This window comes from Noviherbaspirillum malthae (assembly GCF_015352985.1).
Classification (GTDB): domain Bacteria; phylum Pseudomonadota; class Gammaproteobacteria; order Burkholderiales; family Burkholderiaceae_D; genus Noviherbaspirillum; species Noviherbaspirillum malthae.
In genome coordinates this window covers 1-57,671 of the sequence record NZ_JACYXF010000014.1, presented here as the reverse complement: position 1 = coordinate 57,671, position 57,671 = coordinate 1, and the positions used below count along the sequence as shown (strand labels likewise).

Here is a 57,671-nt window from a genome sequence, read left to right as displayed (position 1 = left end):
CGACGGCGGCGTGGGCGACGTCGATGGCGGAGGCGCCGCGATTCCCGGTGTTGACTCTCCTCTGGCGTCGTATTCGAACGCGCTGATGGAATCCGGCGTGGCACGCATCGATGGCCTGCGCGGCCTGCTGTCCCACCTGGAATGGGATGAGAGCGACCCCGACGCGATTGTGATGGAAACCGATGAAGCCGACGACATCATTCTCGGCGGTGGCGGCAGCGACATCATCGAAGGCCGTGCCGGAAACGACATCATTGACGGCAATGCCTGGCTTAACGTGCGCATCAGCGTACGCGATCCCAACGATGCGACCAAGGAAATCAAGTCTGTCGACAGCATGAAGCAGTTGCAGAACGAGATCTTCTCCGGTGCCATCAAGATCAGCCAACTTCAGATCGTACGAGAAATTCTCATCGCAACCGACGGTGCAACCCCTGCCATCGACACGGCGGTATTCTCCGACAATCTGGCAAATTACGAGGTGACCACTGCCGCCGACGGCACGATAACGGTAGCGCATATCGGGGAGGACGGGGGTGGTGATGACGGCGGGGACGGCGACGAGCCCACCGCCGGGCCTGACGGCGTTGATACCGTCCGCAATATCGAGCGTCTGAAATTTGCCGACGTCACTGTAACGATCAACGGCAGCAATGCGGTCGCCCAGGGCACGGTCCTCATCGAGGGTGGCTCCCCGATTGAAAACTCGCCCTTGCTGGCGACACCTGATCTCTTCGATCTCAATGGTATCAATGCCGACACCCTGGTCATTGAGTGGCAGACTGAATCCGCACCGGGTGTCTGGACCCGCGTCGGCGAGGGTTTCAGCTTTGTGCCGGATGATGCAGCGGTTGGCAACGCCCTGCGCGCAGTGGCATTCTTCACCGACAATGCCGGCGCACAGGAAATGATCATCTCCGAAGCCACCGACATCGTGCAGAACGTGAACGATGCGCCGACAGGAATGCTGGAAATCAGCGATTCCACGCCAACAGTAGGTCAGAAGCTCACCGTGAGCGCTGAATCCGTTGCCGACGAGGACGGCTTGCCAGCGGCAGGCCTGACATACCAGTGGCAGATCGGCACTGGAGGCCAGTTCATCGATGTGGCGGGCGCAACCGGCGACGAGTTCGAGATTACCGCAGACCACCTCAATTCGCAGGTACGCGTCATATCGCGGTACAAGGATAGTCATGGAACGGCAGAGGAAGTGGTCTCGGAGGTTACAAGCACGGTGGCGCCTGTAGCTTCGCCGGCACCAGCACCAGCACCAGCACCTGCTCCGGCTCCGGCTCCGGCTCCAGCTCCGGCCCCTGCTCCAGCCCCTGCTCCGGTACCAGCCCCTGCTCCGGCTCCGGCTCCGGATCCAACCCCGATTCAAGGCGGCGACACCGCAGATACGCTGATCGGCACGGCTGCAAGCGAGACATTCATTCCGGGGGGCGGCAATGATTTCGTTGACGGCGCCGCAGGCATCGATACGGTGTTGCTGCGTGCGGCGGGGCCGGCAGATGTAACGATGCGTGTCCAGAATGGCAACCTTGTACTGACACAAGTGAATGGCGGCACGGATGGCACCAACATCCTTGCCAATGTGGAGGTACTGAGCTTTGCAGGAAAGGTCGATACCGGAGCCGCCGCAACGCTCGGTAGACTGTATGAATCAGTCCTGGGTAGAGCCCCGGATGCTGAAGGACAAGCACACTGGCTTAACGCTCTTGAGAACGGGACGTCGCTTGCCACTGTGGCTCGTGCGATCTTGTTCTCGGAAGAATCGCAGCAGGTACGCGGCCAGTTGAACGACCAGCAGTTTGTTGAAATGCTCTATCAAGACATCCTTGGCCGGCAATCGGATGCGGCTGGTTTGTCCTGGTGGATGGCGGCGCTGCAAAAGGGTGAGTTGGACCACGCCGACTTGCTGCTCCAATTCGTTAATTCTGAGGAAAATCTTGCGGACGAACCAGCGGTACCAGTGCAACTGGAGATCAGTGAAACTACGTTCGGCGCCTTGGTGCGGCTTTATGACACGGCTTTGCTGCGCAATCCGGATGAAAGCGGCATCAACTATTGGCTTTCGCAGACGGATGCAGGCATGTCAATTAATGACGTGGCCGATCATATACTTGCCTCGGCTGAGGGGCAGGCTCTTTACGGCGGCATGAGCAATCTTCAGTTCGTCAGCTCACTGTACCAGACGGCGTTGGGCCGTACCGCAAATGCGGAAGAAGCTTCCTGGTGGGCAAATGCACTCAGTAACGGCTCAATCGATCGTGGTGACGTTCTTGCAGGCTTTGCAAATTCGCAGGAAAAGATCGAGCTGATGGGCGTGCTCAGCACATCAATCGAGACGGCGTAACGCCGGAAGAGGAAGACCTGCTGCCATTGGCTGGCTGCGGGTCTTCAACTCCACATCGATCCGGTCCGATATCTTCGTGTGCTCGACAAGGGAGGATTCATGAATCCACAAATTTGCGAGGCCATTAGGAGCAGACGCCGCATGGCCTTGGGTTACTACGGATACAAGCGTGTTGTCGAGCCATTCGCCTACGGAATGAACGAATTAGGAGACGCACTCCTGCTCGGATTCCAGATTCATGGCACCGGACGTGCGGCGAGCGATGAAGGATGGGTCCGTATTCGGCTTTATGAGGCCGTCATTCTCTGCGAAACAGGGCAAACGTTTCTGGCGGATCGGCCTGGCTATCGGCGAGATGATCCTGTCTTCTGCACGGTGTTTTGTCAGATTTGATGTTTCTTATCCTTGCACTGAGCGCCGCGTGACATGAGGCGCACGGAGCAAGCGCACTACGGGTGTTCATTTCAATTCACTGATTTATTCAATATCGGGTACCACCACATCACGGGTTGGAACCATTATAGGAGACGGAGATGATTAAGGTACTTGCCTTTGGCATCCTGCTGATCGTATCGACCACCTACGCCGCGACAACGCTGGTCGCAGATACCGTGGCCGCCATGGTGAAGGCTGAAAATAAAAGCCGGCGGATCGCAGTGATTGAATAAAGTCTGGCAAATCTTGGCTATGAAGCTGACGTATCATAAAGTGTAACGAATTCCACGGCGAGAAATGCCAAATTTGCATGACGTCAACCTGAGTCCTGCCAGTGTTAATCAATCCCATGACACTACAAGAGATTCTAGTCACAACGGAACTGGAGGCTCGCAGAACACGCCAGCCCAACGTGTTTGCAGAGCGTCGGGCATTGAATACCATCAGACGACGTGCATCCTATGGGCGTCCTGCGGTACTGCAAGCCATATGTGAACAGGCATTGGAGTTGTGTATCGCCGAATCGGCCGGGGTGAGCATCCTTGTCGCATCGGAAGATGCCAAGAGATTTTCCTGGGACACATTGTTGGGTCGTCTCACTCCTTTTGCCGGTGGCAGCGCCCCATACGAATACAGTCCGTGCGGTGTCTGCCTGAGACTTGGCGCCGCTCAACTTTTCCGTCGGCCGGAACGCTATTTCAGCTGGATGCAAAAGACTGGGATGGCTTTCAATGAACTATTGGTTGTCCCGATGTATCAGGATAGCCATGATCCGCTGGGCGCCATATGGATCGTCTCGCACGATAACGAACGCGTATTTGATTCCGAAGACGTTCGCATCATGACCGCTCTCGCCGCACATACCGCCGCCGCACTGGCAATTACCCCGCCTTAGCAACGCGCCCGCTCAATTGGGCATGGCCTGTCAAGCTTTTCCCAAGTGCCGGGCCGCAACAAGCACACGTCCCTCCGTGCCGAATTCTCGAACGCATGCAGGCAAGATTAAGCCTGATTCAGCTCTCTATATGGATGATGCAGTCTCGAACTAATCCACTATCTCTATGGTCCCATCAGTGCAGTTGCCATTTTTACATTGAAGATGTGCCAGCTCAAGTAGGGCTTCCCTGCACTGTTCTCTTCGCTGCAAACAATCTTGATTGGAATTAACTTGAATGCGTAAAAGGGATAGTCAGCTTAATGTTCAGTCTTCCGAAAGTGAAATAGCCGGATTTGTTCACGTCCGGGGCGCTCGCGAGCACAACCTCAAGGATGTCGATCTCGATATCCCGAGAAATTCGCTCGTTGTCTTTACCGGCATATCAGGATCGGGAAAATCTTCCCTGGCCTTCGGGACGCTCTATGCAGAGGCGCAGCGGCGTTATCTCGAATCCGTTTCTCCCTATGCCCGGCGGCTTTTTCACCAGATGCCCATTCCGGAAGTCGACAGGATCGACGGCCTGCCTCCGGCCATTGCCTTGCAGCAGCAGCGCGGCGCGCCGACGACCCGGTCGTCCGTAGGCAGCGTCACTACCCTGTCGAATTCACTGCGCATGCTTTACTCGCGTGCCGGGGATTATCCCAAGGGGCAAGAACTGCTCTACGCCGAATCGTTCTCGCCGAATACGCCGGAAGGCGCCTGTCCCACTTGCCACGGGCTTGGCCGGGTTTATGAAGTGACGGAGCAGTCGATGGTGCCGGACGATTCGCGGACCATCCGCGAACGGGCCATCGCAGCATGGCCGCCCGCCTGGCACGGCCAGAACCTGCGCGATATCCTGACCACGCTCGGCTTCGACATCGATCGCCCGTGGCGCGAACTGTCAAGGAAGGATCGCGACTGGATACTTTTCACTGATGAACAGCCTGTTGTGCCGGTCTATGCAGGATTCAGCCTGGAGGAAGTGCGTCGTGCACTGAAACGAAAGGAAACGCCGAGCTATCAGGGCACGTTTACCGGCGCCAGAAAGTACGTGCTCGATACCTTTGCCAACACGGAGAGTCCCGCCATGAAGAAGCGGGTCTCCCAATACATGGTGGGTGCCGAGTGTCCCTTGTGCAAAGGCAAGCGGCTTCGTCCCGAATCGCTTTCTGTGACGTTCGCCGGATACGACATCGCGGAGTTTTCAAGAGTCCCTCTCAAAAGTCTGGCTGCATTACTCAAGCCGTACGCAGAAGAAAAAACCGCAGACTGGAAGAAGATGGCGGCGAAGAATCCCGAAAAGGCCATTGTCACGCAGCGCATTGCGGCGGATCTTTGCGCCCGTTTGTCGGTGCTGCTTGCGATGGGATTGGGCTACCTGAATCTGGAAAGGAGCACGCCAACCCTGTCGCCGGGCGAACTGCAGCGTTTGCGGCTGGCGACCCAGGTCCATTCCAATCTCTTCGGCGTGGTTTATGTGCTGGACGAGCCCTCGGCCGGACTTCATCCGGCCGATACCCAAGCGCTGCTGGAAGCGCTTGATCGGTTGAAGCATGCGGGAAATTCTTTGTTTGTCGTCGAGCATGCGCTCGGGGTGATTCGCCATGCCGACTGGATTGTCGATGTCGGCCCGGATGCCGGTGAAGGCGGCGGGTGCATTCTCTACAGCGGACCGCCGGAAGGTCTGGCAGAAATCGCTGCATCGCATACTCGCCGATATCTTTTTGCCAGCGATGCTCCGGCGCCGCGCAGTGTACGTACACCGGCGGGCTGGCTGCGTCTGTCCGGGGTGTCCCGTAACAATCTCGACAAGCTGGATGTCGCATTTCCCCTGGGTGTGTTCACCAGCGTGAGCGGCGTTTCAGGCTCCGGGAAATCCAGTCTGGTCAGCCAGGTGCTTGTCGAACTTGTCGCCAGGGAGCTGGGACATGAAACGGCATCCGAACCGGAGGAAGGCGACGCTTTGGAAGATGCGCTTCCAGTCACCGCCGGCGGCAGGATCACGGAAGGCATGAAGGGCATCAACCGTCTCGTCAAAGTCGATCAAAAGCCGATCGGACGAACGCCGCGCTCCAATCTCGCAACTTATACCGGCTTGTTCGATCATGTCCGCAAACTGTTTGCCTCGACACGCGCGGCGCGTGCGCGTCGTTATGACGCCGGCCGGTTTTCGTTCAACGTGGCAAAAGGCCGATGCGAGAACTGCGAAGGCGAAGGCTTCGTCATGGTCGAATTGCTTTTCCTGCCCAGCGTGTATGCCCCCTGCCCCGTGTGTCATGGAACGCGTTTCAACGCCAAGACGCTGGAGATCAAGTACCGGGACAAGAGCATTGCTGACGTACTGGCCATGACGGTGGATGCGGCACACGATTTCTTTGTCGATGAAGTATCGATACAGCGTACGCTGAACACCTTGCGCGAAGTCGGATTGGGTTATCTGCGCCTCGGCCAGCCGGCGACCGAACTGTCGGGCGGGGAGGCGCAGCGCATCAAGCTGGCAACCGAATTGCAGCGGGCTTCGCGCGGCAGTACCTTGTATGTTCTGGATGAGCCTACGACGGGCTTGCATCCGGCGGATGTTGACAAGCTGGTTGTGCAGCTAGACCGGCTTGTGGAATCGGGAAATACGGTGATTGTCGTGGAACACGACATGCGGGTGCTGGCGGCGAGCGACTGGGTCATTGACATCGGTCCCGGTGCCGGCGATGAAGGCGGCCGGGTCGTTGCGGAAGGTCCGCCTGAAAAGCTTGCGTCATCATCAAGAAGCCGGACGGGGCCGTTTCTGAAGGAGGTGCTTTCGCATCGTCCCGGTTGAGCTATTGCGATTTGTGCTTCGGTGATGCAGACCGATGCCCTGCCCGAGCTTGCTGAAAAGTGCAAGCGGTACATCACGCATGGGAATTCCGGTACCTGGCAACATGGCGTACCCTGCTATGGCTTGGACTGAACGCGGATACGAGCGCCCCGCCCCTGGCCGACATTACGCAAAGGCTCGAAGAACGACGGAAAGCGCCGCCATGATGTAAGCTACCCGCTCACATCACATTCCCCTGCCGCCATGTCGATGACATACGAAACCTATCTTGACGAAGTCACTACGCTCATTACCGAAATGTTCGACGTGAGCGACGAAATTGCCATCAAGGAAGTCATGCGCGCCCAGGCCGCCGATTTCTTCACCATGCATGACGACCATCCTGAAATGCGTACTCAGGAACGTGCGGTGCAGGATGCTAAGGCAGTCTTCCAGCGCTATATCAAGGCACGTCCCGCGACATCGGGCAAGCGAACCGGCAAATCCGGAAAATAAGGAGGCAGGACTCGACCTCCTGCGGAATTCACGTCTTGACATGACAAACGGAACACCGGTTCACTCCGCCGTTACCTTGCGTTAACGACCCGGATCCACAGGCGGGTGGGCCAGCGCAGAAGAGCGCGGCCCCGGCGTCATGCTCTATGCAAGGGCAATCATGATGCTGTGCAGAGCAGGAGAACAGTGTTCAAAATTCCTCCCAGTCATCTGCATGCCTTGTGCTGCCTGTGAGCGGCAGGCGTCGTGCGGATACTGTCGTTGCCGTTTGAGTGGACGCTTTCGCAGCAGCAGGCGCAGGAGTATGCGCCGCACGTGCGAGGCTTGAGCGCATGGCGGGCGAAGCTGTCGATGCGAGGACTGCACAAGCCCCCGCATGGCGATCGTCAAGCTTGAAAACGCTTACCAGCTCCATTTGTTTCACGGCTTGGTCCTGCAGTGCGGCGGATGCCGCCGCCGCTTCTTCCACCAGCGCCGCATTCTGCTGCGTGACCTCGTCCATCTGGCTGATCGCCTGGTTGATCTGTTCGATGCCCAAGGTCTGCTCCTTGCTGGCGGCAGTGATCTCATTGATGATGTCGGAGACGCGCCTGACGCTTTCCACGACCTCTTGCATGGTGTTGCCGGCCTGGTCTACCAGCTTGCTGCCGCTTTCCACCTTTTCCACAGAGTCGCCAATCAAGACCCTGATTTCCTTGGCGGCGCTGGCGGAACGCTGTGCCAGCGTGCGGACTTCCCCGGCGACCACGGCAAAGCCGCGGCCCTGTTCGCCGGCGCGTGCGGCTTCCACGGCTGCGTTCAACGCCAGGATATTCGTCTGGAAGGCGATGCCGTCGATGACGCCGATGATGTCGACAATCTTCCTTGCGGATTCATTGATCGTCCCCATGGTGGAGATCACCTCGGCGACGACCGCGCCGCCCTTGCTGGCGACCGCGGATGCAGAAGCAGCAAGGTGGTTGGCCTGACGGGCGTTGTCAGCGTTCTGTCTGACGGTCGAGGTAAGTTCTTCCATCGACGAGGCGGTTTCCTCGAGCGAACTCGCCTGCTCTTCGGTACGTGACGACAGATCGAGATTGCCCGACGCGATCTGGCTGGATGCCGAGGCAATCGAGTCGGTGCCCTTGCGTACCTCAGCAACAATCTGCGCCAGGCTGTCCCGCATCTTTTTCATCGCATGCAGCATGCTGGACGTATCGCCGCTGCGCAGCCGCACTTCTGTCGTCAACTCTCCCGATGCGATCCTGTCCGCCACATCCGCCGCATATGCCGGTTCACCGCCCAGCTGACGCGTGAGGCCGCGCGTAATCATGATACCCAAGCCAATACCAAAGCCGACGCTGCACAGGACGAGCGTAATCATCAGTACTCTCGCCTGTTCATACAAGCTCTGATTTTCTTCGGCCGCGGTCTTGGCATTGGCTTCCTTCAGCTCCGACAGTTCGCTCATCTTGTCATCGATGGCAGTCGAGATGGGGTTGAAGGTCTTGAGCAGAAAATCGACCGATTCACGGCTCTCCTGCAGCGATTCCGAGGAGGCTTTCTTGAGCAGCTCGGAGGTTGCATTCTTGTAATCGCGAATGCGGACGTCCAGTTCGGACAGCATCTTCTTGCCGCGCTCGCTCGCGAAGAGCGGAGCGGCTTGCTCGACGTTGGTCGCAAGAAGGCGCATCTGCTTGTCTACATTGTCGACCGACCTGCGGCGGTCGGCTTCATCGGAAGCAAGCAGTACGGTCCGGAGGGAACGTCCTACGTAGATCAGATTGATATTGGCCTCCTTGATCAACGAAAGGCCCCGAAGCTCTCTTTCGTACATGACGCCGGATTGCTCGTTGATGATGCTCATCTTGTAAATGCCGATACCGGCGACAATGGCGCCGAAAAATGACACTGCAAGGAATGCAGCAATCAGCCGAGTACCGACCTTCATTTGCTTAATCACTTGATTGTCTCCTTATGAGCGACCGGAGCGCTATCTTGGCGCGACATCCCCGGAAATGACGGAATTGACGAAACTGATGAAAATGACGAACGAGAGCCTAGCAGAATATTGCCTTTCGTCAACTATTTTGGACCAACGGCTCGGGATGCGGTATTCAATGCGCTGCATTTGGCCAAACTGGTCTATCCTGTGCGCCTGTAATAATGCCGCCGCATCTGACATGACAGAGATCCTTCCCGACAAGTCGACGGACGATGATCCGATACTGACAACCCGATCAGCCGCCCGCCTGCTTGGCGTGGCCGTCAGCACTGCACAGCAATGGATTGAGTGCGGCCGGATCGCGTCGTGGAAAACACCCGGGGGGCACCGCAGGGTGCGGCTGAGTGCTGTCCAAAAGCTTTTGGACAGCCAGACTCCGGCGACGGCGCCAGAATCTGCTGCGCGGGTCCGGTCGGAAGTCATGGACCCGGAGTTTCAGTGCGTCCCGGACCCGTCTTATCCCGTCCCGGACGACGAAAGCCGGCGTCTGCGTGCGCTTGCCGCTTCAGGACTGATCGACAGCGCGCCGGAACGTCAATTCGACCGCCTGACCTGGTTGGCCACGCGGATCACGCAGGCGCCGATGGCTCTCGTGTCACTGCTGACTTCACGTCGTCAATGGTTCAAGTCGCGCGTCGGACTGGACGTCGCCGAGACGCCGCGCGAATGGGCATTCTGCAGCCACGCAATTCTTAATGATGCGCCGTTGATCGTGGAAGATGCGGTTGAGGACGAGCGCTTCAGGAACAATCCGCTGGTCACCGGCGTACCGTTCATCAGGTTCTACGCGGGCTTTCCGCTGTATGACAAGGACGAACGCAAACTCGGTACCTTGTGCGTGTTGGATCAAGTGCCGCGCAAGCTAACGAGCGAGCAGATGGACGCGCTGCATGAACTTGCTGCTATCGCTACCGAGGAAATCAAACGACGCGGTCTGCTTGAGTAAGCACATGAAGGTCATTTGCTTTCATCCTTCCCGGTATTGTTCTGGTGCTTGAGATAACTGCGCAGCTCCTCGTTCAAGCTCTGCTGCACTTCCATCCTGGCCTGAGTCGAGGCGAGCGACAGTTCCAGTTCGCGTATCTGCCGGGCGTAGCCTTCGGCCTGCGCCTTTGCGGCCGCAAGCTGCTCAGCCAGGCGCTCTGACAGCACCGTCTTTTCAGCAAGCTGCACCTCGATCAGCCGTCCGCGCTGTTCCGCTTCCTGCAGCACCTCCAGCCGCTGCGCCAGCTGCCTGCCGTTGGCCTGTTCGTCATGCAGCGATTTCCGCGCATGAGACAGGTCCGAAACGAGACGCACGCCTTCCTGGTTAAGCCGTGTCACCTCTTCCTGCCTGACAACCAGGGACTGCTGCAGCTGCCGCATCTCGGCCTGCAACTGCTGCACCTGCTGTTCATGCCGGCGCTGGTCCTGCTCCCTCTGTTCCTTGACAGAGCTGCGGTAGTGTTCGAGAGATTGCCGCGCATGTTCATGTTTTTGTTCCAGCGATTGCCGATACTGCTCGTTCTCCTGCAGCCTTTCCTGCAGCCCGACGATGCGCTGCTCGGCGGCGCGATGGGTGACAGTCAAGTCTTGCAAGGCTTCACGCGTTGCTGCATGAGTCCCTTGTTCTTTCTTCAGAGATTGGCTGACTTGCTCCAGGCGGTCATTGACGGCGGCGACCTCGGCACGCAATGCTGATATCAGTTCGGCCTGTGCACGGGCCTGTTCCTGGTGCTTTGCCGTAGCGGCATCGAGCTTTTCATTGGCTTCCGCCTGAAGCTGGCCAGCCAGGCGCTCGACCAGGTCCTGGAGTATTTCGCTGATCGAGGATTTCCGGTCGACGCCATCTTCTTCCTGCAGTTCCTTCAGGTACTTATGAATAGTGGTTTTTGACCCGGTGTTTCCTAGTGCGATACGTACTGCATCAACTGACGGATGCTTTCCCTGTGCAAGCAAAATATCTCTCGCCTGCTTTACATCTGATTTATAGAGGCCTGATCGTCCCATGCCGATACACACATAAAAGATAATATATTACATATTACGGAACAACGAATTAAATATCAACGTGGAACACGGCATATTCATTCGTTAATCAAGCTTGATAATTCGGTGTTAGCCGGTGTCGAGGACAATTCTTACCGATGTTCGGCATTGCTGGTCTAATAGCCGTTCTCCCAACGATCACACTGCATATAAAGAGGTACGACCAATGACCATCGCCTTCCTCGGTCTCGGTGCCATGGGCCAACACATGGCCTTGAATTTATTAAAATCCGGCCAGACCGTACATGTATGGAACCGCAGCCCGCAGCCCGTGCAGTCGCTTGTACAACAAGGTGCCAAGGCAGCCTCCGCGCCTGCCGAATGCGGCATCGCCGATGTCGTATTCAGCATGCTGGCAGACGACGACGCCACGCGTGCCGTGCTGGTAGACGGCGGCGTGCTGGACGCCATGGCGCCGGGCAGCATCCACGTCAATATGGCTACCGTCTCGGTCGCGTTTGCGCGCGAGATGGCGGCGCTCCACCTGGCACACGGCATCGGCTACGTAGCCGCGCCGGTGCTGGGGCGAGTCGACGTAGCCGCCGCGGGCAAGCTGAATATCCTGGCTGGCGGGACCGACGAGTTGGTCGACCGCGTGCAGCCGCTGCTCAATCTGATGGGACAGAAAACTTGGCGCTTCGGTACAGCGCCGGAGCAGGCAAATGCTGTCAAATTGGCCTGCAACCTCACCCTGGCCTGCGCTATCGAGGCGATGGGAGAAGGATCGGCTCTGGCCGGCGCGCATGGTATCCCGGCAGCCGACTTTATCGAGTTGATAACGAGCACACTGTTCGCCGGTGCGCCTGTGTACAAGGGTTACGGCGGGATGATTGCCGAGGAACGCTACAGCCCGGCCGGGTTCAAGCTGTCGCTTGGACAAAAGGACGTACGCCTTGCGGTGGAAGCGGGACGTGACCAGGGCTTGTCACTTGCGTTTGGCGATGCATTGCAAACCGTGCTGAAGGAAGCCGTTGACCAGGGCGATGCCGAGCTCGACTTGGCAGCGCTGGGCAAGAATGCGACGCGCAGAGGCAGGACCACCTGATTGACAGGCAGGGCAAGACAGCTACGGAACGCTCCCGCAGTTCCGGGGCCGGCGGGTCATTCAATTTCTCAACGCCAGCTTGAGCGTCGCCGCGGTCTCTCAGCGCGATACGATCAAGCGCAGGCCCAAGGCGACAAAGACGGCGCCGGCAATGCGGTCAAGGATGACACCGGCCTTGGGCCTGGTATTGAGCCATTGTCCGATGGATCCGGAGAAGTAACCCAGCAGGCCGAACAGCACGGCGGCTTGTGCTGTGAAGGTGACCCCGAGCGCAGCCATCTGCAAACCGGCATTACCATTGGCCGGAATGATGAACTGCGGGAGGAACGACAAAAAGAACAGGACTACCTTGGGGTTGATGGCATTTGCAAACACTCCCTTGAAGAATAATTTGGTCAGTCCCTGCTCGTCGGCCTGCACTGCCTCAACCTTCGCGCCGCCGCGGCTGCGCAACGCATTCACGCCTAGCCAGACGAGGTAAAGGCCGCCTGCAATCTTCAGCGCAGCGAATGCCGCCGGCGAAGCTGCAATCATCGCACTCACGCCGATAACGGCGAGTACCGTATGGCTCAGGCAGCCAAGCGCACAGCCCAGACCGAAGACAATGCCTCGCTTCCGCCCTTTGGAGATGCCCATGCCAAGAACCATGAGATTGTCAGGGCCTGGGGACGCAGTAATCAGCATCGCTGCAAGCAGAAAGCCGAAGAATTGTTCGAATGTCAGCATGACTAATGACTGATGACTGATGAGAAAGAATTTGCACAGTATAACTTCCATCGATCCGCAGGCCATTTCGCAGGCATTACGGCGCAAGCGGTTATCATGTCCGCAGCTTGGTAAATTGGAGGCGGATGTGAAACCATGGAACAAACTCCAGCGCGAGCTTGGCAACCTTTTTGCCGAAGGGCTTCGTCTGCAGATCCAGTGCCGCGCGTTTCGTATGGTATCCGCGAGCGGCAGTACCGAACTGGCCCGCTATTGGTGCACGCTGGGCAAGGACGTGATCTGGGATTACCCGCGCGAATTTGGCGAAAATACTGCGCACTACCCTTATGACACCGACGTGTCGTCGATATCGAGTTTATTGCGCGAGTATATCGACACGCCGGCAGACAAGTTGCTCAGCTTCGCTTTCGCCGATCGGTGGCAGATCGTGGAAGTCTTGCTCGCTGCAGACAGCCGCATCGGGACAGACCGGCTTCCTGAAGTCAAGGCCAAACTCAGGCACCCCGGTGCCATAGCTATTGCGGCAACCCGCTGGGGCCGCGAGTGGGAAGACACGGTGCCCGCGCTTGAACCGGCACGCCCTCCGCTTCCGCCGCTTCCGGAAGCTGCGCCGGGGTTGGCAGATGCGCCGATTGCGACCGACAGCAGCCTGCTTCGCGGACTGACTTTGTAGCGCAGCAAGTCGCTGATATCGCGGATTCCCGTTTGGGCCGAGCGCACGGGACTGTCCCGAGCGACGGTCAGCCGCCTGACGCAGACCCTTGTGGGAACCGGTTTGCTTGAGTACGACCGCGCCTGTCGCGCCTATCGTCTCGCCGCTCCGGTATTGAGTCTTGCGCATGCAATGCGCTCCGGTTCGCCGGTGCTGCAGGCGGTCGGGCCCATGATGCGCACGATTGCCGAAAAGAGGAAGATCAATGTTGGTCTCGCGGTAGCCGACCGCGAGGAAATGGTGTACCTGGAATCGGTTCGATACAACCGCAAGCCGACACTGCGTAATGTCGTGGCGGGCCAGCGCGTTCCTATCGAGTTGACTTCACCAGGACGCGCCTATCTGGCGGCGGCCTCGGAGACGGATCGCAAGGCGCTCCTGCTGCAGTTCAAGAGCCGTCGGCCAACCGGATGGCGCCTTCTCGAACGCGAGATTGCACAGGCAATCGAGAGCGTGCGGCGACACGGCTATTGTGTGGCTTCCTGGCAGCCGGAAGTGGTGGCGCTGGCGACGCCCATTGTGGTGGAAGGCCACCCGGTGTACGTACTGAACATGAGCGTTTCTACACAGATGACACCAGACATAGTCGGCAAGGAACTAAGCGCACAGTTGATGGAGCTTGCGGCGCGAGTTCGCCAGGCGGTTGCCGCCTTGTAATTCAAAGCCGGAGTACCGGCTATAGTGAACTGGCGCCGTTCGGCAATCCCGTGCTCAGTAAAGGCCTGCCTGTGTCAGTCCCGGCAAATCCCGATCGTAAGCATCGCCATCGAAACTGCCGCCGCTCAGGCGTCTATGCATTGCTCCCGGGCTCGGCAGCAGGCTGCGGTCGGCATGTTTGAGCGGATCCCATAATGCTGACCGCACCAGCGCCTTGGAACAATGGAAGTAGGCGCTGTCGACATGAACAACGATGGCGCTGCGAGGCAGTCTGCCATGCATCTCGAAGCTTTGCAGAAGTTCGGGATCGACTGAGATGTCTGCCTTGCCATTCACGCGCAAGGTTTCGCCGACGCCGGGAATGATGAACAGCAGCGACACGCGCGGATCGGCGATGATGTTGCGCAGGTTGTCGATGCGATTGTTGCCCGGCCGGTCGGGAATCGCCAGCGTGCGCTCGTCGAGGATGCGCACGAAACCGGCCGGATCGCCCTTTGGCGAGCAATCCAGGCCGTCTTCACCGACGGAGGCCAGCACCACGAAAGGCGACGCCCTGACAAAGGCCTGATAGTCTTCGTTCAGATAAGGGATCTCCTTGCGCAGTGCGCGTTCGCCTGGTTTGCCGTAAAGCTGTTCGAGTTCCTGCAGCGTCCTGATCAGATGGCTCATGAATGCACCTCGATTATTCTTTGGCGACAAGCATACACGTATTGGCTCTGAACTCCGGCACCATTCCGGCAACTACTCGATGTCTCGAGGTGAAATCTATTTGTCGAAGAGAGCCGGGTTCGCTCGCTGCCTGAGAAGTTCGTTCTCGAGCCATTCAACGAAAAACTGCACCTCCGGAGCCGAGTCCGGCGCAACCGCATAGTAGTAACGAGGCAGCTGCATCCAGAGGTCGGGAAAAGGACAGCGCAGGCGGCCACGGACAAGATCATGCGACGCCAGCGACAGCGGCGCCACGGCAAAGCCCATGCCATCCACTGCCGCCTGCAGCACAAAATGCACATGCTCGAACTGCATTCTGCTTGCAGGGTTTGCTTTGTCGATGCCGGCAAGTTTGCGCCAGGCATCCCAGTCGCCGTTGCGCGTCTTCGCCCATAGCAGCGGGAACGACACAAGCGCGCCCGGTTCAGCGACCGGCTGCGCCCCAAGAAGCGCAGGCGAGGCGACGGTGCAGAGCACATCCTCCAGAAAGGGAGAGATTTGCCAGGACGACGGCCATCCCTTGAGCCCGCGGCGGATCGCGATGTCGAAGTTGCCGACGGCTTTTTCCGGCGGCAGCGTACTGGTATCCACGTGCGGCTCTATCCCGGGATAGAGCGCAACGAACTCGGGCAGCCGGGGAATCAGCCAGCGCACGGCAAACGAAGGCCGGACATTGATTCGAATCGTGCGGGAGGCCGGTCGGCTGGTCACGGATTGCGCGGCTGCCGAGATCTGCTGGAGCGCCGCTTCCGCCTGAGCGAAGAAGCGGAGCCCTTCCGCCGTCAGGCTGACCTGCCGGACTTGCCGCTCGAAAAGCAGGACGCCGAGATAGTCTTCCAGCGCCCTGACCTGACGGCTGACGGCACCATGTGTGACATGCAGTTCGCTCGCCGCCAGAGTGAAGCTTTGATGCCGGGCTGCGGCAACAAAGGCACGGACGGCATTGAGCGGCGGCAGAAGATTGAACATGCGTGCAATTTTCTCACACATCCGTTGCATTTAACTCGTTTGTCGCGGAGCTGCGGACGCAGTATCGTTTGCCGATGTCCCCGCGCAAGATCCAAAGCACTGCCGACCGCGATTCACGTCACGCCGCCCTCGCGCTGGCCTTGGCCCTGCCGCCCGACGTCGTCCTCTACCTTCTGCTGCCCATGTATGCCGAACAGTTCGGCGTGACGCTGGGCGAAGCCGGCATGCTGCTTGCCGCCAATCGGCTGGTTCGCATTGCCGGTTACGCCATCGTGGCGCGTCTCTATGCACGGCATGGCGATCGTTCGGCCTGCACGCTGGCCGTTATCGCCTCTGCCATTTGCGCGGCGGGCTATGCGACGCTGTCCGGCTTGTGGGCGCTGCTGCCGCTGCGGCTGCTCTGGGGACTGGCTTTTTCCGCACTCAATCTCTCCACCCAGACCTTGGCCACGGCTGAGCCTTTGGGCGCCGCACGTCGCTCGGGACGCTCCAGGGCCTTTACCGCACTGGGGCCGGTAATGGCATTGCCGGCGGCGGCACTGCTCGCTTACTTTTTCGGCCCGCGGGCGATTTTCGGAATACTCGCCGCGACGGCACTAATCGGACTGGTGGCAACCAGGCTGCTGCCGTCGAATCCGCATCCGGTGCCGGCGAAACGCCGGCGAATCAAGCTGCCCGACAGCCTCGACATGTGGTCCTTCCTGGAGGGCTTTACCCTGGATGGCTTGTTCATTGTTGGATTGTCTTACCTCGGCAGCGGCGTCCTGCCCGGCGGCGCGGTGATGATGGCCGGTGTGCTGCTGGCGCTGCGTTATCTCGGCGAAATTCTTCTCAGTCCCGCCGGCGGCAGACTGGCGGAACGCATCGGAGCCGAAAAGCTTCTTGTCTGGCTCTCGCTGGTGACCTCGGCAGCCCTGATAGGCTTCGGCGCAGGCTGGCTGTGGACCTGCGCCGCCGCAATCGTGGTATTGCGGTCGCTGCAGTTGCCCTTGCTTGCACCGATCGTGGCACATCGTACTCCGGGACCCGAGCGGGTACAGGCGCTGGCCGGTCGTGCGGTATGGCGAGACATCGGTGCCGGCACCGGCCCTCTTGTGGCCGGGTACTTGCTGCCTATCCTCGCGCCGCACTGGATATACAGCCTTCCGGCGCTGCTGCTCGCCGCAGCCGCGTTTGCATGCGCCCGCCGTCCAGTCCCGGTGCCGCCACCCTGCTAGATTTCGGGCGTCGGCGCCCTGCTTCCCTTGCAGGTGCACCCTCCCGGCGCCGAGCGAACACCTCCACTTACCGGTTACACTAAACATCACCCTGCGCCGGAAAATGCGCGACGACATGGAGGCAGTCTGATGAGCAGCGAAAAGTCATACACCCCGCCCAAGGTCTGGACCTGGGACAAGGAAAGCGGCGGCAAGTTTGCCAACATCAACCGGCCTGTTGCCGGCGCTACCCACGAAAAGGACCTGCCGGTGGGGCGCCACCCGCTTCAGCTTTATTCGCTCGCCACGCCCAATGGGGTCAAGGTCACGGTCATGCTCGAAGAGCTGCTGGCTCTGGGCCACGGCGCCGCCGAATATGATGCCTGGCTGATACGCATCAACGACGGCGACCAGTTCGGCAGCGGATTTGTCGAAGTAAATCCCAACTCCAAGATCCCGGCCCTGATGGACCGCAGCGGAGAAACACCGGTGCGGGTGTTCGAGTCGGGCGCCATTCTGCTGTACCTGGCTGAAAAGTTCGATGCATTCCTGCCTCGCAGCGGGCCGGAGCGCGCCGAGTGCTTGTCCTGGCTGTTCTGGCAAATGGGCAGCGCGCCTTTTCTGGGCGGCGGCTTTGGTCACTTCTATGCCTACGCGCCCGAAAAGTTCGAGTACCCGATCAACCGCTACGCCATGGAAGTCAAGCGCCAGCTCGACGTGCTGGACCGACGGCTGTCGGAGCACCGTTTTCTGGCGGGCAACGACTACACCGTCGCGGACATGGCGGTGTGGCCGTGGTACGGCGCGCTGGTCAAGGGCCAGATTTACGAGGCGGGCGAATTCCTCGGTGTACACGAGTACAAGCATGTCCTGCGCTGGACCAACGAGATTGCGACGCGTCCGGCCGTGCAACGCGGGCGCAAGGTCAACCGCACCTGGGGCGACCCAGCGAGCCAGCTGCATGAACGCCACGACGCCAGCGACTTCGACCTGAAGACCCAGGACAAGCTGGATCCTTCCTCCGCGGGCAAGCCATGATGACCCTGTACGACTGCGCCACCGCCCCCAGCCCGCGGCGCGCACGCATCTTTCTGGCTGAAAAAGGCGTGGCTCACGACACCGTTCAGATCGACCTGCGCGCCGGCGAGCAAATGGGAGAAGCCTACCGCCAGATCAATCCGCAGTGCACCGTGCCCGCGCTGCGCACCGAAGAAGGCAATCTGCTTACCGACAACGCCGCCATTGCCGCCTACCTCGAAGCCCGCTACCCCGAGCCGCCGCTGATGGGACGCACGCCGCAGGACAAGGCGGAGATCGCCAGCTGGCAGTGGCGTGCCGAGTTCGAAGGCCTGATGGCGGTGGCTGATGCCCTTCGCAACAGCAGCCCGGCCATGGTGAACCGCGCCTTGCCGGGCCCTGCAAACTATCCGCAGATTCCCGAGCTGCATCAGCGAGGTCTGGCCCGCGCTCAGCAGTTTTTCGAGACACTCAACGAACGGCTTGCAGGACGCGATTTCATTGCTGCAGACCAGTTCAGCATCGCAGATATTACCGCGGTTGTGACATTCGACTTTGCGCGGGTGGTCCGGATCAAGCCTGGAGAAGAGCTGCCGCACTTGCTGCGATGGCGAGCGGCGATGGCGGAACGGCCGTCCATGTCGCTCTGAACAGCGCAAGCGGAGATCAGCGTTATCAAGAAACGCCTGCCGCATCGGCATGCTGGAGAACGGAAAAAGAATGTAAAAAGGCCGACGATGATCGTCGGCCTTTTCCCTTCCAGACTTCCAGATTGGCAGCCGCCGGACGGAGCGACTGCACGGGCTGCAGCATCGCTGTCAATGCGCAGCCCGTGCGGCTTCGATCAGAAGGTCAGCATGCTCCATACGCTGGCGCACTTGTGATCGGCTTCGAAGCTCGCCAACTGCTTGATGCCGCCGCCGGATGCCACATCCAGGCCGAGAATCCGGTCGGGTGCGGTGAACGTCGGCCAGGCAACCTGCGGCTCCGTGCCCTTGTTCGGATCGCCGGTACGCGCGAAGTTGGTCCAATAGCGCGACATCGCGGTCTGCAGCTGGCGGCGTTCATCATTGCCGAGATCACGCAGATTGAACAGGTACTGGATTTCGTACGAATGTCCGGCACCTTGCGGGAAGCTCACGTAATAGCTGTTGTTGGCGGCAATGCCGACCGACGGGATGGCGGTCTGATCGCGGAACTCGTACATCCATATCGGCGAGTTCTGAGCGGCGATACGCTGCGACACGCGCAGCGCCGGGCAGGCGAAGATGTTGTCGGTGGCCGCTGCCGTCGCACCCAGACTCGGCTGCTGCGCCGTATTGCTGCCGTAATTGGCCAGCGGATAATGTACCGTCGCCAGATCGGCTGCGGACACTCCGGTACCCGCCGAGAGGCCTGCGAGTGTCGCGGCGTAGGCCGAGGGCTGCAGCGCAAAGGTGGCGTTCGCCGGATCGAAGTTAGGCGGCGTCGCGGCGGCACGGCGGCCGATTTCGCTGATCGCCAGGAACAGTGAATATTCGTCCTGATTGCTGCCGTTGATGACGGGCACCCTGTTGTTTTCCCCGGCGAGGAAAGTAGCCTTCACCGATTTGGGGAGCACCCTGCCGTCCACCGAAGGCACCGGGCTCGACAACGCGGTATTGAAGGCGTTGGCGAGATGGGTGCGCAGCACCGCTTCCGGCAGGCTGCGCAGGCATGCCGCCGTCACCGCGCCGGTCGCGCAATTGATGCCGGTTACGCCTGCGGTCGTTGCCGAAGTAATCGCATTGTTGACGACTGTGGTGCTGGTCGCCTCCATCTGCGATGCAGTCGGCTGGCGGTCGTTGGCATAATTGCCGCTTTGCACGATCGCCTTCTGGAACAAGCCCTTGGACGCCGGCGCGGCCAGATGCGTCATCACGCTGAATCCGCCTGCGGATTCGCCGAAAATCGTGACATTGTTCTTGTCGCCCGCGAAATTGGCGATATTGTTCTGGACCCACTTGAGCGCCGCCTGCTGGTCCATGATGCCGTAGTTGCCCGCGCTGCCGTTCTGCACGAGGCTGGGATGGGCCAGGAAGCCCATCGCGCCCAGCCGGTAAGCAATGTTCACCACCACGACGCCCTTGGAGACGAGAGGCGACGGGTCGGCGTAGGTGACGGCGCCGCCGGTGTTGAACGCGCCGCCATGAATCCACACCATCACCGGGAATGGGCCGTCGCCGGTCGGAGCATGCACATCCAGATAGAGGCAGTCCTCGCTGTCGCTGGAAAGCCGGAACGGGCTGGCACTGGTTTGCAGGCAGGGTGCGGCCGACGCTGTCCTTTCGCGCGCGGTCGTCCATTTCTGCGGCGCGGCGGGCGGCGCCCAGCGCAAGTCGCCTACGGGAGGCGCGGCGAATGGAATGGCGAAATAGCTGCGCATGCCCAGGCGGTCCACCGCCTTGACGTCGCCGCCCTCGGTCTGCGCAACGGCCGGAGCCTTCACGGTCGTTGAAAGTACCGCCGGATCGGGTGAATCGGAACCGCCGCATGCGGTCAGCAATGTCAGTACGCTCGTCGCCATCAGAGCGCGCAGCTCGATGGCCTTGAATGAGCCTTTCTTCACTTGATTGTCTCCTTGATCTATTGTTCGCGGCAAAGCGCTCAATAAGGCGCGTGCCGTGCTCGCAGTGATGCGAAAGGAAACAATATGCCAGCGGGGAACGGCCGGTCTTTCAGAATCGAATCATTGCTTTCATAAATCGCTCATTTTCCCGGCAAGCGATGCGCTTTTTGCGTGACCGCAAGCGTGGGAACATCCATGAGTTTCGGCAGGCGAAACTTCATGTCAGCGTCAGCGTCAGCGTCAGCGTCAGCGTCAGCGTCAGCGTCGGCGTGCCGTGCGGAAGTCTCCGGGAGACGTGCCGACGAAACGCCGGAATGCGGAACTGAAATGCGCCTGGCTGGAGAAGCCGCATTCGCTTGCAATCTCGGCGAGCGAGCAGGAATTCGATACCAGTTTCAGGCGCGCAGAATCGATGCGGCTCTGCAGGATGAACTGATGGACCGGCATGCCGAAGGCCTGCTTGAACAAACGTGCAAAATGCACGGGACTGTACCCGCAGGCATGCGCTAGTCCGTGAACGCTCAGGGATTCCGCCAGGTGTGCTTCGATGTACTCCTTTACTTGGCGCACTGCCCTTTGCGACATCGGCTGCAGGCTCGCTGTCTTGGCGGGGCCTTTATCTTGACGAAGCAGCGAATCCAGGTAGGCCAGCAGCGCAATGCCCACCGCCTCGGTGTAGAACGCGCCGTTCGGCTCTCCCGCTGCACAATGATTTTCAATCTCGTCGATCCACCATGTGACACGCGGATCCAGGAAGCGCACCGGTCTGCGAAGCTCATGCAGCCAGGCGGGCGTACGTTGCAGCAAATCGGTGCAGATGCCCTCGGGCATTTCAAGCACCGTATAGCGGCTCCCCTTTTCGCAGCTCCATGTGCTGCCGCCGTAGTCGGCCATGGCCGGATGAAACGCGATCGATGAATTCGGCAGGCGCCTGGCCAAACTGTTGCGGTCCCTGATCTGGATATCGCCGCCGCGCAAAAGCATGAGCGCCGGACGTTCAAGGCATTGCAGCGGTGCGTCGCGCAGCGTAGGCAGCTGCATGATGGAGACAGGAAGTGCACGCTGGGCCTGGCTTTTGATCGGTTTTGCGCATTGCAGCAAGACGTCCTCCGGAACACGGCAGATTGACTATTCCACGCATGGCGCACGAAGCGCGCAGCGAGGTACATCCTAGCAGGCTCCTGAAAAACGCGTATGGGCATGGCCATGTTGCCGCTATTTCCAACGGTAAGCCGGTGGAAAAAACAGGCACCGCGATCGGGACCAGAAACAGCGGAATAACTGATAGCATCCGGATAAGCAGAAAGCCGCCTGGAGCCCGTTTGGAAACTTGCTGCGCAGCGTGATCCCGGTGCTGCGTTGCTCAGCGTTCTTCATGTACGCGTGCGCTTTCGATGCCGGGCTCAAGCCGCCCGCTACGGTTTTCCAACCGTCTCTTCGGCCACGGTATAACACCCGCGATGTGCAACTTCCGAATCTCTGCAAAAGTCGCCATGACTGCATGGCCGATGCATCAAATGGAACAAGCAACCGAGCATTCGTTGTGACGTATATTGAGACCTCACCAACGGCAAAATGCAAGCAACAAATGTCGGTAGGCAAGATTGACAGGCGTCGTTTTACTGGCATGAATGCCATGCCGCGCTGCAGGAGAAGGAAACACATATTGTGTTTCATGGGTTCGTTAAATGTTCATGAGAGATTCCTTGAGCTTCAAACGGTGGTCGCCCGGGCTGCCGCCGCATGCAAAGACTGCCATTCTGGCAGCCTGTGCGCTCTGGCTGACAATTGTCCTGGCCCTCGGCATTGCCCTGTTGCGTGAGCGCAGTCAATCTCTGCATCAGGCTCGACAGGAAACTGCGGTACTGACGACCGTGCTGGAAGAGAACATGGCTCGGATGTTCGGCAGCGTCGACATCGCATTGCTGGGTATCGCTACCTACCTGTCACCCCGCATGCTGCTGCGGCACGATCCCGAGACCCGGGCGATGATGCTTGGATATCTGCAGCATCTTCCTGCAGTCAGGGCTCTGTTCGTTATTGGTCCGGACGGTTTCATCCAGCACGATACCGATTATCCCAAGACGCCGGATGTTTCCTTGGCGGACCGTGACTATTTTCGTCAATACATTCAACAGGCGGACTTGAACCAGGGCTTGTCGTCGGCCATACAGAGTCGTTCAGGCACTGGCTGGTTCATCGCGTCAACACGCAGAATCGTCTCTCCGGAAGGAGAATTCCGAGGCGTGCTGGTGGCGGCAATCCAGCTGAACTCCCTGTCCCGCCTGTACCATAAGCTGGACCTGCGCCCCGGCCAGGTGATGGCCTTGTATCACAAGGACGGCAGGCTTATCGCCCGTCATCCGGCGGACGATGCAAGCATCGGCCGCAGCTATGGCGAGTTGCCATTGTTCTCCCAACACATTCCCCGCGAGCGCACTGGCGTCTATACGACGGATGGGCCGCCCGTCAATTCTCCGCGCATTGTGAGCTACCGGCTGCTCGAGAACCAACCGCTTGTGGTCGTTCTGAGTACGCAAAAGGCGGTCGTGCTGGAGACATGGCAACGTACTGCCAACGGGGCGCTTGGTGCGGCCATCGTCTTTTCGCTGCTCATGGCTACCGGAGCGCTGTTTTTCATTCAAAGACAGCAGCAGAAGCAACGCGCAATCATTCTCGAGGCAGCCCAGGCCGAGGCATCTGCGGTCGCCAATGCCAACGCCAAGTTTCGCACCTTCTTTGAACAGGGCTGCTTTCTATCCTGCGTTCTGTCTCTGGAAGGCACGATAGTCGAAGCAAACAATGCGACTCTGGGGGCGAGCGGCTATACGCCGGAGCAAGTCATCGGACGCAAGTTTTGGGACAGCATCTGGTGGTCTGGCATGCCCGCCCATACCGTCAAGGTGCGACAAGGCTTTGAGAAGGCACGCGATGGAGCAGTGTTCACCTGTGAATCCGTCTATCTTCATGCCAACGGCAATCAACGGCTGGCCGAACTCGTTCTGTCTCCCGTTCTGGATGCGAACGGAGCAATCCTTTCAATTGCAGCAGTGAGTGTCGACATTACGGACCGCAAGCAGATAGAGGAGCAGCTTCGCACGCTGGCCGCCGAACTCACGAATGCAGACCGGCTCAAAGGCGAGTTCCTCGCAACGCTTTCGCATGAGCTGCGAAATGTTCTCGCTCCCATGCAGAACGGCTTGTATCTTCTTGAGCACGCTGCGCCCGAATCCGAGTCTGCCATTCGCGCTCAAAGAATCATGCAAAACCAGTTGGACCAAATGCGGCTGCTGATTGAAGATCTGCTGGACGTCGCGCGTGTCAACACGGGTAAAGTCCGGTTGGAATGCGAGCTTGTGGACCTTCGAAAAGTGCTTGCAGACGTCACCGAGTCGGCTCAGGCCTTCATGGAACCGGCGGGACATCACTTCACAACGATGTTTCCGGACGAGTCTCTTGACGTGAATGTGGATGCAAATCGCATGCATCAGGTTTTTATCAATTTGCTGAGCAATGCAGCGAAATATACGCCGCCTGGCGGGCATGTCAGCCTGAAGGCCAGGAAAGATAGCCAGGAGATCATTGTCCAGGTGACGGATGACGGAATCGGCATCCCTGCGGAAGCCCAGTTGAAGGTCTTCGACATGTTCGAGCAAATCAGCAGAGATGCCTCCTACTCCCAGGGAGGGCTTGGGATCGGCTTGGCACTTGTGCATAAGCTGGTAGCGCTGCACGGCGGCCGTGTAGAAGTATTCAGCGAAGGTGCAGGGTTGGGCAGCACCTTTACGGTCCGCCTTCCGCTGTCGGAGTTCCATGGCAAGGCTATCGAGCCGCCAGAGCTTTCAAGAAGCCGTGATGATTCGTCATCGTTTCTGCAATAACGTTAACTTGGAAAAGGACTGGAAATAAACTTGCCTTTCGGCTATGATGCCCATCCTTCGCGCGGCTGTAGCTCAGCTGGATAGAGTACTTGGCTACGAACCAAGGGGTCGTGGGTTCGATTCCTGCCAGCCGCGCCATTCCCTATTTGCCAGATCATGCCTTGTCCGAAGCAGGCTCTTGCCCTGGCTTCCAGCCATATGACTGTCGCTACCACTCAATACGGGACTTCCTCGGGGGCCCCGTCACCTGAAGTTCGGTCCTGATCTGCATTCGCCGGCTCGGCGATGCTGTTTGCCCGCCGAGCCCCCAGATCAATGCAAGGCGAACTCGGGCGCCACTGCCGTTTCTGTCATCACGGCATCCGGAGTGCGATAGCGCTCTGCCATTTCACGCTGAAGCTCCGTTTGCAGCTGGGCCTGCATGTAAGCTCCCAGGTGCCGTGCATGGGCAACGATCTTTCTTCCGAAGCCGACGCGCTCATCATTGAACCGGCGCAGCCCTTCGTCGATACCCCATTGATCAATCTGGTGGACAAGGGTCATGGCGTCACCCGCGGCCTTGGTCACCCCCATGCCGCAATGAGGCCGGGCCACAAAGGCGGAATCACCGAGAAGCGCAACCCGGCCAAATGTCATTGCAGGACATTCAAGATCATAGATAGGCTGGAAGAAGGGTTGCGGCGTGCGCGCCACGACTTCGGCAAATTGCGGCGACAGATGAGCCTCCGCAACCTGCCGGATTTCCTGCATGACGCTCTTGCTGATCAGGGGGGGCGGAATGCCGTTGTCATGGACCTTGCCAAGATCGTCCGTCAGCAGGCGGCGCAGTTCGATATCGTCCGCGGGTCTGTACCAGACGAAGTTATAGCGGCGCTTGCCTGGTTCCAGTGTGTTCTGCGGACCGGCAACCGGGTAACCGAGAATCTGTTCATGCGCAGGCAGGCAGAAGCTGAAACGATTGAACAGCGTCGCATGCGCCTGCGGGGACAGCTCGGCTTCTTCCACCAGGCCGCGCCAGGCAACGTAACCGGCGTATTCCGGCGTGACGCTCTCCATATACTGCTTGCGTACCGTCGAGCGAATTCCATCCGCACCGATGAGCAGGTCGCCGGCAGCATGGGTGCCGTCGGCAAACAGTGCAGTGACCTGGCCGCCGGTCTGCATGGTAGTTACCAGTTGCTTGCCGGCGTGATACCTGTGCGACGGGAATGCCTGTCTGAGCAAGCTGTACAAGCGTCCCCAGGCGGTCAGGACTTGCGGATGTTCATGTTCTCCAATGATATGCCCCGCGCGGTTGAGGGTGATCCGGCCAGGCACCGCAACCCCGAGCGAGCTGTCCACGGAAATGCCGATGCGATGAAATGCGGCATCCAGCTCGGCATGCGTCACCACTCCGGCGCCGCGTTCGGCCAGTTCCTCGCCGACCCGTTCATACACATTCACTTCCCATCCGGCCTTGTACAGCAAATTGGCAGCCAGCAAGCCGCCCAATGAACCGCCGATTACGATTGCGCTTCTCATGTCATTCTCCGGTGTGTTAGCTCAATCCCAACGACCTGGCTTCGTCAGCCGGATAGTTGAGTTCGATAGTGACGTTGCTCGGGTCCTTGACGAAGACCTGGTACAGACCGAGCGACGGGACGATCCTTTCCGTGAAGGGAAGGTCCGCGTCATGCAATCGCTTGCGCATGCCGGCAAGACCATCGGCGAGAAAGGCAACGTGATCCACGGCACCCGTTCCAGTAAGCTCGGCTTCGGGTTTGTCCCCGAGATAGTCTTTCAGACCCTGGGGATTGTTCCGATCGATACCAATGATGTGAACCACGCCGAAGTCCGCTTCATCCTCGCCCTGATACAGCCATATTCCGGGGAAGTCGAATGGGGGGCGGAACCCTTCCCTGAATCCGAGAACCGTCGTATAGAAGCGCCGGGACGCATCGAGGTCCGGCGTGCGAATGGAGTAATGCCCCAGTTTTCGGATGCCCATAGTGTCTCCTTGAAGTGAGTCGCTTCAATTTAAATGATCACTCGATAATTTGCAAGACAAAAAATAACCGCGGACGAGCCGCGGTTCTGGCACCGCCGCGGCGAAGATCACGCCGGCGGATCGCTCCGCATGGTACGCATCACGTTGGGCGCGCCTTCAAGAAAGGCATAAACCTTCTGCTCCACCATGTGGTCCAGGTCCTTCGGTACCGGAAGCCCGTACACCCATTTCCGCATGCCGACGTAAAAGATGCTGGCGTGCATGCCCCAAACCAGCTCTATCTCGTCTTCATGTTGCGATGGCGTGGGAGGTGCCAATTTGTATTCGTGATGCAGTTCCTCAAGGACCACATTGAAAATCCGTTCGCGCAGCCGCGTCAGATATCGCTGATTGATGCCTTCCCGCGTCAGTCCCGCGAAGATGAAGATGCGTATCCATTCGTTCCTGAGAATGAATCTCGCATAGTCCTTGTAGTAACGCTTCATTCGCTCCTTGAGCGGTACCGAGCGATCTTTCAGCCAGTCTTCCCAGTCCGGATTCCAGCGCGCCAGATACACCTCCTGGAATACCCTGTCCACAAGCGCTTCCTTGTTGGGAAAGTAGCGGTAGAGCAATGGCTGCGTCACCCCTATTTCCTTTGCCAGTTCCCTGGTGCCGCCTGAAAAACCATGCGTGGCGAAGTACTTGATCGCTTTCTCGACGATCTGCTGTTCTCGCTCTTCCGGCGCAAGGCGCTTTCCTCTTGCTGCCGGAGCAGCGTCCTCGGGTGCAGGCGTCTGCTGTGCTTGCTTGCGTTGTGCTGTTGGCTTCATTCTAGTCGGACCATTCATTCGTTGGCCTCAGTATAGACGCTTATTTATCGCTTGACAAATTATCGGGCCAGCTCTACATTTATCACATGATAATTAGAACACCAAACCATCCACCAAGGAAAGTCAAATCTTAGGAGGCATCATGCAGATCTGTTCAACCTGGAAGCAACGCAGCTTCTTTCTTTCATTCATGTTTTCGGCAGCCTTGTCCGCACAAGCTCAGGGCGACACCATCCGTATCGGTCTGCCCGTCCCTTTGACCGGCGCCTATGGCGCCGAAGCCAAGGATCAGGTCAGGAACGCGGAGCTGGCCGTCAAGGAATTCAATGATGCAGGCGGGCTCAACGGGCGCCGAGCCGAGCTGGTCGTCCGGGACGACAAGCTCAATCCCGGCGAGGCCGCTGCGAAGGTGCTCGAGCTGATCGAGAAAGACAAGGTCAACTTCATCGTCGGCGGCCTGTCCGCAGCCACGCAGCTGGCGATGAACAACGTGACCAAGCAGCGCAAGGTCCTCTACATTTCCATCAGCCAGTCGGATGCCATCAACGAAGCTGCCGATTTCTCCCGCTACACCTTCCATGAAGCGCTCAATCCGACAATGACGACGGCTGCCGTCGGCAATTACGTGTTCAAGAAAGGGATGCGGATTGCGTTCCTTACCGCGGACTATGCTTACGGCCACGAGATGACGCGCGGCTTCACGCGCGTTGCAAAGGAAGCCGGCGCAGAGATCGTCGGCGAAATCAAGCATCCGCTGGGCGCCTCCGACTATTCCACCTTCCTGCCGCGTCTTCAGGCACTCAAGCCCGACGTGCTCATCTTCAACAACTTCGGGCGCGACAACCAGGTATCAATCAAGCAGGCCTCGGAGTTCGGCATGAAGAAGTCCATGAAATTCGTTACGCCGGTCCTGACCTTTACATCCCGCATGGCGACCGGCCCTGCAGCTTACGACGGCGTCATCGGAGGAACATCCTACTTCTGGGGCATCGAAGACAAGGTCGCCAGCGCCAAGGCCTTCAATGACCGCTACAAGGCGCTCAACGGCGGCGTCTACCCGTCCGATTACGGATCGATGGCGTATTCCGCGGTGCGCTCGTTGCTGACCGCCGTGAAGGCGGCGGGCACAACCGACACCGAAAAGGTGGTCGACAGCCTCGCAGCGCTCAAGTACGACACGTACAAGGGACCGCAGTATTATCGGCAATGCGACCATCAGTCGGTCCAGTCGGTTCTCATCATCGAGTCCAGGAAGGGCGACGGACGCAATCCGGCCGATGTATTCAATGTGCTCAAGACTGTCCCGGGCGATGAAAAGCTGCTGCGCAGCTGCGCAGAACTGGGCCATGTCTGAATGGTTTCCGGCACGGGCCGCAATCGCCGGCCTGTGCCAATAGCAATCCAGCACCAGGAGACGACATATGGACGGCATCACCTTTCAGCTGCTCGCCGTGCAGCTTTTCACCGGCCTTGCCCTTGGCGCCATTTACGTGCTGCTGGCGGTAGGACTGTCACTCATTTTCGGCATGCTTACCGTGGTCAACTTCGCGCATGGCGCATTCTTCATGGTCGGCGCCTACGCGGGCTATACCGTCTTTCAATACATTCCCAATTTCTGGCTGTGTCTTGTGGCGGTACCGCTCATCGTTTCGCTCATCGGCATCGTGGCGGAGCGGTTCCTGATTCGTCCCCTGTATGGCCGGGGCATCGACTACCCGCTGCTGCTGACCTTCGGACTCGCCTACGTGATGGTAGAACTCGTGCGGATCGCCTTCGGCAAGCAGGGACTGCCGGTGGATACGCCCGAGCTGCTGCAGAATTCGGTAGACATCGTCATCGGGCAGTTTCCTGCATACCGCCTGTTCGTCATCGGCGTGACCGTGCTGGTGCTGGGCGGACTCTGGCTCTTCATCGAGAAAACCTCCTTCGGCCTCATCATCCGGGCCGGTGCGCGCGACCCGCAAATCGTCAGGATCCTTGGCGTCGATGTGGGCAAGGTATGGCTGATCGTCTTCGGCCTGGGTACCGCAATCGCTGGCCTTGCCGGCTTCCTCTCCGCGCCGCTGCAGGGCATTACGCCGGAGATGGGCGGCAGCGTCCTGATCATCGCATTCGTCGTCACGGTCGTCGGAGGGATGGGTTCCCTGGTCGGAGCTGTCATTGCCGGACTGATGATCGGCGTCGTTGAAAGCTTGTCCGTGCTGTTCTTTCCGGAGGCAGCAAAAGTGTCGATGTTCGTCATCATGGCGATCATCCTTCTGGTTCGCCCGCAGGGCCTGTTCGGCCGTGCCGGCTTGATGAGTTAACTGCCATGAATACTCCTTCTTCCGTTTCCGCCTTCGTGCCGCCGGTGAGCGGCGTCAAACCGATCCGCACGATCGCTTCACACAAGATCCTCGCCATTCTTCTCGTGCTGATGGTCTTTCCATGGATAGCGCCGAATCAGTCGGTCGCCATCAGCGTGCTGATCTACGGGCTGTATGCTTTCGGATTCAACCTGCTGTTCGGTTACATGGGCATGCTCTCCTTCGGGCATGCCGCCTTCCTGGGCGTGGGCGCTTATACGACAGGCATACTGATCGCGCATTTCCAGCTCCCCTGGTGGATCGCCATTCCCTCATCCATCATCGGCGCGGCCATTGTTGCGCTGGCCATGGGCGTACTGGCGATACGTACCCGCGGCATCTACTTTGCAATGGTGACGCTTGCCCTCTCCCAATGCGTGTATTTCCTTGTCTACCAGTTTCCCTTGTCCGGCGGAGAGAACGGCTTGCGCGGCGTGAACCTTGCCAGCCTGCAGATAGGCGGATGGTCATTCGATCTGCTGAATCCTGCGGTCAAGTATTACTTTCTGGCCGGCTTTGTCGTTCTCGCATTGTGGCTCGTCTCCACCGTCCTCGCCTCGCCGCTCGGCGGCGTCATAGAGGCGGTTCGGGAAAATGAGGCAAGAACCCGCGCCTGCGGCTTCAATGTCGAAGCAACGAAACTGCTGACCTTCGTGCTTTCCGGCGCGATATCGGGTCTCGCCGGTGCACTGAATGCCATTCACTTGTCCAGCGTGCCGATCGAAACCCTGCACTACGAAACGTCCGGCCTCGTCGTCATGATCTGTCTGCTGGGAGGCATGGGCACATTTTTCGGTCCCTTCGTCGGCGCAGCGCTGTTCTTCCTGATCCAGGATGTCTTCTCCATCTGGACCGAACACTGGCAACTGTATGTCGGCGCGATTTTCATCATCTTCGTCCTCTTCTTTCCCAAGGGCGTCTGGGGAACCATTCTGGAGAAATGTCATGTCCGCTGAAATCCTCATCCAGACCGATGCAGTGACTCGCCGCTTCGGCGGATTCACGGCGCTCAAGAATGTCTCCGTCGGTTTCGAGCGCGGCAAGCTGACCTCCATCATCGGCCCCAACGGCGCGGGAAAGAGTACTTACTTCAATGTTCTCTCGGGTGCATTCTCGCCGTCCGAAGGACGGGTGGTGTTCGATGGCCACGACCTAACCGGAAAAAAGCAGCACGACTTTGCACATATCGGCATTGCCAAGTCATTCCAGATCACCAATATCTTCCCCAACTTCAGTGTTCTGGAAAATGTGCGCATAGCGCTTCAGGCCAGAGTATCGCGACTCAACTTCTGGAAGAACCGTGAAAGCCTGAAGCTTGCCGACCAAGCTCATGCGCTGCTCGGCAAGGTCGGCCTTGACGCACTGGCGAACCGTCCTTCACGCGAACTTGCACATGGACAGCAGCGCGCGCTCGAGATCGCAATTGCGCTCGCCGCCGATCCGAAGCTGCTGCTCATGGATGAACCCACTGCCGGCATGAGCCCGGAAGAGACGCGTTCGATGATGGACCTGATCGTAGAGCTTGCGAGTGAAAGAACCGTCATCCTGGTCGAGCACAAGATGAAAATGGTAATGGGAATCAGCGACCGCATCGTGGTGCTTCACCACGGCGAACTGCTTGCGGTGGGCAAGCCCGATGATATCCGGGCAAACGATGAAGTAAAGCGCGTGTACCTCGGGCAGCACTGACCATCACGGAGAACGACATGTTATCGATCCATAACCTGAACGCGTGGTACGGCACCAGCCATGTCCTGCAAGGCATCAACCTGGAGGTCGGACGCGGAGAACTGGTATCACTGCTTGGACGCAACGGGGCTGGAAAAACCACGACCATCAAGAGCATCATGGGCTTGCTGCCCAAGGTAAAAGGCCGGATCAGCTTCAACGGCACGGAACTGCTAAGCCAGCCGGCACACCAGCGCTTTCATCTGGGCCTGGCTTACGTACCGGAGGAAAGGCGCATCGTTCCGGGGTTGACCGTGCTGGAAAACATACGGCTGGGCATCATTGCTTCGACGCGCCGCCATCAGGAAAAGCAGGTCATCGAGGAAATTGCCGACACCTTTCCCAGGCTGAAGGAACGTCTCAACCAGGTGGCCGTTACCATGTCGGGCGGCGAACAGCAGATGCTGGCGATTGCAAGAGCGGTAGCCTGCGATCCCGACATGATTCTCCTGGATGAACCTTCGGAAGGCATCATGCCGGTACTGGTAGATGAAATGTTTGAACTGTTCCTGAAGCTGAAGCAGACAGGGAAAACCATCCTCCTCGTCGAACAGAACGTCGAAGCCGCACTGCGTATCGCCGACCGTGCATACATCATCGATCAGGGTTCGGTGGTACATGGCGACACCGCTGCAAAGCTGCTCGCCGATCCGGAAATTCAGGAAAGATACTGCGCCGTGTGAGACATCCAGGCGGGAGAGGACTGATGAGAAGCGACGTCTGAGCCAACGAATCAGGAGGCCGCGCCGGCAGCGTTCGGCGTCTGCAGATCGCGTGAAAGACGCACCAGAATCTCGCAGCTTCCAGTAGCGCTACGTGGCCGGACGCTGCGACGCTGCTTCCTCCTGCCTGATCATCAGCGCCTGGAGATATGCCTGGGTTAGCTGACTGTCATCCGCGATGAGCGGCGGTACCTGTCCAGTTCCCTCCGTCGATGCCCGTTCACCCTCTTCGTATGCGAGCCCCCGCGCTTCCAGCAATGCTCTCGCCGCCGGCACGGGCAATCCGATACAGAAATAGACTGTGTGCAGTGCCATCTGTAAGCGTGCTTCCAATCCTCGCATTCGTTTCCCTGTCAAGACGTTCAAAGTAGGCACACCAGATGAGCGATATGCCGCCGTCGTCATCTTTAAAGGAGCATGCCTGAGGCGAGCCGCTTGCAATGTTCTGAACACAGAGGAGAAATATGGATTTACCTCAATATGAAGGAATGGAAGGCATTTGAGAAAACGCAAAGAGATTGCATGCGGTCAATCTGCGAGACGGATCAACCGATTTGTTGATCCCGGCCAGCTAGGATCTGAAGCCGGCGCGCGGAGAGCACAAAATCCCGGCCCCTCGCCTACGCCGGCCCAAGCCGATAAAACCGGAAATTGCAGTGGCTCGCACCGCTGGCCAACGTCTGCGTCCTTTCCAGGCGGATGCCCCGGGTCGCATAGGCGTCGAAATCCAGTCCGCAGATACTCGGCAGGATCTCGCGGTCGCCATGGCGGGCCGCGAACTTGCAGAAGCCGCAGGCCTTGTAGTCGATGCCGAACTCAAAGCTGTCCTCCGGACCGGGCTCGACGAAGTCATAGACGAAATCATCCGGGAACGCTTGCCGGTGGCTGGGCGTGGCGCTCTTCGCGGCTTGCTCGCGGACCAATGCCTGGTTCTCGGGCGACAGGAATTGACGGCCCGAAGCGAGACGCTCCGCTTCGGGAACCGCAAGCAGGTGCGCCTTGCAGGTTTCCCGCTCGATGTCGGAGATCAGGGGCAGCGGCACACCGTGACGCCGGAGCACGCGGCCGATGGCAATGAACCCCAAAAGCCGCATGAAGAAATCGCTCATGCGGCTGGCCTCGCCTCCGACATATGGCATTTGGGTGAGTACGACCTCGAATTCATCCATCACCTGCTGCCGAATGTGGTCGATCCCGGAGAGGTGCGCGCGCTCCCGCAGCATCGGTTCGGCCAGGTCGAGGCGCTGGCGCATGGCGATTTCCATGGCTGCCCGGTGCAGCTGGTAAAAGGGATGGATATTCCCGGACATCGCACACCTCCTCGGAAACGATTTGGCTATCGAGAGTGGACTCGGCCCTTAACTGACTACGGCCGCCGCCTTCGCCCGCGCTGTATGCATTTTCTGGTAGCTGTCGATCAGGCGGCGGTGCCTGTCGAGGCCTTCCAGTTTCATGCTGGTCGGCGTCAGGCCATGGAAGCGCACGCTGCCGTCGACCGAGCCCAGCACTGCGTCCATCCGCGGATTGCCATACATCCGGCGGAAATTGACCAGGTAATCGTCCAGCTCCAGCTCCTCGTCGACCAGTACTTCCAGCACCACGTTCAAGGCCTGGTAGAACAATCCGCGCTCGACCGTGTTGTCGTTGTACTGCAGGAAGGCGCCCACCAGCTCGTGCGCCTCCTCCAGCTGCTGCAAGGCGAGATGAATGAGCAGTTTCAGCTCGAGCACGGTGAGCTGCCCCCACTCCGTGTTCTCGTCGAATTCGATGCCGATCAACGTGGCGATGTCGGAGTATTCATCGAGTTCATTGTTGTTCAAGCGATCGAGCAGCGCTTCCAGGCTTTCGTCATCCAGGCGATGCAGGTTCAGGATATCTGCGCGGAACAGCAGCGCCTTGTTGGTGTTGTCCCAGATCAGGTCTTCTACCGGATAAACTTCCGAGTAGCCAGGCACCAGGATGCGGCAGGCAACCGCGCCCAGCTGGTCATACACTGCCATGTATGTTTCTTTCCCCATGTCTGCAAGAATGCCGAGCAAGGTCGCGGCTTCATCGGCATTGGAATTTTCGCCCCGGCCGGAAAAATCCCACTCGACAAAATCGAAATTCGCTTTGGCGCTGAAGAAGCGCCAGGACACCACGCCGCTGGAATCGATGAAGTGTTCAACGAAGTTGTTCGGCTCGGTGACGGCATTGCTCTCGAAGGTCGGCTGGGGCAAATCGTTCAAGCCCTCGAAGCTGCGCCCCTGCAGCAATTCCGTCAGGCTCCGTTCCAGCGCCACCTCGAAGCTCGGGTGCGCGCCGAATGAAGCAAACACGCCGCCGGTTCGCGGATTCATCAGGGTGACGCACATGACAGGGTAGACGCCGCCCAGCGACGCATCCTTGACCAGCACCGGAAAGCCCTGCTCTTCCAATCCCTGGATGCCGGCCAGAATGCCGGGGTATTTCGCCAGGACCTCCTGCGGCACATCCGGAAGTGCGATTTCGCCTTCCAGGATTTCACGCTTCACTGCCCGCTCGAAAATTTCGGAAAGGCACTGCACTTGCGCTTCGGCCAGCGTATTGCCGGCGCTCATGCCATTGCTGACGTAGAGGTTTTCGATCAGGTTGGACGGGAAGTACACCACTTCACCGTCCGACTGCCGCACGAACGGCAGCGAACAGATACCGCGCTGTACATTGCCGGAATTGGTGTCGACCAGGTGGGAGCCACGCAGCTCGCCGTCGGGATCGTAGATGGCGAGGCAGTACTCATCAAGGATCCCGGAAGGCAGCGCATCGCCAGGCCCGGGCTTGAACCAGCGCTCGTTCGGGTAATGCACGAACGCCGCATTGGCGATGTCCTCCCCCCAGAACGTACCGCCATAAAAGTGATTGCAGTTCAGTCGTTCGATGAACTCTCCCAGTGCGGACGCCAGCGCGCTTTCCTTGGTTGCCCCCTTGCCGTTGGTAAAGCACATCGGCGAGTGCGCATCGCGGATATGCAGCGACCAGACATTGGGAACGATATTGCGCCATGAAGCGATTTCGATCTTCATGCCCAAACCCGCCAGCACGCCTGACATGTTGGCAATGGTTTCCTCCAGGGGCAGGTCCTTGCCCGGGATATAAGTACTCGTTCCGGAAGACGGCTTCAGCGTGAGCAGCGCCTGCGCATCGGCATCCAGGTTTTCCACTTCTTCAATCACGAACTCCGGACCGGTCTGCACTACCTTTTTTACCGTACAACGGTCGATGGAACGCAAAATGCCCTGGCGGTCCTTTGCCGAAATATCCGGCGGCAGCTCGACCTGAATCTTGAAGATCTGCTGGTAACGGTTTTCCGGATCGACAATATTGTTCTGCGACAGGCGGATGTTTTCGGTGGGAATATTGCGGGTTACACAATACAGCTTCACGAAATAGGCGGCGCACAGGGCGGACGATGCAAGAAAATAGTCGAAAGGACCGGGCGCCGAGCCGTCGCCCTTGTAGCGGATTGGCTGGTCGGCCACGACCGTAAAATCATCGAATTTCGCCTCAAGGCGAAGCTTGTCCAAAAAGTTGACCTTAATTTCCATTGGGGATTTCCAAAAACGGTATTCAAAATGACGTGGACGCTATTATCCGTCGCCACGGCCGGTTTCACCGTAACGGGAACATCCTTTTTTGCTTTGCATGGCGGAATCGGGATGAAGGTCGAATATGCTCCTGCTCACCGCGGCGTGCAAAGGAAATAGTCGCTCGTTTCCGCGCGACTGGAATGGTCAGCTGATCGTTACTGAGGCCGACGTACCGCTCGACAGAAGATCCGAGATGACTTTACGAAGCCACCGATTGCCTGGATCGTGGTGATAGCGCTCATGCCAATGCTGTTTGACCGCGTATTCGGGCATTTCGAACGGCAGTGAAAACGTACGGAACCTGCCGCGTCCTTCCAGCAGCTGGGCAAGGCGCTCCGGAATGGTGACCAGCAAATCCGTCTGCTCGACAACGAAGGCAATGCCAAGGTAGTTCGGCACGCGCAGTGCAATATTGCGCTGTATGCCATGGCGCATGATTTCCTGGTCGAGAATCAGATGACCCGTGCCCGAAGAAGTGACGACAGCATGTTCCTCGGCCTCGTACTGCGCAGTCGTCAACGTATTAATCACGCGTGGATGGTCGGCGCTCGCCACGCAGACATAGCGCTGGCGGAACAGCGATTGCTGGAAAAACCCGGCTTCGAGCTGCGGCATGAAGCCTAGCGCCAGATCAGCTTCGCCGGCTTCCAGCATTCTTGCCGTATCGCTCGACAAGGGGACAATCTCGATATGCACGCCCGGCGACGCCTGTCGCAGATATGCCCAAAGCCTCGGCAGCAGCACCAGCTGGCTGATGTCGGTCATGCTGATACAGAAGGTGCGCCGTGACGTCGCCGGATCAAACGATGCACGATGTGCATAGACCTTTTCCAGCGTCATCAGGGCCTGCCGTACCGAGCCGGCAAGATCGCCCGCCAATGGCGTGGGCTCCATTGTATTGCCGATGCGCACGAACAGAGGATCTGCAAAGTGCTCCCGCAATCTGGACAGCGCAATGCTTACTGCCGGTTGTCCGATTCCCAGGTTTTCCGCGGCACGGGTCACGCTTCGCGTCTTGTAGATTTCATCGAACACCTGTAAATGGCGCGTTTCTGGCATTGACACCGGGACCTCTATTCGAATTTCGAATGACATGAATTAATATCATTGCATGGACCGAATGTCCAGCCTGGAGCAACATGCCTGCATCCAATTCAATTTGCCATTTCCTCGGAATCCATCCGGGAAATGACCTGAGATGTCAGGAGAGCAATCATGATGGATCTCGGTCGGATGGACGACTTGCCCGCTGAATACCGTGCAGCGCTTGCCGAGCAAAATCTCGTGCCGCTATGGCCAAGCTTGCGTTCCGTGCTGCCGCCCGGCAAGCCGGTTCCCCGCACGCGCGCAACGGCATGGCGCTATGCCGGGCTGCGGCCGCTGTTGATGCAAGCCGGCGAGCTGACTCCGATAGAAAAAGCGGAACGCCGGGTGCTGGTGCTGGCCAATCCCGGCCACGGGCTGGACAAGATGCAGGCCAGTTCCGCCATCTATCTTGGCATGCAGCTGCTGATGCCCGGCGAGCTCGCGCCTTCGCATCGCCACACGCCGAACGCCGTGCGCATGATCGTCGAAGGCGAAGGCGCCTACACGACTGTCGATGGCGAGAAGTGTCCGATGGAGCGTGGTGACCTCATCCTGACGCCGACCGGTCTCTGGCATGAACACGGGCATGAAGGCACCGAGCCCGTGGTCTGGCTCGATGTCCTCGACCTGCCCCTGGTCTATTACATGGAAGCCTCCTATGTGACCGAGGGCGCTCCGCAAACCGTGAAGCGGCAAGGCGGCGAGCGTACCTACCTTCACGGCGGCGTCGTGCCCTCCCCGGTCTTCACGCGCGGCAATCGGCGTTACCCGATGCTGCGCTATCCCTGGCGGGACGTCCGTGCCGCTCTCGTTATCCTGGCTGAAACCGAGCCCGCCATCGAAGCGGTGCAAATGGCTTACATCAATCCGGAAACAGGCGCCGACTGCCAGAACATCCTGGGTTATTCCGCGTTGATGCTGCGTCCCGGCGAGACATTGCGTCTACCGGTGCGATCGCCGGCTGCCGTATTCCACTTGATAGAAGGCAGTGCAGCGCTGACAGTCGACGATTCGGATTTCACGCTGTCGCCCGCCGACACCTGCTGCGCTCCGGGTTTTGCGCAGGTCGTGCTGCGCAACGCCTCCGCGTCGGAGCCGGCCTTCCTGTTCATTGCCGACGAAAGCCCATTGCACAAAAAACTCGGTGTCTATGAAGTACGCGGCTGATCCCGGCGCCGGCCCATCAGGCCGGATCTCCATCGCCATGCCAAAAACATCATTTACGGGAAGACTGTCATGAAGCACGACGAACCTGTCATTATCGCCGGCGGCGGAATCGGCGGGCTGGCCGCTGCGCTTGCCCTGGTACGCCGGGGCTTCGCCGTCAAGGTCCTGGAACAAGCTGCCGAAATCGGCGAAATCGGCGCAGGCATCCAGTTGGGACCGAACGCCTTCCATGCCTTCGATGCACTCGGCATCGGCGAGAAGGCACGCGGCCGTGCTGTCTATACCGACGAAATGGTAATGCACGACGCGCTCGATGAAACCCTGGTCGGACGCATTCCCACCGGCGATGCATTCCGCCGCCGCTTTGGCAACCCTTATGCGGTCATCCATCGCGCCGACGTGCATCTCTCTCTGCTGGAAGGCGCGCAGGAAACCGGTTTGGTGGAACTCCAGACATCGACGCAGGTGGAGCGAGTCGAACAGGATGCGCAAGGCGTCGTCGTCTTCGATCAGCACGGGCGTGAATATCGAGGCCAGGCTCTGATCGGTGCGGATGGCGTCAAATCCGCAGTGCGGAAGCAGTATGTCGGAGATGCCCCTCGTGTATCGGGTCATGTCGTCTACCGTGCCGTCGTGGACAGGCAGGAGTTTCCGGCCGATCTGCAATGGAATGCCGCCAGCATCTGGGTTGGACCCAACTGCCACCTGGTGCACTACCCGCTTCGCGGAGGAGAACAGTACAACGTCGTCGTGACATTCCACAGCCGGCAACAGGAAAGCTGGGGCGTCACTGAAGGCAGCCGCGATGAAGTACGAAGCTATTTCCAGGGCATATGTCCGCGTGCGCGGCAGCTGATCGAGCTTCCCCGAAGCTGGAAACGCTGGGCCACGGCTGACCGCGATCCGATCGGTCAGTGGACCTTCGGCCGCGCGACGCTGCTTGGCGATGCCGCGCATCCCACGCTGCAATACATGGCTCAGGGCGCCTGCATGGCGATGGAGGACGGCGTGACGCTGGGTGAGGCCCTGCGCGTCCGATCGAACGACTTCGTCTCCGCCTTCGATCTTTACCAGCGTTCACGCATCGCCCGGACCGCGCGCGTGGTGCTGTCGTCCAGGGAAATGGGCCGCATCTTCCACGCCAGCGGCGTGGAGCGCCTGGTCCGCAACGATTTGTGGAAGGGACGCTCGCCCGAGCGTTTCTATGATGCGCTGGAGTGGCTGTACGGCTGGAATGCCGACAACTGCCTGGTGCAACACTAAGGACATCCCATGCAGCTATATAACTTCTTTCGCAGCGGCACGTCGCACCGCCTGCGCATTGCATTGAACTTGAAGCAGATCGAATACGAGTACATCGCGGTCGATCTGCGACGCGAGCAGCATCTCGATGCCGCATTCAAGACGCTTAATCCGCAAGGGCTGGTGCCTGTGCTGATCGCTAATGAGGATCCATTGATCCAGTCGCCGGCCATCATCGAATGGCTGGAAGAGCGCTATCCGGAGCCGCCGCTGCTCCCCGCCGATGCCGCCGCGCGCGCCCGCGTCAGGGCTCTCGCGGCCATTGTGGGCTGCGATATCCATCCCATCAACAATCGCCGCATCCTCGAGTATCTGCGCAAGCAGCTTGGCTGCGATGAAGCCGCCGTGGAAGCCTGGTGCCGGAAATGGATCACCGACGGGTTCGATGCGCTCGAAACGCTCTTGGCATCCGATAAATCTCGACGCGGCTTCTGCCATGGCGATGCACCGACGCTGGCCGATGTCTATCTTGTCCCCCAGGTGGAAAGCGCGCGCCGATTCAACACCGATCTGTCTGCCTATCCCAATATCGTTGCCATCGACCGCAAGTGCTCGGAACTCGACGCCTTCCGTCTTGCCGCGCCCGGCCTTCAGCCGGATGCGCCGCAATCGACAAAGGCGACATAGGCGACATAGGTGTTTTGTTTCGGACCGTGACTATTTTTGCTACCAATCAGGCGAACTCATGACTTATCTCTTCCCTCCAGTTGAAACCGTCGGCCTGCCCGTTGCCGGCACCTCCGACCTGTTCCCGGTACGCCGCGTCTACTGCGTGGGGCGCAATTACGCCGCACACGCCCGGGAAATGGGCTTCGACCCGGATCGTGAACCGCCTTTTTTCTTCTGCAAGCCGAACGACCCGCAGTCCATCGTTCCGGTCGCTGCCGGCGAAACAGTTTCGATCCCGTTTCCACCGCAGACCGAGAATTACCACTACGAAGTCGAACTGGTGGTTGCCATCGGCAAAGGAGGCAGCAATATTGCAGTCGACCAGGCGACAGAGCACATCTTCGGATATGCAGTCGGACTCGATATGACGCGGCGGGATCTGCAGATGAAGATGCGCGAAATGGGCCGCCCCTGGGAAATCGGAAAGGCGTTCGATTACTCGGCGCCGGTCGGCGTATTGCATCCGGCTTCGACGGTCGGGGAACTAGGCAGCGCCGCCATCGTGCTGGACGTCGACCGACAGACACGCCAGAAGAGCGATTTGTCGCATTTGATCTGGTCGATTCCGGAAATTGTCGCTAACCTTTCAACACTGTTCGAGTTGCAAGCAGGCGACCTGATCTTTACCGGCACGCCGGAAGGCGTCGGCGCAGTGAAACCGGGACAGACCATGGCAGCGAGCGTGGCCGGCCTTACGCCCATTTCGGTGCAAGTCGTACAACTATAATTTTCATAAATGCGGCGTGCATGAACATGCCGCAAGTCCAGCAATTAGTCGAGGAGATCGTACATGCATTCCAATCAACCCTCCCTGCGCAAAGTGCTGCCTCTGGCGCTTGCGATGACCGCACTAGCCTTCGCCGCCGGCAACGCAGCCGCTCAGGCCGGCTTTCCCACCAAACCGGTCAATATCGTCACGCCGTTTGCTGCCGGCAGCGGGCCCGATGCCGTACTGAGGCAAGTCGGCGACCGGCTGTCCAAACTGTGGAAGCAGCCGGTGATCATCAACAACAAGCCCGGCGGCGGCGGATTCCTGGCGTTCGCGGCAACGCAGCAGGCGCCGGCCGATGGCTACACCCTGATACAGCTCGACAGCGAACATCTTGCAGCCGTTCCCTATCTTTACAAGTCGCGACATTTCGTCACGCTTGACGTGTACGACCCGATAGTGACCCTGTTTCGCACGCCGTTCTTTGTGTCCGTGCCAGCGGATTCGTCCTGGAAATCATTCAAGGACCTGGTCGGCGCCGCCAAGTCGGAAGCCGGCAAGATGAATTACGGGTCCTGGGGCGTCGGCAGCCCGGGCCACCTCGGCGGTGAATCACTGGAACTCATGACCGGAACCAGCATGCAGCATGTACCTTACCGCGAAGTGTCGCAACTTTATGGTTCGGTTGCCAACAAGGATGTGCAATGGGCGTTTGCTTCGATCCCGTCGAGCCAAGGCGTTTACAAGGCTGGAAAGATCCGGTATCTCGCCGTCGCCGCGCCGAAACGGAGCCCGCAAATGCCGGATGTGCCTACCGTGGCGGAATCGGGCGGCCCCGCCAATCTCGATGTGAACTCCTTTGTCGTGCTCGCCGCTCCAAAGGGCATGCCCGCCGAGCTGAAATCAAAGATCAATGCCGATGTGCAGAAGGTGCTGGCCGATCCGGAGGTCCGCGAGCGCTTCAACAGCTTCGCCTTTGAAATTCTTAACTGGACTCCGGAGGAGATACGCCAGAACGCTGATGCAAAGGCCAAGACTTACGCCGACCTTATCGCGCGCAAGAAGATATCGCTTGAATAGAGCAATGACACCGCCGTGCCTGCTTCATTGATCCGGCAAGGCTAACGCCTCGGCACGCGGACTTATGCCCGGACCCTGACGCGGGTGCCGGGCGGATTGAAGCGACATGCACGCTCAAGAATACGCTCTCATGAGTACGTGCCTGCGTCCCGCCATTGCAGAGACCGTCCAGGCACATCATTCCTCAAGCCACTTGATCGCTTGGACCATATCGTTATAGAACACACGATACTGCCCTTCGCCGAACTGGCCGAATGCAATTCTGGCGAGATACGCAATGCGGGTATTGGGTACAAGGATCGCAGTCCGCAAGGCACAGAGCCCAGAATCATTTTCTTGTCGCTCTCCAGCCGCTGCTGTAGAAGGACATGGTCAATTGCGGGCGCTTCAAGCTCAAGGGAGTCATACAATATTTTTAATTGACGCGTGTCCCTGGCCAACGCAAGTACTCGTTCTTGGCATTCCTCGAGCATTACTACGGTGCATGCCCCCCGCAGGCGAGCCATGATGATGCTCCCCACCAGCTCGACCCATAGCTATTCCTGTTCCACCGACTTGATCTCACCCGCTGCATTGTTTTGCTTGAGATACATGCGTTAGCGACGCGAATTCTTCGCCATATCGGACTTAATCGGCCTCTTCCAACGCTCGATCATTCTCTCGCGGGGACTGCCGTTCAAGGAAACGGAATTTTTCCTTCACCCCAACCCATTGCTCGTGGCCTGGCAGAGGACTCTTTCGCACCGTGATTCTTTTCCAGTCCGGATGCCGCGAGAGTTCCCGGTTCAGCTGCGCGAAATGCTTTTGATCCGGTCTCAGTTCTTGCTCTCCCGCGATTGCATCCACCGGACATTCGGCCACACAAACCGAACAGTCTATGCATTCGTCTGGATTAATTACCAGGAAATTCGGGCCTTCCATGAAACAGTCCATTGGGCAAACGCTTACGCAATCGGTGTATTTGCATTGAATGCAGCTTTCGGTTACGACAAATGGCATGACGAGCGGAGTCCCTGTTGGTTAACTGAGCGAGTTTAAACTGCAGGCTTTGCAATATAAAGCCAAGGACAATGGACAAACTGTTTAATGAAAAGAGACAGTGGCGTGCTTGGCACGGCCTGCAGCCTGATTGCAGGAATCTGCAGTTCCCTGTGCACGCATGCAGGTACGAAGCCGCGCATGAATTTGGATTCCGACGAATTGCATGCATGCATGCAATCGCTTGACCATCCGACAAGCACCTCAACCCTTCCATACCTTCCGGGTATGGTCTCGTACGCAAATGATATTAGACACGCAGAGGGAACGGAATTTAACATCGATTAGATGCACTGCTCTTGCTTCTCCCTCGTGGCAAGCAACTTGCGCAAGGCCCCTTGCCTAGCTATGAAACATCGCTAAACGAAAGCTTAAGTCAGGACTCTACCGAACCTGCACCATCAGTGAAAACTGCATCTGAAGTCTCAGTTGCTCCGAAGGTCGAACCGATGGCGGCGACCACGGCGCCGTGATGCTTCCCGGTCGATAAAAAGCTTGAGCGATGATCAAGGCGATTCCAGTGCAGCCACAGCAGCCAGCGATGAATGCAAGTTCATCGCATTATTTCGAAGGAAAGTGTGATGAAAAACGAATTCAATAGCGAAGAATTACTGCGGCGTGTTACCGAAACAAAGGTATCCACAGGCAATGAGCGCGTCCGCAGTATCACGAAACGCGTCGTCACCGATCTCTTCAAGACTATCGAGGATTTCCAGGTCAAGCCGGAAGAGTTCTGGGCCGCGGTTCAGTGGCTGTCGCGCCTTGGCGCAAGCGGACAGGCAGGCCTCATCACCGCAGGACTAGGCTTCGACCGGCTGCTCGACATCCTCGAAGATGAAGCTGACAAGCGCGCAGGAATGGCATCGGGAACGCCGCGTGCAATTGAAGGGCCTCTTTACATTGCAGGCGCCCCAAAGTCATTTTACGAAGCGCGGCTTGACAATGGCAAGATGCCGGGCCAATTGGTCGTCATGGAAGGCGTCATCCGTGACACCGACGGCAACCCTCTTTCGGGCGCACTGATCGACGTCTGGCATGCAAATGAGAACGGCCATTACTCCCATTTTGACCCGTCCCAGGAAGAATACAATCTCCGCCGCCAGATCACAGCCGATCAGCAAGGTCGTTATCGCTTCCGCAGCATCCTTCCGCCCGGATATGCGATTCCGCCGAACAGCCCGACTGCAGAACTGTTTGAATTATTGGGCCGGCACGGCAACCGCCCCGCCCATATTCACTTTCTCATTTCCGCCGCCGGGCGGCGGGCCTTGACCACGCAGGTCAATATCCCGGGAGACACTTATATCGACGATGATTTCGCATTCGCCACGCGGGACGGACTGGTGGTGACGCTGGAGACGGGAGCGTCGCCCGCCGGTTATGAATCGCTCGGGATCGATGGTCCATTCACGAGGATTCGCTTTGACTTCAAGCTGCAGGAAGCGGTAAACGGCGAAGATGCGAAGCATCTCGGCCGCTACGAGCGTGCTGCCGGCTGAAGCCTGCACCATCCGCAAGCTATCGTCGCGCCGCATCCGCAGGCCAGACCGCTCTCCCTTTCACCGGTCTGCGGGGGAGAGCACGCACCGGCCCGGTTCTGAGGAGCCTCACATGGATGCCTTGGAGTCGCCGTCGATGGGAAACATTTGTCCGGAGATGGCGCGCGCGTGGGGCCCTGCGAGAAAGAGGGCGAGTGCAGCAATGTCCTCCGGGTCGATAAATTTCTTCACTGATTGATTGGCCATTGCCGAACTGATTTCTTCCTCTATGGTCCGCCCTGAAACTTTGGCACGGCCTTGGAAGACGGATTGAATCCGCGGTCCGTCCACGGCACCGGGATGAATACTGTTGGCCGTGATGCCCAGCGGTCCCAACTCGAGGGACAATGTCTTGGTAAAACCCACCAGTCCCCACTTCGTCGTGGAATAGGCTACCCGGTTTGGATAGCCGAAACGCCCGGCCAGGGAAGACATCACGATGATGGAGCCGGCGGACGACTGCTTGAGCATGGGGATGGCACGCTGGGTGACCATGAATGTTCCGGTCAGATTGACATTGAGGACAGCATTCCATGTATCGATCGGATAATTGGCCACAGGCGACGTTGCCCCGGCAATGCCAGCATTGTTGACAAGTACGTCGAGGCCGCCCAGTTGCTCCTGCACATCGTCAAAGAGCATTTCGAGGTCTGTCGGGTTGCTGACGTCGCCCACGGTGCCGCTGATTGCGGAATAATGCTTCGCGACCTCGGCAACAGCCTCTCGATTGACGTCGGCGATGTGCACCCGTGCGCCGGCACCGGCGAAGGCCTTGGCAATGGCCAGGCCGATTCCGGCAGCGCCTGCCGTGACTAGTACGCGTTGCGTCATGATGTCTTCTCCATAGCGGAAGGTGGCGCTGTTAATTCTACGCGCTCGCCAGGTGAATGATATCGAGGGATACGCATTGCACCCTGTTCCCGTCCACATCCCCGGGCAGCAGAACGATCGCGGATAACAGTTACTTGCTGCGAGACGAAGCCTCTGCCGCAAGGGAAGGACTTGCACCCGGACGCCGCAGGAAGAAATAAAGCACGCTTAGTACCGTCAGCCAGATCGGAATGAGCAGGACGGATACCTTCGTGTCGGGGTTCAGGTACATGATGACCAGGATGCCTGCCATGAATGCGAGACACAGATAGTTTGTGAACGGATGACCCCAACTGGGAAATGCCGTCGCACGGGACCGGCGCTTCATGCTGCGCCTGAACTTCAAATGGGTGACGGTAATCATGGCCCAGTTGATGACGAGAGCGGACACGACCAGCATCATCAGCATTTGCAGCGCCTTGCCCGGCATCAGGTAATTGATCAGCACGCACAATGCAGTGGCTCCGCCGGAAACAGCAAGGGTGGCAACAGGCACGCCGCGCCGGTTTACCCTTCCCATTGCTGCCGGCGCATCGCCTTGCATTGCCAAGCCGAGAAGCATGCGGCTGTTGCAGTAGACGCAGCTGTTATAGACCGAGAGTGCCGCAGTCAGTACGATGATATTCAGGGCGGTGGCGACCCAGCCATTGTCGAGCGCCTGAAAAATCAAGACGAAGGGGCTTCCGTCCGGTGCAATCCGGTTCCATGGATAGAGGGACAGGAGAACCGCCAGCGCGCCGACATAGAAAATGAGTATCCGATAGATCACCTGATTGGTCGCCTTTGGGATGGTCTTGCCAGGCTCGTCAGCTTCGGCCGCCGTGATGCCCACCAATTCCAGACCGCCGAATGAGAACATGATTGCACTCATTGCCATGATCAGGCCGCTGGCGCCATGAGGAAAGAAGCCGCCAAGCTGCCACAAATTCGTGACCGCAGCCTGCGGCCCACCCTCCCCTGTCGCCAGCAGATAGGAGCCGAACAGGATCATGCTGACGATGGCTCCGACCTTGATGATCGAAAACCAGAACTCCATCTCGCCGAAGAGCCGCACATGCAGCATGTTGATGCCGTTGATCAGGATGAAGAAAACGAGGGCTGAAATCCATGTTGGAATGCCGGGCCACCAAAACTGCATGTAAACGCCGACGGCCGTCAGTTCGGCCATGCTGACCAGCACATAGAGGACCCAATAGTTCCAGCCGGAGATGAAGCCTGCGAAGCTGCCCCAATAAACGTGGGCAAAATGGCTGAAAGAGCCTGCGACCGGCTCCTCAACCACCATCTCGCCCAGCTGCCGCATGATGAAAAACGCAATCAGCCCGGCGATGGCGTAGCCGAGGAGTACGGAGGGACCGGCGAGCCTGACAGTGTGGGCAACGCCGAGGAACAAGCCGGTTCCTACTGCGCCGCCCAGGGCAATCATCTGGATGTGCCGGTTCTTGAGGCCACGGTTCAGGGAGCTGCTTCCTGTACTGCTCATCACATATTCCTTGACAATCTTTTACTGTAAATAGGCTGCACGTGCGTCGATCGAGGTGAACGGACACGCTGCGGGGTCGGCTGTATTGAACCCTGATTGAACACATGCAGGAAGGCGGTTTGAAATCCTTGAGGATGACCATGCAAGGACTCCGCATCGAACCGACGAGCCGGCCCGTTCAGACATGGATTTTGCGGCTCTCGGCGGCATTCGGCGCGCGTAAATTGCGTACCTGGCTGCAATGAACCGAGGCTGCAGGACTTTTCTGCATCAGGACTGCCTGAGGACTTGCCAATTCGGCTGCTGCACGCGCAATGCTTGAACCTGCAGCGCGCATTTTACCGTTTTGAGCGTTGTACTGCAGCCGTTCACAATGTTTAACGCTGCTTGTCACCGTCTTCGAAGGAGCTGATATCTGCCTCCAGTACGGGCAGCGCCAGCGAAAAATATATTGCTATCATTCGCAGCGAGAAACCGGCAAGGATGGACACACCCGTGGAAACGTTTGCACTGAAATCCAGATGCAGCATCCCGACGTAGAGGATGCCGGTCACGAGGGACACCGTCGCATAGAGATCGCGCTGCAGAACGAGCGGCACCTGATTGCACAGGAGGTCGCGCAGCAATCCGCCAAAGACGCCGGTGATCATGCCCATCAAGACCACTACCGCGATATGCGCATCGGTGGTGGCCGCAATGTTGCAGCCGATGACAGTGAATGCCACCAGTCCCAGCGCATCCATCAGAAGAAACGCGGTCTTCAGACGATGCAGCCTGCGCGCCAGCAGCGCTGCCGCAACCGAGGCGCCGACGGTGAACAGCAGATATTCCGGATGGGCGACCCAACCCAGCGGATAGTGCCCGAGCAGCACATCCCGTATCGACCCTCCGCCCAGGGCTGTCACCGTTCCGACGACACACAGCCCGAATAGATCCATCCTTCGCCGCATTCCCATCAGCGCGCCGGAGGCCGCTTCGGCTGCAATGGCCAAAAGATAAATCACATGAAGCACGGTCATCGATTCTGCTCTCTCAAAAAATGGGCCCGGCGCTCGCTCCTCTGCAAGCATGCGTGGCGCCTTGTTCAGCAATACGGTTCTGCTCGTATCGGGATCGCTGCATCTGGACGGCATGCGCGATCGGAAGGTTCGAAATGCAAAAAGGCCAGCTGCCGCCGGCCTTCCCAGACTGCATTGAAATTGTCATTAAATCAGTTCTAGTCGAGCTTGATGCCTTTCGACTGGATCACTTTACCCCATTTTTCACGCTCGGATTTCGCGTAGGCTGCCATGTCCTGCGGTGAACTCGGTATGGCTTCCAGTCCCAGGCTCTGAAAGCGTTCCTTGACCGCAGGCGTATCGATGGCTTTCACCAAGGCCTTGTTCAGCACATCCACGGCTGCAGCCGGAGTCTTGGCCGGCGCAACCATGCCTTGCCATGCATACGCCTCGAAACCCTTCAAGCCCTGTTCATCCAGCGTCGGCACGGTATTGAAGCTTTGCACGCGCTTGGGACTGGCAACGCCGATTGCTCTCAGCTTGCCCGAGCGGATATGAGGTGCACCGCTGGCGGTGTCGACAAACATCACCGGCACCTGGCCGCCGATCACATCCTGCACTGCCGGAGCAGCGCCCTTGTACGGCACATGGGTGAGCTTGACGCCAGCCAGATCGGAGAAAAGTTCCATGGCCAGATGGTGCGGGCTTCCCGCTCCGGGCGTGCCATAGGCAACGGAATTCGGCTGCGACTTCGCCCAGGCGAGGAATTCCTTCAGGTCCTTCGCCGGCACCTGCTGCGGATTGACCACCAGGATCATCGGAAAGCGCGCCATCAATCCGACGGCCGCGAAGTCCTTTTCCGCGTTGTAGCCGGGCTTGCTGTAGAGGAAAGGATTTGCAGCGAGCGTGGCGGTATCGGCAGTCAGAACCACATGCCCGTCAGGGTTCGCTTTGGCGGCATAGGCTGCACCGATGTTGGTGCCGGCGCCGGGCTTGTTATTGATGATGATCGGCTGGCCGAGCGTCTTCGTCATCTCCGATGCAATGGTTCGCGCCACAACGTCGGAGCCACCGCCCGCGGCATAAGGCACGACCCATTCAATGGGCTGATTGGGAAAGGCGAATGCGGCAATCGGCAATGCCAGTGCAGCAAGCGCTGCCGAGCGCTGAAGCAGTCTGAATGGTTTCACTGAGTGTCTCCTTGAAATGGTGAGGGTGATGTTCGATGCACGAAAGGGCGGTTCACAGGTCCTGGACAGCGCTATCGATCAGGGCAAGAACGGTTTCCTTGTTCCCGACCTGATTGGCCAGCAGCAAACTCAATTTGGCGAGGAACAGTTCCGAACGCTGGCCGGCCTCATCGACCTTCAGCGCCAGTTCGTCATAGATTGCTTCCAGGTCTTGAATGGGCATGGAGGGATTCATTAGCGTGATTCCTTGCAAGATTCAGTGCAACAGCGTGTATGCGCCCAAGGCGCGCTGTATTTGCGCGACGCAGTGAGCATCGGGTTTGGACCAGCAGCCGGCGATATGCTGATCCGGGCGCACCAGGAAGACACGCGGTCCGTCTGCCTCATTGCGCCAGAATGTTTTCTTGAAATTGGCAGCCGAGTCCGCCAGTGACAGCACGCCGCCATGTGCCGGTCCAGCACCTGCAGCGCCAGAGCCGAGCACGATGATGTCAAAGGAAGCACCCTGCACTTTCATATTGTTCTGCAGTTCACCTAATGCGTTGAGGCCCTCGCCGTTGATGGAACTGTTACCGCCGCAAATGACCACTGCGAATTTCGGCGTGAGATAGTCGAGCAGGCAGGAAGCATCATCGAGCCGTACATTGGGCATGACGGAACCGACGCCGGCTTCGGCAGACAATCCGATCGGGCTGGACGACGCGTTGATCGGCGATTCGGCATAGACATGTGCCCTGGAGGTGCGCCAATGGAACAGCGGCCTGACGAAGTCATGCTGCAGCGCGAGCGACAATGTCGCATTCCGCATCAGCCTGAAGCCGTGACTTGGCGGTGTCATGAAACGCGTGCTGCGTCCGCCCTCCTGAATGATTTCCCGTGCTGCGGCGACACGCTCCTGCGAATAGGTACCCAGCAGCTCCGGTGCTGCCTTCCCTTGGCAGACCAGTGCCAGCTTCCATGCGAGATTCTGCGCATCCTGGAATGCCGTGTTCGCTCCGCGCACGCCGAAGATGGGCAACATGTGCGCGGCATCGCCCACGAACAGGATATGTCCGTGGCGATAATCAGGGAGGGTCATTGCCCTTGCAGAGTAGACGGAACACCAGTCCATTTCCCATGGCAGTCCGCCCTTTCCGATCATTTCGAGTTGCGCATCGATGCGCGCTTTCAGCGATTCGGGCTTCAGCGCTTCTTCCGGCGACTCGCCCGCCGGCAGCTGGTAGTCGACGCGCCAGATGCCATGCGGCTCGCGATGCATGAGTACGGTATTGCCGGGGTTCCATGAGGGATCGAAGAAGGCCAGACGTTCAGTGGGATAGTCGAGATCGATCCTGATATCGGCAATCACGAACCTGCCTTCATAGGAATCGCCCTCCATTTTCAAACCGTACTTCTGGCGGATTCCGGAGCGGGCACCATCCGCGGCAATCAGCCAGTCTGCGTGAAGCTGATACTCGCCTTCCGGCGTATCGACACGCAGCTTGACGACCGGCTCATGCTCGATCACGTCCTCGATCTTGTTGCCCCAACGAATTTCGATGTCTGCCTCATTGCATGCGTCGACCAGATACTCTTCAAGATACTGCTGCTGAATGTTGATCAGCGGCGGAAAACGGTCATTGGCGTTAAGCGGCGCCTCCATCCGGAATACCCGCTGGCCCCTGTAGAACGAATTGCCGGCATGCCAGGGCAATCCGTTTTCCATGATGCGATGCGCGACGCCGGCCTGTTGAAGAATTTCCATGGATCGCCGGGTGAATACGATTGCCCTGCTTCCTTGGCTCACCTGGCGCTCCGCTTCAAGAATCACGCTGTCGACTCCCATGCGTTTGAGAATCAGCGCGGTGGTCATCCCGGCCGGTCCGGCACCGGCAATCACGACCCGCTTGTGCGCCTGCTCGCACAAGCGGGCCAGCGGAATGGTCGGGTACACATGGTACTGATAGTAAATGGACGGACGAGGAGACGCGGTGGGCTTGTGCATTGGAAACTCGCAAGGGACAACATTCTCTGAAATTTTGATAAAACGTTCCGTTTAAAACCTTCAGATGAAACACTTTTATCAAATAACGATAATTCAGTCTATATTTTGCGGCTTATGGTGTCAACCGAATTCTCGGTGCGATAATGAGACCCTGAACCTCTTACCTGATTGCAACGGCATTAAAAACATGACAACAGCTTCCTCTCCTTCCGTTATAGGCCGAGTCATGGTGATCCTGAACCTGTTTCGTGAAAGCCGTCCGTGGATCACGATCGAAGATATCGCCACGTCTCTGGAAATAAGTGCTCCGTCGGCCTACCGCTACGCCAGCGAACTGACCCAGGCAGGCTTGTTGTCACGGACTTCGGGGCGCTACCGCCTTGGACCCAAGATCATCGAGCTGGAATACCTCATCCGCTCCTACGACCCCATCATTCAAGCCGCGCACAGCCTGATGTATGGGCTGGCCGAGCTGACCGAATGCGATGTACTGCTCTGTAACGTCTACGATCAGACCGTCGTGAACGTCTTCCATGTGCCGGGCAAGCATCCGGTTCACCTGACCTACACAAAGGGACTGCCCATGCCTCTCTTCCGAGGATCGCAGGCACACGTCATCCTTGCCCACATGGAGCGGCGCAAACTGAAGCGCATTTACGACGCCGCCGTGGCAGATCCGGCGCTGGCAGATGACGTGGGCAAAATCGGATCCGACTGGACCGCGTTTTCGAAGGAACTCAAGCGCATCCGCAGTTGCGGCTATTACATCTCGCGCGGAGAACTCGATCAGGAAGTCACGGGCATTGCAGCGCCGGTTCTCGATGAAAAGAAGGAAATCGTAGGCAGTCTGGTATTAAGCCTGAATACGAAAGCGCCGCCTGCGATCAGCGAGGAAATGCTGATCGGCATGGTGATGCAGAGCGCCAACGAGATCACGAAACGCATTGAACAAACGGCTGCCGAGCCGGCAACTCCCTTGTCGTGACTTGATACCCGCGACAGGGGGATGGCTTCCCTGCTACTCCCTGCCATGCGTTCAGAGCCTGTTTGAAAACTGTAGCGAGCGGCTTGAGCTTGGTATGAGGAGCGCACGCGTACGTAAGGTATGCCGAGCACCGCAGTGCCGGGATCACGCCGCGCAGTTAGTTTTCAAACAGGTTCTCAGTTCAAACTGACTTGATCCGCCCCTGGAGCATATAGGTTCCCGTTTTACTCCCCGCCAGGTCTTTAGTTCCAACTACCTTGATTCGCCCCAAGGCGCCGCCATCGCAGGTTGAACGCCAGTTTTGGTTCCACTATGGTTAAACCAAAAGTGAATAAGGAGTGGAGACATGGATATCACGACAGCGATCACGGTATTGGCCCTGCAGGCGTCGTTCGGTATGCCGCGCTACAGACCCGCTTCCGCCAGTCCTTGATCTTGCTGATTCAATGAGGTCAACGCTACCTCGCCCCGGCATGCGTTGCCGGTACATCGCCCTAGCTTCTCAATGCCTCCGTCGCGGCGGCTTTCGTGCGCGCGCAGGCAAAAGAAGAGCGGATGCCGGCTGTTCCACTGGCATTCATTATTCAACTCAATTCTTAACTCGGAGGTAATCATGCGCAACCTGACCACCAATGAACTGCAAAGCGTGTACGGCGGAACCGGAACGGACAAGGCATCGCGCAGCTACAGCAAGAAATCCCGTAGCCGTAGCCATAGCAAGATGTCCCGTAGCCATAGCAAAAAGTCCCGTAGCTACAGCCAGACTCGCAACAAGTATTAATTGACGATGCAACCGGTAGTGACCGGTAACCTGCATTTTTGCAGGCAGGCATCGCTGTCTCGGCGATTCCTGAGCGCCAAGGCAGCGATGCCGTGCTAAAGATTTATGCCCATGCCTGGAAAGGCCTCGTGCCGCCCGATCTCGCCTTCTGCATCAGCGCCCTTCTCGGCATGCCGTTTCTCCTACTCCGACATGAGGTCAGACAATGAACGAATCGGAAAATATCAGCACTATCCGGGCAGAAGCGGCAAGCCGCCACGAGCTCTGGCTGCTTGGCCAGCCGCCACTTCACAAGTTTCTCGACTTCGTTGACGACCAGGGAGTGGTTGAGCAGATCTCCAACGCTCAGTTGCTGGTAGACCAGTGGCGAGCTGCGAATGACTATTACGAAGAACTTGCCAAGAACGAAGCCGGCATTGCCGACATGATCGAATGCTCGGGTCTTGATCGACGGCTGCAGCCGCTGGCCGAGGAGGTGATGGCCGATGCACGTTATCGCCGTACCTTCGACACCCTGCCTGCGCGCATCGCCATGGTAGAACTCGACCGTCTGGTCGTGTGCCAGAACCACGTCACCTACAACTTCGTCGAGGATCTGAAATCAAGGCTGGGACCGCATCCGGACCCGGAAGCACTGTTCCGCTTTTGTCTCCCGCTGGACACACCACAAACACCCGTGGAAATCCGGAAGGTGGGCTCGCAGCGCTATGTGTTCCGCTGCGACTCCACCGATTTCCGTTTCCATGAATCCGTCCTGCTGCATCCGGATCAGATCGTCGGCCACGAGGCGCATGGCGCGCTTGCCGGCGTCGTCGGTCTGATGGTGGGGCACAGTTCGAATTTTCTCAATGCCATCCATGATGATGACAGCAACCGGCTGCTGTTGAACAATGGCTACCACCGTGCGTGTGCATTGCGCGAGCTTGGCATTACGCATGCGCCATGTCTTGTCCAGACCGTGACCCGGCGCGATGAGCTCGATATCACGGCCAAACCCATCGTCTCCGAAAATCCCGGCTACTACTTCAACGCGCCGCGGCCTCCCGTGCTGAAGGATTTCGGCAATCCCAGAATACGGAAGATGATCCCTGTCAAGAAGGTCGTCCGCATGATCGAGATCAGTTTTGAAGTGGACGACCATCTGATACACGCATGACCATGGACCAGCCACGTGTCGTGCAGACCGGCCTGCAAGCTGCGGATTCGTCGCCGGTCGCCAACGTGCCGTTATTCCGGCCGCAGGTGCTCGCACAACGACAGGCACAGTGGATGGGTCCGGTGCTGGTCAAGCCGCGTCCATCCCATCGTTGGTTCACCGTCTTCGCCTTGGCTGTGACAGCTGCCATCGTGTCGTTGTTTTACTTCGGCACCTATGCCAGGAAGGCGCAGCTAAGCGGTTTGCTGGTGCCCGAACAAGGCCTGGTGCGCGTCTTCGCGCCGCAAGCCTCTGTCGCAACGCAGTTCTTCGTCAAGGAAGGCGATGTTGTCCGGAAGGGACAGCCGCTGATCACGCTGTCAACCGAGATCAAAAGCGCCAGTCTCGGCGATACGCAGGCCAATATCCTCAAGACGCTGAGTTCGCGCAGCGAAAGCCTGCTAAAGGAAGAACAGGAAAGCCGGCAGCTTCTCAGGCAGCAGACAACGGCGCTGTCCGGCCGGCTGGCCGCCCTGCGCCTGGAGCAGGAGCAGCTCGCCGAAGAGATCGTCTTGCAGGAATCACGCTTGAAGCTGGCGGTCAGGACGGAGGAACGCCAGCGCGACCTGGCGGCGCAGGGCTTTCTTCCTGCTCAGCAGGCTCAGGCGGCAACCGAGGCAAGGCTGGAGCAGGCGGCCCGCATGCGCATCCTCCAGCGCAACAGCATGGCGCTCAAGCGCGATCGCCTCACGCTCGAAGGCGAGCTCCGCGATCTGCCGCTCAAGTCCGCAGCACGCTCGGCCGACATCCAGCGCAGCATTGCCGAGATTCGCCAGCAAAGCGCGGAGGTGGAGGCGCGCCGGGAGATCGTCATCCCGGCTCCGCAAAGCGGGACCGTGACAGCGATTCAGTCCGAAACAGGAGGACAGGCATCCGCAACCGTGCCGCTGCTAAGCATCGTTCCCTCTGATGCCGAACTGGAGGCGCACCTGTTTGCTTCAAGCCGCGCAATGGGCTTCCTGAAAAGCGGACAGCAAGTTCTGCTGCGTTACAGCGCCTACCCATATCAGAAGTTCGGACACTATGCCGGCGTCGTGCGCTCCATCTCCCGCACCGCCTTGAGCCCGGCCGAACTGCCGGCACAATTGGCAGGATTGACCAGCCTGTTCGGTCCTTCGGAGCCGGTTTATCGCATTACCGTTGCACTGGAACGGCAGACGGTCACCGCCTACGGCAATGCCGTTCTGCTTCAGCCCGGCATGCAGCTGGAAGCCGCCGTGGTAATCGAAGAGCGCCGGCTGTATGAATGGATACTGGACCCTCTCTATACGCTGACCGGAAAATGGAATCCATGAATCTGCTCGACCAGCTCCATCTCGGCTGGGGCACGCGTCTGCCGATGGTATTACAGACCGAAGCCGCGGAGTGCGGTCTTGCCTGTCTGGCCATGATTGCCGCTTACCATGGCAGCAATTGCACGCTGGCAGAACTGCGCCGGCGTTTCGGCTTGTCCCTGCGTGGCGCCACGCTCAAGGATCTGGTGGGCATCGCGGAACGCATCGGTCTGGCCTCGCGTCCCGTGCGTCTCGAGCCCGAAGAACTGCCGCTGCTGGCAACCCCATGCCTGCTGCATTGGGAGCTGAACCATTTCGTGGTGCTGAAGCATGCCGGCCCGAACGGAATCGTGATCCACGACCCTGCCGTGGGAGTGCGCCGGCTGCCGCAAGCCGAGGTCCTGGCGCGCTTTACCGGCATTGCGGTGGAGTTTTCGCCGCTCAGTGACTTCGAGCCCGGAGAGCCGCCGCCGCGGGTCAAGCTCGGCACGCTGACCGGCCGGATGGTGGGACTCAAGCGATCGCTGGGCATGCTTGCCGTGATGGCCCTGTGCATCGAAGTATTTGCCGTGATCAGTCCGTTTTTTCTGCAATGGGTGGTCGACGAGGCGCTGGTCACAGCAGACCGGGATCTTCTGCTGACGCTGGTCCTCGGGTTTTCATTGCTCCTCGTGATCCGCGTCGCGGTAACCGCGATGCGGGGCTGGATGCTGATTGCGATTTCCAGCGTGCTGAAAGTCATGGGCCGCTCGAATCTTTTCTCGCATCTGATCAGTCTTCCGGCCGGCTATTTCGAGGCGCGGCACCTGGGAGATGTCATGTCGAGATTTGGCTCGCAAGAGACGATTCTCCAGGCAATCACCACCGATATGGTCGAGGCGCTGCTTGATGGCCTGATGTCGGCCATCACGCTGGCCGTCATGTTCGTCTATGCGCCGGGGCTGGCCATGGTGGTACTGGCCGGCGCGGCCTTGTATGCCCTGCTGCGCTGGGCGACCTATACACCCTTGCGCCATGCCTCCATGGAAGCGATTGTCTGGGCGGCCAGGCGGGACAGCCACTTCCTCGAGTCAATGCGTGGCATCAAGACGATCAAGCTCTTCAATGCACAGGAAAGCCGGCGTGCGTACTGGCTCAACCTGCTGGTGGAGACGGTGAACCGCCAGATCAAAGCGCAAACGCTCTCCCTTGTCTTCAAGACTTCCAATGCGCTGCTGGTCGGCGGGATCACCCTTATCGTCGTCTGGCTTGCTGCGCAGCGCGTGCTGGACAAGACGTTTTCGGTGGGCATGCTGCTGGCGTTCATCGCTTACAAGGATCAGTTCCTCAGCCGCGTGAGTGCATTGACTGACAAAGCGCTGGACCTGGTGATGTTGCGCTTGCATGCAGAGCGGCTGGCCGATATTGCCCTGACTGCCCCGGAGCCGCGCATCCCGCAGTCCATGGAGCCCCACCAGGACGGGGTAGCCGCAGCGGTCGAGGTGCGCAATCTGCGTTTTCGCTACAGTCCGAACGACCCGTGGGTACTCGACGGCATCAACCTGAACATCCAGCCTAGCGAGTCGGTGGCGATCGTTGGTGCCTCCGGCTGCGGAAAAACCACGCTGCTGCGGATTCTGGCCAGTCTCCTGCAGCCGGAAAGCGGCGACTTGATGATCGACGGCCAGGACCTGGGCAGGATCGGCATCGCTCGGTACCGGGCCATGATTGGTGTCGTGCTGCAGGACGACCAGTTGTTTGCCGGCTCGATCGGCGACAACATCAGTTTCTTCGCGGAGTCGCCGTCGCAGCGGCGAATCGAGGAATGCGCACGGCAGGCGGCAATCCACGAAGACATCTGCAAGATGCCGATGGGTTACAGCACGCTGATCGGCGACATGGGCACCAGTTTGTCCGGTGGACAAAAGCAGCGCGTGCTGATTGCCCGCGCCCTGTATCACAGGCCGAGCATCCTTCTGCTCGATGAAGCGACCAGCCACCTGGACATTGCGCGCGAAAAAGCCGTGAATGAAGCCATCCGCAGCAATCAGATGACGCGCATCATTGTTGCCCACCGACCGGAAACCATCCTGTCCGCAAGCCGCGTTGTGATGATGGAGAACGGCCGCATTGTCGACGATGTGTCCACGACCGAGCACAAGGAAAAAATCCTGTTCCGCGCCAGATCACTGACTCAGTGAACCGTGCCGGACCCGGACGCTCCGCCTTGATCCTGACCGCCTCACGGCCTTGCTCGATGAATCACCGCACTTCTACATTGAATTGTTCGGGCGTCTTCCGAGGCCGGTAGCTGCCAGCGCTGCCATATGCCGGTACCGATATGTGTTCCGTTGACAGCACCGCCGCATCCTGCACGCTGTCGTCCACCGTCCCGACAGCCCTTGCCTTGACGTTTAGGATGATCACCGCGGTGAAGGCGTCACAGGTCGGGTGACCGAAGTTGGACTTGGTGCGCATATCGACGACGGTCACGATGATGCCTCCGAGGCTGGCCAAGCCTTTGGTCAATGCCGATGCACTGGCGATGTGCGTCACCTGTTCGCAACGCGGATTTCCTGCACCTTCGGAATATCAAGAGCTGACTCCTCATTAT

52 protein-coding genes and 1 tRNA gene (1 of these 53 running past the window's edge) are annotated in these 57,671 nt (G+C 58.8%); 31 read left to right on the top strand and 22 right to left on the bottom strand.

Annotated elements, in window-relative coordinates:
- From IGW03_RS17170 to IGW03_RS17145, 6 genes are all read left to right on the top strand, one after another.
- Nucleotides 1-2,356 carry the final stretch of a peroxidase family protein gene (locus IGW03_RS17170; RefSeq protein ID WP_228535669.1) on the top strand. The gene continues 3,473 nt to the left of window position 1, outside the view, so only the last 2,356 of its 5,829 coding nucleotides appear in the window; its start codon lies beyond the left edge, outside the window; its stop codon occupies nt 2,354-2,356.
- A gap of 99 nt (nt 2,357-2,455) precedes the next feature.
- Nucleotides 2,456-2,749: a hypothetical protein gene (locus tag IGW03_RS17160; protein WP_194723791.1), complete on the top strand. Its 294-nt coding sequence runs from the start codon at nt 2,456-2,458 to the stop codon at nt 2,747-2,749.
- Nucleotides 2,750-2,889: 140 nt separating this feature from the next.
- Nucleotides 2,890-3,024: a hypothetical protein gene (locus IGW03_RS38685; RefSeq protein ID WP_267253485.1), complete on the top strand. Its 135-nt coding sequence runs from the start codon at nt 2,890-2,892 to the stop codon at nt 3,022-3,024.
- A gap of 116 nt (nt 3,025-3,140) precedes the next feature.
- Nucleotides 3,141-3,686: a GAF domain-containing protein gene (locus IGW03_RS17155; protein WP_194723790.1), complete on the top strand. Its 546-nt coding sequence runs from the start codon at nt 3,141-3,143 to the stop codon at nt 3,684-3,686.
- Between the two features lie 277 nt (nt 3,687-3,963).
- Nucleotides 3,964-6,525 carry an excinuclease ABC subunit UvrA gene (gene uvrA, locus IGW03_RS17150; RefSeq protein ID WP_194723789.1) on the top strand — a complete coding sequence of 854 codons (2,562 nt, stop codon included), beginning with the start codon at nt 3,964-3,966 and terminating at the stop codon, nt 6,523-6,525.
- 243 nt (nt 6,526-6,768) lie between these two features.
- A complete protein-coding gene (locus tag IGW03_RS17145) occupies nt 6,769-7,020 on the top strand; it encodes a hypothetical protein (RefSeq protein WP_228535667.1) in 252 nt (83 codons plus the stop codon).
- 190 nt (nt 7,021-7,210) lie between these two features.
- Here IGW03_RS17145 and IGW03_RS38910 read toward each other — a convergent pair whose 3' ends face one another.
- On the bottom strand, nt 7,211-8,962 hold the full coding sequence (locus IGW03_RS38910; protein ID WP_194723788.1) for a methyl-accepting chemotaxis protein: 1,752 nt from the start codon (nt 8,960-8,962) through the stop codon (nt 7,211-7,213).
- Between the two features lie 64 nt (nt 8,963-9,026).
- On the opposite strand from IGW03_RS38910, the gene IGW03_RS17135 reads away from it, so the two are divergent.
- Entirely contained in the window at nt 9,027-9,950 is a 924-nt protein-coding gene (locus IGW03_RS17135; RefSeq protein WP_228535665.1) for a GAF domain-containing protein, read from the top strand.
- Nucleotides 9,951-9,961: 11 nt separating this feature from the next.
- On the opposite strand, the gene IGW03_RS17130 is transcribed toward IGW03_RS17135, so the two are convergent.
- On the bottom strand, nt 9,962-10,993 hold the full coding sequence (locus IGW03_RS17130) for a DNA-binding protein (RefSeq protein WP_194723787.1): 1,032 nt from the start codon (nt 10,991-10,993) through the stop codon (nt 9,962-9,964).
- Between the two features lie 115 nt (nt 10,994-11,108).
- Here IGW03_RS17130 and IGW03_RS17125 point away from each other — a divergent pair, with 115 nt between their 5' ends.
- Nucleotides 11,109-12,077 (top strand): NAD(P)-dependent oxidoreductase, encoded by a 969-nt coding sequence (locus IGW03_RS17125; RefSeq protein WP_323744989.1) that lies wholly within the window; start codon nt 11,109-11,111, stop codon nt 12,075-12,077.
- A 99-nt stretch (nt 12,078-12,176) separates the two neighbouring features.
- On the opposite strand, the gene IGW03_RS17120 is transcribed toward IGW03_RS17125, so the two are convergent.
- Nucleotides 12,177-12,803 carry a LysE family translocator gene (locus IGW03_RS17120; protein ID WP_194723846.1) on the bottom strand — a complete coding sequence of 209 codons (627 nt, stop codon included), beginning with the start codon at nt 12,801-12,803 and terminating at the stop codon, nt 12,177-12,179.
- Between the two features lie 127 nt (nt 12,804-12,930).
- Here IGW03_RS17120 and IGW03_RS17115 point away from each other — a divergent pair, with 127 nt between their 5' ends.
- Together IGW03_RS17115 and IGW03_RS17110 are read left to right on the top strand one after the other, a co-directional pair.
- The gene (locus tag IGW03_RS17115; RefSeq protein WP_228535663.1) at nt 12,931-13,476 is read left to right on the top strand and encodes a hypothetical protein; all 546 of its coding nucleotides are present in this window, start codon (nt 12,931-12,933) and stop codon (nt 13,474-13,476) included.
- Nucleotides 13,477-13,488: 12 nt separating this feature from the next.
- Nucleotides 13,489-14,172 carry an IclR family transcriptional regulator gene (locus IGW03_RS17110; protein ID WP_194723845.1) on the top strand — a complete coding sequence of 228 codons (684 nt, stop codon included), beginning with the start codon at nt 13,489-13,491 and terminating at the stop codon, nt 14,170-14,172.
- Between the two features lie 54 nt (nt 14,173-14,226).
- Here IGW03_RS17110 and IGW03_RS17105 read toward each other — a convergent pair whose 3' ends face one another.
- Complete coding sequence (locus IGW03_RS17105; RefSeq protein WP_194723785.1) at nt 14,227-14,841, bottom strand: pyridoxamine 5'-phosphate oxidase family protein; 615 nt, start codon at nt 14,839-14,841, stop codon at nt 14,227-14,229.
- A 96-nt stretch (nt 14,842-14,937) separates the two neighbouring features.
- A complete protein-coding gene (locus IGW03_RS17100) occupies nt 14,938-15,849 on the bottom strand; it encodes a LysR substrate-binding domain-containing protein (protein WP_194723784.1) in 912 nt (303 codons plus the stop codon).
- A gap of 74 nt (nt 15,850-15,923) precedes the next feature.
- Between IGW03_RS17100 and IGW03_RS17095 the strand changes: the two genes are divergently transcribed.
- The 3 genes from IGW03_RS17095 to IGW03_RS17085 all read left to right on the top strand — a co-directional run bounded on the left by IGW03_RS17095 (nt 15,924) and on the right by IGW03_RS17085 (nt 18,712).
- On the top strand, nt 15,924-17,066 hold the full coding sequence (locus IGW03_RS17095; RefSeq protein WP_194723783.1) for an MFS transporter: 1,143 nt from the start codon (nt 15,924-15,926) through the stop codon (nt 17,064-17,066).
- Nucleotides 17,067-17,195: 129 nt separating this feature from the next.
- Nucleotides 17,196-18,083: a glutathione-dependent disulfide-bond oxidoreductase gene (gene yghU / locus IGW03_RS17090; RefSeq protein ID WP_194723782.1), complete on the top strand. Its 888-nt coding sequence runs from the start codon at nt 17,196-17,198 to the stop codon at nt 18,081-18,083.
- The gene (locus tag IGW03_RS17085) at nt 18,080-18,712 is read left to right on the top strand and encodes a glutathione S-transferase family protein (RefSeq protein ID WP_194723781.1); all 633 of its coding nucleotides are present in this window, start codon (nt 18,080-18,082) and stop codon (nt 18,710-18,712) included. Before yghU ends, IGW03_RS17085 begins: the two co-directional genes overlap by 4 nt.
- 194 nt (nt 18,713-18,906) lie before the next feature.
- Here IGW03_RS17085 and IGW03_RS17080 read toward each other — a convergent pair whose 3' ends face one another.
- Together IGW03_RS17080 and IGW03_RS17075 are read right to left on the bottom strand one after the other, a co-directional pair.
- The gene (locus IGW03_RS17080) at nt 18,907-20,649 is read right to left on the bottom strand and encodes a carboxylesterase/lipase family protein (RefSeq protein ID WP_194723780.1); all 1,743 of its coding nucleotides are present in this window, start codon (nt 20,647-20,649) and stop codon (nt 18,907-18,909) included.
- A gap of 258 nt (nt 20,650-20,907) precedes the next feature.
- Entirely contained in the window at nt 20,908-21,750 is an 843-nt protein-coding gene (locus IGW03_RS17075; RefSeq protein WP_194723779.1) for an AraC family transcriptional regulator, read from the bottom strand.
- Between the two features lie 605 nt (nt 21,751-22,355).
- Between IGW03_RS17075 and IGW03_RS17070 the strand changes: the two genes are divergently transcribed.
- Both IGW03_RS17070 and IGW03_RS17065 read left to right on the top strand, forming a co-directional pair.
- A complete protein-coding gene (locus IGW03_RS17070) occupies nt 22,356-24,530 on the top strand; it encodes an ATP-binding protein (protein ID WP_194723778.1) in 2,175 nt (724 codons plus the stop codon).
- A 61-nt stretch (nt 24,531-24,591) separates the two neighbouring features.
- A tRNA-Arg gene (locus tag IGW03_RS17065) sits at nt 24,592-24,668 on the top strand.
- Between the two features lie 174 nt (nt 24,669-24,842).
- Here the strand turns inward: IGW03_RS17065 and IGW03_RS17060 are convergent.
- From IGW03_RS17060 to IGW03_RS17050, 3 genes are all read right to left on the bottom strand, one after another.
- Complete coding sequence (locus IGW03_RS17060) at nt 24,843-26,051, bottom strand: FAD binding domain-containing protein (protein ID WP_194723777.1); 1,209 nt, start codon at nt 26,049-26,051, stop codon at nt 24,843-24,845.
- 16 nt (nt 26,052-26,067) lie between these two features.
- The gene (locus IGW03_RS17055) at nt 26,068-26,517 is read right to left on the bottom strand and encodes a VOC family protein (protein ID WP_194723776.1); all 450 of its coding nucleotides are present in this window, start codon (nt 26,515-26,517) and stop codon (nt 26,068-26,070) included.
- Between the two features lie 107 nt (nt 26,518-26,624).
- Nucleotides 26,625-27,329, bottom strand: coding sequence for a TetR/AcrR family transcriptional regulator (locus IGW03_RS17050; RefSeq protein WP_194723775.1), 705 nt, complete (start codon nt 27,327-27,329; stop codon nt 26,625-26,627).
- Between the two features lie 142 nt (nt 27,330-27,471).
- Between IGW03_RS17050 and IGW03_RS17045 the strand changes: the two genes are divergently transcribed.
- The 5 genes from IGW03_RS17045 (at nt 27,472) to IGW03_RS17025 (ending at nt 32,085) form a co-directional block, all read left to right on the top strand.
- Nucleotides 27,472-28,683 carry an ABC transporter substrate-binding protein gene (locus IGW03_RS17045; protein WP_194723774.1) on the top strand — a complete coding sequence of 404 codons (1,212 nt, stop codon included), beginning with the start codon at nt 27,472-27,474 and terminating at the stop codon, nt 28,681-28,683.
- A gap of 67 nt (nt 28,684-28,750) precedes the next feature.
- Nucleotides 28,751-29,635: a branched-chain amino acid ABC transporter permease gene (locus IGW03_RS17040; RefSeq protein WP_194723773.1), complete on the top strand. Its 885-nt coding sequence runs from the start codon at nt 28,751-28,753 to the stop codon at nt 29,633-29,635.
- Between the two features lie 5 nt (nt 29,636-29,640).
- Nucleotides 29,641-30,630, top strand: a complete 990-nt coding sequence (locus tag IGW03_RS17035; RefSeq protein ID WP_194723772.1) for a branched-chain amino acid ABC transporter permease — start codon at nt 29,641-29,643, stop codon at nt 30,628-30,630.
- The gene (locus IGW03_RS17030) at nt 30,620-31,363 is read left to right on the top strand and encodes an ABC transporter ATP-binding protein (RefSeq protein ID WP_194723771.1); all 744 of its coding nucleotides are present in this window, start codon (nt 30,620-30,622) and stop codon (nt 31,361-31,363) included. The genes IGW03_RS17035 and IGW03_RS17030 overlap by 11 nt, the downstream gene beginning before the upstream one ends.
- A 17-nt stretch (nt 31,364-31,380) precedes the next feature.
- The gene (locus IGW03_RS17025) at nt 31,381-32,085 is read left to right on the top strand and encodes an ABC transporter ATP-binding protein (RefSeq protein WP_194723770.1); all 705 of its coding nucleotides are present in this window, start codon (nt 31,381-31,383) and stop codon (nt 32,083-32,085) included.
- Between the two features lie 129 nt (nt 32,086-32,214).
- Here the strand turns inward: IGW03_RS17025 and IGW03_RS17020 are convergent, their stop codons facing one another.
- From IGW03_RS17020 to IGW03_RS17005, 4 genes are all read right to left on the bottom strand, one after another.
- The gene (locus IGW03_RS17020; protein ID WP_194723769.1) at nt 32,215-32,439 is read right to left on the bottom strand and encodes a hypothetical protein; all 225 of its coding nucleotides are present in this window, start codon (nt 32,437-32,439) and stop codon (nt 32,215-32,217) included.
- Between the two features lie 305 nt (nt 32,440-32,744).
- Nucleotides 32,745-33,434, bottom strand: coding sequence for an L-2-amino-thiazoline-4-carboxylic acid hydrolase (locus IGW03_RS17015; protein WP_194723768.1), 690 nt, complete (start codon nt 33,432-33,434; stop codon nt 32,745-32,747).
- Nucleotides 33,435-33,482: 48 nt separating this feature from the next.
- On the bottom strand, nt 33,483-35,687 hold the full coding sequence (locus IGW03_RS17010; protein ID WP_194723767.1) for an OsmC domain/YcaO domain-containing protein: 2,205 nt from the start codon (nt 35,685-35,687) through the stop codon (nt 33,483-33,485).
- Between the two features lie 186 nt (nt 35,688-35,873).
- The gene (locus IGW03_RS17005) at nt 35,874-36,788 is read right to left on the bottom strand and encodes a LysR family transcriptional regulator (protein ID WP_194723844.1); all 915 of its coding nucleotides are present in this window, start codon (nt 36,786-36,788) and stop codon (nt 35,874-35,876) included.
- Nucleotides 36,789-36,944: 156 nt separating this feature from the next.
- On the opposite strand from IGW03_RS17005, the gene IGW03_RS17000 reads away from it, so the two are divergent.
- The 5 genes from IGW03_RS17000 (at nt 36,945) to IGW03_RS16980 (ending at nt 41,742) form a co-directional block, all read left to right on the top strand.
- Nucleotides 36,945-37,982 carry a cupin domain-containing protein gene (locus IGW03_RS17000; protein WP_194723766.1) on the top strand — a complete coding sequence of 346 codons (1,038 nt, stop codon included), beginning with the start codon at nt 36,945-36,947 and terminating at the stop codon, nt 37,980-37,982.
- Between the two features lie 69 nt (nt 37,983-38,051).
- A complete protein-coding gene (locus IGW03_RS16995; RefSeq protein ID WP_194723765.1) occupies nt 38,052-39,245 on the top strand; it encodes a 3-hydroxybenzoate 6-monooxygenase in 1,194 nt (397 codons plus the stop codon).
- 9 nt (nt 39,246-39,254) lie between these two features.
- Nucleotides 39,255-39,911: a maleylacetoacetate isomerase gene (gene maiA / locus IGW03_RS16990; RefSeq protein ID WP_194723764.1), complete on the top strand. Its 657-nt coding sequence runs from the start codon at nt 39,255-39,257 to the stop codon at nt 39,909-39,911.
- 58 nt (nt 39,912-39,969) lie between these two features.
- Nucleotides 39,970-40,680 carry a fumarylacetoacetate hydrolase family protein gene (locus IGW03_RS16985; RefSeq protein WP_194723763.1) on the top strand — a complete coding sequence of 237 codons (711 nt, stop codon included), beginning with the start codon at nt 39,970-39,972 and terminating at the stop codon, nt 40,678-40,680.
- Between the two features lie 63 nt (nt 40,681-40,743).
- Nucleotides 40,744-41,742, top strand: coding sequence for a Bug family tripartite tricarboxylate transporter substrate binding protein (locus IGW03_RS16980; RefSeq protein ID WP_194723762.1), 999 nt, complete (start codon nt 40,744-40,746; stop codon nt 41,740-41,742).
- Nucleotides 41,743-42,369: 627 nt separating this feature from the next.
- Here IGW03_RS16980 and fdxA read toward each other — a convergent pair.
- The gene (fdxA, locus tag IGW03_RS16975) at nt 42,370-42,741 is read right to left on the bottom strand and encodes a ferredoxin FdxA (RefSeq protein WP_194723761.1); all 372 of its coding nucleotides are present in this window, start codon (nt 42,739-42,741) and stop codon (nt 42,370-42,372) included.
- Between the two features lie 620 nt (nt 42,742-43,361).
- Here fdxA and IGW03_RS16970 point away from each other — a divergent pair.
- Complete coding sequence (locus IGW03_RS16970) at nt 43,362-44,279, top strand: dioxygenase family protein (protein ID WP_194723760.1); 918 nt, start codon at nt 43,362-43,364, stop codon at nt 44,277-44,279.
- Nucleotides 44,280-44,387: 108 nt separating this feature from the next.
- Here the strand turns inward: IGW03_RS16970 and IGW03_RS16965 are convergent, their stop codons facing one another.
- The 6 genes from IGW03_RS16965 to IGW03_RS16940 form a co-directional block, all read right to left on the bottom strand.
- Nucleotides 44,388-45,149: an SDR family oxidoreductase gene (locus tag IGW03_RS16965; RefSeq protein ID WP_194723759.1), complete on the bottom strand. Its 762-nt coding sequence runs from the start codon at nt 45,147-45,149 to the stop codon at nt 44,388-44,390.
- 130 nt (nt 45,150-45,279) lie between these two features.
- Nucleotides 45,280-46,674, bottom strand: a complete 1,395-nt coding sequence (locus IGW03_RS16960) for an amino acid permease (protein WP_438943654.1) — start codon at nt 46,672-46,674, stop codon at nt 45,280-45,282.
- A gap of 374 nt (nt 46,675-47,048) precedes the next feature.
- A complete protein-coding gene (locus IGW03_RS16955; protein WP_194723757.1) occupies nt 47,049-47,690 on the bottom strand; it encodes a trimeric intracellular cation channel family protein in 642 nt (213 codons plus the stop codon).
- A 197-nt stretch (nt 47,691-47,887) separates the two neighbouring features.
- The gene (locus IGW03_RS16950) at nt 47,888-48,859 is read right to left on the bottom strand and encodes a Bug family tripartite tricarboxylate transporter substrate binding protein (protein ID WP_194723756.1); all 972 of its coding nucleotides are present in this window, start codon (nt 48,857-48,859) and stop codon (nt 47,888-47,890) included.
- Between the two features lie 52 nt (nt 48,860-48,911).
- Nucleotides 48,912-49,082 (bottom strand): DUF2783 domain-containing protein, encoded by a 171-nt coding sequence (locus tag IGW03_RS16945; protein WP_194723755.1) that lies wholly within the window; start codon nt 49,080-49,082, stop codon nt 48,912-48,914.
- 33 nt (nt 49,083-49,115) lie between these two features.
- Nucleotides 49,116-50,843, bottom strand: a complete 1,728-nt coding sequence (locus IGW03_RS16940; RefSeq protein WP_194723754.1) for an FAD-dependent monooxygenase — start codon at nt 50,841-50,843, stop codon at nt 49,116-49,118.
- Nucleotides 50,844-51,069: 226 nt separating this feature from the next.
- Here IGW03_RS16940 and IGW03_RS16935 point away from each other — a divergent pair, with 226 nt between their 5' ends.
- The 5 genes from IGW03_RS16935 to IGW03_RS16915 all read left to right on the top strand — a co-directional run bounded on the left by IGW03_RS16935 (nt 51,070) and on the right by IGW03_RS16915 (nt 57,258).
- On the top strand, nt 51,070-51,828 hold the full coding sequence (locus IGW03_RS16935) for an IclR family transcriptional regulator (protein ID WP_194723753.1): 759 nt from the start codon (nt 51,070-51,072) through the stop codon (nt 51,826-51,828).
- Nucleotides 51,829-52,441: 613 nt separating this feature from the next.
- Nucleotides 52,442-52,609: a bacteriocin gene (locus IGW03_RS16930; RefSeq protein WP_194723752.1), complete on the top strand. Its 168-nt coding sequence runs from the start codon at nt 52,442-52,444 to the stop codon at nt 52,607-52,609.
- 205 nt (nt 52,610-52,814) lie between these two features.
- Nucleotides 52,815-53,765 (top strand): hypothetical protein, encoded by a 951-nt coding sequence (locus IGW03_RS16925; protein ID WP_194723751.1) that lies wholly within the window; start codon nt 52,815-52,817, stop codon nt 53,763-53,765.
- A 2-nt stretch (nt 53,766-53,767) separates the two neighbouring features.
- Nucleotides 53,768-55,099: an HlyD family secretion protein gene (locus IGW03_RS16920; protein ID WP_194723750.1), complete on the top strand. Its 1,332-nt coding sequence runs from the start codon at nt 53,768-53,770 to the stop codon at nt 55,097-55,099.
- On the top strand, nt 55,096-57,258 hold the full coding sequence (locus tag IGW03_RS16915) for a peptidase domain-containing ABC transporter (RefSeq protein ID WP_228535661.1): 2,163 nt from the start codon (nt 55,096-55,098) through the stop codon (nt 57,256-57,258). The genes IGW03_RS16920 and IGW03_RS16915 overlap by 4 nt, the downstream gene beginning before the upstream one ends.
- 61 nt (nt 57,259-57,319) lie before the next feature.
- On the opposite strand, the gene IGW03_RS16910 is transcribed toward IGW03_RS16915, so the two are convergent.
- The gene (locus IGW03_RS16910) at nt 57,320-57,613 is read right to left on the bottom strand and encodes a chemotaxis protein CheW (RefSeq protein ID WP_323744988.1); all 294 of its coding nucleotides are present in this window, start codon (nt 57,611-57,613) and stop codon (nt 57,320-57,322) included.
- Between the last annotated feature and the right edge of the window lie 58 nt (nt 57,614-57,671).

Bases quoted from the DNA above. Each gene is read 5' to 3' on its own strand.
- IGW03_RS17160 (WP_194723791.1), top strand. From the start codon at position 2,456: ATGAATCCACAAATTTGCGAGGCCATTAGGAGCAGACGCCGCATGGCC.
- IGW03_RS38685 (WP_267253485.1), top strand. From the start codon at position 2,890: ATGATTAAGGTACTTGCCTTTGGCATCCTGCTGATCGTATCGACCACC.
- IGW03_RS17155 (WP_194723790.1), top strand. From the start codon at position 3,141: ATGACACTACAAGAGATTCTAGTCACAACGGAACTGGAGGCTCGCAGA.
- uvrA (WP_194723789.1), top strand. From the start codon at position 3,964: ATGCGTAAAAGGGATAGTCAGCTTAATGTTCAGTCTTCCGAAAGTGAA.
- IGW03_RS17145 (WP_228535667.1), top strand. From the start codon at position 6,769: ATGTCGATGACATACGAAACCTATCTTGACGAAGTCACTACGCTCATT.
- IGW03_RS17130 (WP_194723787.1), bottom strand. From the start codon at position 10,993: ATGGGACGATCAGGCCTCTATAAATCAGATGTAAAGCAGGCGAGAGAT.
- IGW03_RS17120 (WP_194723846.1), bottom strand. From the start codon at position 12,803: ATGCTGACATTCGAACAATTCTTCGGCTTTCTGCTTGCAGCGATGCTG.
- IGW03_RS17105 (WP_194723785.1), bottom strand. From the start codon at position 14,841: ATGAGCCATCTGATCAGGACGCTGCAGGAACTCGAACAGCTTTACGGC.
- IGW03_RS17100 (WP_194723784.1), bottom strand. From the start codon at position 15,849: ATGTTCAATCTTCTGCCGCCGCTCAATGCCGTCCGTGCCTTTGTTGCC.
- IGW03_RS17095 (WP_194723783.1), top strand. From the start codon at position 15,924: ATGTCCCCGCGCAAGATCCAAAGCACTGCCGACCGCGATTCACGTCAC.
- yghU (WP_194723782.1), top strand. From the start codon at position 17,196: ATGAGCAGCGAAAAGTCATACACCCCGCCCAAGGTCTGGACCTGGGAC.
- IGW03_RS17085 (WP_194723781.1), top strand. From the start codon at position 18,080: ATGATGACCCTGTACGACTGCGCCACCGCCCCCAGCCCGCGGCGCGCA.
- IGW03_RS17060 (WP_194723777.1), bottom strand. From the start codon at position 26,051: ATGAGAAGCGCAATCGTAATCGGCGGTTCATTGGGCGGCTTGCTGGCT.
- IGW03_RS17055 (WP_194723776.1), bottom strand. From the start codon at position 26,517: ATGGGCATCCGAAAACTGGGGCATTACTCCATTCGCACGCCGGACCTC.
- IGW03_RS17050 (WP_194723775.1), bottom strand. From the start codon at position 27,329: ATGAAGCCAACAGCACAACGCAAGCAAGCACAGCAGACGCCTGCACCC.
- IGW03_RS17045 (WP_194723774.1), top strand. From the start codon at position 27,472: ATGCAGATCTGTTCAACCTGGAAGCAACGCAGCTTCTTTCTTTCATTC.
- IGW03_RS17040 (WP_194723773.1), top strand. From the start codon at position 28,751: ATGGACGGCATCACCTTTCAGCTGCTCGCCGTGCAGCTTTTCACCGGC.
- IGW03_RS17035 (WP_194723772.1), top strand. From the start codon at position 29,641: ATGAATACTCCTTCTTCCGTTTCCGCCTTCGTGCCGCCGGTGAGCGGC.
- IGW03_RS17030 (WP_194723771.1), top strand. From the start codon at position 30,620: ATGTCCGCTGAAATCCTCATCCAGACCGATGCAGTGACTCGCCGCTTC.
- IGW03_RS17025 (WP_194723770.1), top strand. From the start codon at position 31,381: ATGTTATCGATCCATAACCTGAACGCGTGGTACGGCACCAGCCATGTC.
- IGW03_RS17020 (WP_194723769.1), bottom strand. From the start codon at position 32,439: ATGGCACTGCACACAGTCTATTTCTGTATCGGATTGCCCGTGCCGGCG.
- IGW03_RS17015 (WP_194723768.1), bottom strand. From the start codon at position 33,434: ATGTCCGGGAATATCCATCCCTTTTACCAGCTGCACCGGGCAGCCATG.
- IGW03_RS17010 (WP_194723767.1), bottom strand. From the start codon at position 35,687: ATGGAAATTAAGGTCAACTTTTTGGACAAGCTTCGCCTTGAGGCGAAA.
- IGW03_RS17005 (WP_194723844.1), bottom strand. From the start codon at position 36,788: ATGCCAGAAACGCGCCATTTACAGGTGTTCGATGAAATCTACAAGACG.
- IGW03_RS17000 (WP_194723766.1), top strand. From the start codon at position 36,945: ATGATGGATCTCGGTCGGATGGACGACTTGCCCGCTGAATACCGTGCA.
- IGW03_RS16995 (WP_194723765.1), top strand. From the start codon at position 38,052: ATGAAGCACGACGAACCTGTCATTATCGCCGGCGGCGGAATCGGCGGG.
- maiA (WP_194723764.1), top strand. From the start codon at position 39,255: ATGCAGCTATATAACTTCTTTCGCAGCGGCACGTCGCACCGCCTGCGC.
- IGW03_RS16985 (WP_194723763.1), top strand. From the start codon at position 39,970: ATGACTTATCTCTTCCCTCCAGTTGAAACCGTCGGCCTGCCCGTTGCC.
- IGW03_RS16980 (WP_194723762.1), top strand. From the start codon at position 40,744: ATGCATTCCAATCAACCCTCCCTGCGCAAAGTGCTGCCTCTGGCGCTT.
- fdxA (WP_194723761.1), bottom strand. From the start codon at position 42,741: ATGCCATTTGTCGTAACCGAAAGCTGCATTCAATGCAAATACACCGAT.
- IGW03_RS16970 (WP_194723760.1), top strand. From the start codon at position 43,362: ATGAAAAACGAATTCAATAGCGAAGAATTACTGCGGCGTGTTACCGAA.
- IGW03_RS16965 (WP_194723759.1), bottom strand. From the start codon at position 45,149: ATGACGCAACGCGTACTAGTCACGGCAGGCGCTGCCGGAATCGGCCTG.
- IGW03_RS16955 (WP_194723757.1), bottom strand. From the start codon at position 47,690: ATGACCGTGCTTCATGTGATTTATCTTTTGGCCATTGCAGCCGAAGCG.
- IGW03_RS16945 (WP_194723755.1), bottom strand. From the start codon at position 49,082: ATGCCCATTCAAGACCTGGAAGCAATCTATGACGAACTGGCGCTGAAG.
- IGW03_RS16940 (WP_194723754.1), bottom strand. From the start codon at position 50,843: ATGCACAAGCCCACCGCGTCTCCTCGTCCGTCCATTTACTATCAGTAC.
- IGW03_RS16935 (WP_194723753.1), top strand. From the start codon at position 51,070: ATGGTGATCCTGAACCTGTTTCGTGAAAGCCGTCCGTGGATCACGATC.
- IGW03_RS16930 (WP_194723752.1), top strand. From the start codon at position 52,442: ATGCGCAACCTGACCACCAATGAACTGCAAAGCGTGTACGGCGGAACC.
- IGW03_RS16925 (WP_194723751.1), top strand. From the start codon at position 52,815: ATGAACGAATCGGAAAATATCAGCACTATCCGGGCAGAAGCGGCAAGC.
- IGW03_RS16920 (WP_194723750.1), top strand. From the start codon at position 53,768: ATGGACCAGCCACGTGTCGTGCAGACCGGCCTGCAAGCTGCGGATTCG.
- IGW03_RS16915 (WP_228535661.1), top strand. From the start codon at position 55,096: ATGAATCTGCTCGACCAGCTCCATCTCGGCTGGGGCACGCGTCTGCCG.